The following is a 57671-nucleotide window of genomic DNA, read 5'->3' as shown; positions in this document are numbered from 1 at the left end:
GGAAAATTCAAGAACTATCCGAACAACTAGCCAACCAGATTGCTGCTGGTGAAGTTGTTGAACGTCCCGCTTCTGTCGTCAAAGAATTGGTGGAAAATGCACTGGATGCAGGAAGCACCCAAATTGATATTTTTATTGAAGAAGCTGGCTTGAAAACCATTCAAATTATTGATAATGGTGAAGGAATTGCCAAAGAAGATGTACTGAATGCCTTCAAACGCCATGCCACAAGCAAAATTCATACAAGAGATGATTTGTTCCGAATTCGCAGCTTGGGGTTCCGAGGCGAAGCCTTACCAAGTATTGCCTCAGTTTCTGAAATGATTGTCGAAACTGCCACAGCTGAGGAAGAAGAAGGCAGCTATGTGATTCTAAAAGGGGGCAAGGTCGAAGAAAACCGACCAGCAGCTCTCCGTAAAGGCACAAAAATGACCGTTTCCAATTTATTTTATAATACGCCTGCTCGTTTGAAATACGTCAAAACGATCCAAACGGAATTGGCCAATATCGGTGACATTGTCAATCGTCTGGCGTTAAGTCACCCTAAAGTCGCTTTTCGCTTAGTTCATGACGGCCACAAAATGATGAGTACAACAGGCAATGGTGATTTAAAACAAACGATTGCCGGGATTTATGGCATTAGTACCGCAAAGAAAATGTTGAAAATTGAAGGAAAAGACCTTGATTTTACTTTGACAGGGTATGTTTCATTGCCAGAAGTCACACGGGCCAGCCGCAACTATTTATCAACGATTATCAATGGTCGTTATATTAAAAATTTCGCGTTAAATAAAGCAATTGTAGCCGGCTATGGTTCGAAACTAATGGTGGGACGTTTTCCAATTGCTGTGTTAGAAATTGAAATGGATCCGCTGTTAGTCGATGTCAATGTCCATCCTACTAAGCAAGAAGTTCGTTTAAGTAAAGAAAAAGATTTAATGGCATTAATTGAACAGGCGATTCAAGAAGTGTTGAGCCAAGAACAGTTGATTCCCAATGCGGCAGACAATTTGCGTTTTAAAAAGAAACTACCGCCAGAACCTAAAGCCGAACAAATGGAAATTCCTTTATCGACTGAACAACCTGCGGTAAAACAACGACCGGGCAGCTTAAGCTATAATCCCGCAACAGGCCGCTTCTATGCGGAACATGCGACAGACGAAATACCAGCCTCAAGCGCCCCTGAAGCTGTCAACCAGACAGAAAGAGCAGTGGACCCAATGGACGATCCATTTGCGCCGCCAGTGCCAGAATCAACGAGTGTAGCGGAAGAAACGTCAGCTTACGAAACCTCTTCGGCAGCTGTTGATTCCGAAAATCATTGGGAAACAGCTAGTAATGAGCAACAGGTAATAGCCGAAGAAACGAAAATAACTGAAGTATCTGATTCAGAACCTTCTCTGCGTTCATCAGAGGCTGCTGACGAGGTTTTCCAAGAAGAAATGAAACTTCACCCAGAATTCGATGCCAATAGCGCTGCGAGTCAAAGAGAACTGAAACAAGCCCTGAATAAGTTGGAAGAAGAACGACCAACAGAACGTTTTCCTGAGTTAGAATACTTCGGTCAAATGCACGGAACTTATTTATTCGCACAAAGCAAAGATGGCCTGTTTATTATCGACCAACACGCTGCCCAAGAACGAATTAAATACGAGTACTTCCGTGAAAAAATTGGCGAAGTCAGTGATGATTTACAAGAACTATTGGTACCAATCGTTATTGATTATCCAAATAGCGATGCCTTGAAAATTAAAGAGCAGAAAGAAACCCTTGCGGAAGTCGGCATCCATTTGGAAGACTTTGGACAAAATAGTTTCATTGTGCGGGCGCATCCAACTTGGTATCCTGCAGGCGAAGAGGAAAGCATTGTTCGCGAGATGATTGACATGTTGCTAACAACTGGCTCGGTCAGCGTGAAAAAATTCCGTGAAGCAACTGCCATTATGATGAGCTGTAAGCGATCCATCAAAGCCAATCATTACCTCAATGAGCAACAAGCACGCGTGCTATTAAAAGATTTAGCCTTGTGCAAAAATCCGTTTAATTGTCCGCATGGACGTCCGGTGCTGATTCATTTTACGAATTCAGATATGGAACGAATGTTTAAACGCATTCAAGACCCCCATTAAAAAGAAACGAGGCGTCATCAATTTATGCAAATTATTTTAGCATCCCAATCTCCTCGCCGTCAGGAGTTATTAAAGCGTGTGGTCCCAGCTTTTACGATTGCACCAGCCGATATCGATGAAACTGTTGGTAAAGACGGCTTACCAGCAGAATATGTGGCGCAAATGGCTGCCCAAAAAGCAGCGGCTATAGCAGAACAATCCCCCGAAGCACTAGTCATTGGCTGCGATACAATTGTGGCATTGGCGGGAGAAATCCTCGGCAAACCGACTTCTCGGGAAGACGGTTATCGCATGTTGCGCCTCCTAAGTGGCAAAACACATGACGTGTATACAAGTGTGACGTTGAAACAAGGGGAAAAAGAGCGCTCCGCGACAGTTCATTCAACCGTAACGTTTTATCCACTGACAGACACGGAAATCCATGCTTACTTAGATACCGCAGAATATGCCGACAAAGCAGGCGCTTATGGTATCCAAGGACAAGGAGCATTACTAATTGAAGCAATCGCTGGCGATTATTACGCCATTATGGGTTTACCAATTGCCAAAGTAGCCCGACTACTAAAAGAATTCAACTAATAAAAGACAGTCCTTTTCATTCGTCAAAAAAAGAAAGGACTGTCTTTTACTATGCAAACTATTAGGTGCCTGTTTGGCAAACGTGGTATCATTGAACCCAATAAATTGAACAGAAGAAAAGGAGTGGACAGAATGACAAAACCAACAGAAGAAGAATTAAAACAAACCTTGACGGATCTTCAATATGCCGTCACACAAGAAAACGCAACAGAACGCCCTTTTTCAGGAGAATATGATGACTTTTACCAAGACGGAATCTATGTAGACATTGTTAGTGGCGAACCGTTGTTTAGCTCCCTGGACAAATACGATGCTGGTTGCGGCTGGCCATCCTTTACCAAACCAATTGAAAAACGTGGCGTCAAAGAAAAAGCTGATTTTAGTCACGGCATGCACCGAGTAGAAGTTCGCAGTCAAGAAGCGGATTCACATTTAGGGCATGTTTTCACTGATGGCCCACTCCAAGAAGGTGGCTTACGTTATTGCATTAATGCGGCAGCTTTGAGATTTGTGCCAGTGGCAGATTTAGAAAAAGAAGGCTATGGCGAGTACCTTTCTTTATTCAAATAATCCTCATTTTTTAGACAAATACGATAAAATAGTTAGAAGAAAGCGACTTTTGATGAATATCTTGTATGAAATACAGAAAATCTCTTGATTTATTTGGCTAGGACTACTATTATTTTAGAAGGAAAGTATTGTTCAGTTTTAACGAATTGGCTGAAATAGAAAGTGGAGGTTCTAATGTCGAAACATTATTTTGATCCAAGATTGAAAATCTTTTCTTTGAACTCTAATCGTCCCTTAGCAGAAAAAATTGCGGATGCTGTGGGTGTGGAGCTAGGAAAGTGCTCTGTAACACAATTTAGTGATGGCGAAATTCAAGTGAATATTGAAGAAAGTATTCGTGGTGCACATGTTTACGTCATTCAATCAACAAGTAGCCCTGTTAACGATAACTTAATGGAACTATTAATCATGATTGATGCGTTAAAACGTGCGAGTGCTAAAACAATTAACGTGGTTATGCCTTATTATGGGTATGCACGTCAAGACCGTAAAGCACGTGCCCGGGAACCAATCACTGCTAAACTTGTTGCAAACATGATTGAAAAAGCTGGTGCAACAAGAATGTTGACATTGGACTTACATGCGGTCCAAATTCAAGGATTCTTTGATATTCCAGTGGATCATTTGATGGGTGCACCATTAATTGCCGATTACTTCATCGAACACGGCATTCAAGGCGATGACGTCGTTGTTGTTTCCCCTGACCATGGTGGTGTAACGCGTGCGCGTAAATTGGCAGAATTCTTAAAAGCACCAATTGCGATCATTGACAAACGTCGTCCAAAAGCGAACGTAGCAGAAGTAATGAATATCATTGGTCATGTGGAAGGCAAAACATGTGTCTTAATTGATGACATGATTGACACAGCGGGGACAATTTCTCTTGCTGCAAATGCATTGAAAGAAGCCGGAGCAAAAGACGTTTACGCTTCTTGTACACATCCCGTTTTATCAGGACCAGCCTTACAACGTATTGAAGATTCAGCAATTGAACGCTTAGTTGTAACAGACTCTATTTACCTATCTGATGATCGTAAAATTGCTAAAATTGACGAAGTCAGCGTTGGTGAATTAATCGGAGATGCGATTAAACGTATCCACGAAAACAAACCAGTTAGTCCGTTATTTGAAACAAAAAATAAATAATTACAAAAAACCGCCCACATCATTTTTCTGATGTGGGCGGTTTTTTCTCTAAATCATTTTATCTAAAAAAATATTGTAACCTGAATATTTATTAGGCATTCATGATATACGATAAGTGTAGAGAAGTTAAGGCGGAGGCAAGCGCAAAGGAACATGCGCTTTGCGACGAGCATCGCAACAAAGTGAGAAGCGTAGGAGCAGAGACTTTCCCCTTTCGGTGAGGTGGTGCGTATGAGCGTACTTCCAAAATTTACAGAAAGGAGAGGCCTTTTGTCAGCATATGAGACAATTCAGACGATCCTAGGTTTTGGTATGTTTACCATTGCTTTGATTGCACTGATTGTGAAATTGCTTAAAAATGACAATAAAAAATAACCGTCTACTTTGACCAGTACGGTTATTTTTAAATAATACAATTGGTCACCGTCTTAAACGGCTCTACATCAGAGAGGTATGTTGACGCATATCTCTCTTTTCGTTTTCATTATAGCACATTTCCCTAAAAAAAATATTTGAAACTAATTATTTTTTAGTTTTGCATGGTATAATCTAAGTGTAGAGAAGTTAACACGGTGGCTATCTAATCTGAAAGTGAGGTGGTGCGTATGAGCGTACTTCCAAAATTTACAGAAAGGAGAGGCCTTTTGTCAGCATATGAAACAATTCAGACGATCCTAGGGTTTGGTATGTTTACCATTGCTTTGATTGCACTGATTGTGAAATTGCTTAAAAATGACAATAAAAAATAACCGTCAACTTTGACCGAGTACGGTTATTTTTAAATAATTCAAAAAGTCACCGTCTTAAACGGCTCTGCATCAGAGAGGTATGTTGAAGCATATCTCTCTTTTCGTTTTCATTATAGCACATTTTCCCGAAAAGCACGAATAAATTTAGCGTTAATCCGTGAAATCCTAAAAGCTGTTAAAGAGGAGAAAAACTTCTGGGCTTTTTCTCTTTGCCTATAGTCTGTTTAGCCCGCTTTTTTGTTAAAATTTATCGTAAACTTCAATTACTGAGGTGCTATTCAGCTCAGACTTACTTATTTTAATTACTTCATGGGATTCAGTTAAAGATTTCGATTGGCTCTTTCGCGGCTGATTTATTAACGATAATAAAGATTGTGGAACGTACTTTTTGTTATTCTCTTTACATGTTAACGCCACAATCATTTTGCCTGAACGAATTGCTTTTTCATACTGTAAATTATAAAATTTTCCTCCATCGCATATTCGTACACCTGGAGAAATAAGCATTTCTAATAGAGGAATTACTTGTAATTTTTGGCCTGTGGTTCCATCATCTTTAGGTTTAATCCCGCGCAGTGAAACTTTATTATTTTTTAAAGCTCTGTAAAATTGAGTAGCCTTAAAACGAAATTTACAGCTCCCTTGTTTATCTATTTGATAATAGTCAACTCCGCATAAATGCATAAAATTCCCAGCTTCAAATTGAACGTTCATTTCTAACAATTTCTTTGTTTTCCGATGTTGATATGTATAAGTGAACATATGATTATTGAAGTTGGTGTCATAAATTAAGAACGCCTTTCTAATTGTGTCAAAATCTTTTTTCTCAATCATTAGTTTCTCCTATAAATAAAGAAGCCAAGCTTAGCTTGCCTTCTTTAAACTTCAAATATAATTCAGGTTTTTCTGTTGCTCACCAACTATTGGCTCTACGTCCAATTCTATATCGAGTTTTTCTGTTGCTCGCCAACTATCGGCTATTACTTCCGATTTCAGTATTGAGTTATTATGATGCCTGATCATCAAGAAACATCTACTTGTTTCTAATAAAAGTCTACCACAGAACCACGTTCAACTCAATCCTTTTTAATCCAATAATGGAGTGTAATGACAATAAAAAATAACCGTCAACTTTGACCGAGTACGGTTATTTTTAAATAATTCAAAAAGTCACCGTCTTAAACGGCTCTACATCAGAGAGGTACGTTGACGCATTTCTCTCTTTTCATCTACATTCTAGCATAGATACAATGTAGATGAAAAGAGGTGCCTGCTGCTAAAGGTTCTTGTCATTCTTTAGCGATTGAGCAGTGCATCAACGCTTAGTTCAGTCATTTCAGAGACTTGCATGTCGGCTCCGATTAAGGGTTGGTTGGCCGACAAGCCGACGGCATAGATGCCCGCGGCTTTCAAGCCGTCAATGCCTGATTGTGCATCTTCAAAGCCAATGGCGTTTTGCGGTAGCACGCCAATACTGTCAGCGGCGGCTAAAAAGATTTCAGGATCAGGTTTGCCTTTGCTTAACGAGTCGGGATCGACAATTGTGGCGAAGTACGCGCGCACGCCTAATTTTTCCAAAATCAGGGGTGCGTTTTTTGAAGCCGAAGCCACGGCACAGGGAATGTGACGTGCTTGGGCTTGCTGTAGCAATGGCACGACACCAGGTAAAACATCTTCTGTCGTTAAATGTTCTAATAATTGAACGTAGTGGTCATTTTTTTGCTGAGCTAAGGCTTTTTTTTCTGCTGGAGTAAACGCATTTTCAAGGTGGCCATGGGCTAAAATGCGGTCCAAGGAATCCATCCGACTAATGCCTTTTAATGTTTCGTTGAAGGTTTCGTCAATGGGAATACCTAGCGAATCGGCCAACGCTTTCCAAGCTTGATAATGAAATTTGGCGGTGTCAGTAATGACACCATCCAAATCAAAAATAAATCCAATCGTCATTGTGGTTCGCTCCTTTATTGATAATGTACTTCTTTTGGTCGTTCGGCGGTTAACGGAATCAACGCGCCCTGAACCAATAATTGTGTGTCTTTATCTGCTGTAATCGTGACACTGGTTTGTGTTAATGAAAATTGATAGGTTACGCCTTGATGAATAAACTGGAACGCCAGCGCTTGCCAATGTTCAGGTAAGTTTGGACAAATTGATAACTCGTTTTGGCGCGTGTCAACGCCTGCATACGTCGCTAAAGTAACGTGAATCGTCGCAGCCATGACCCCTGTATGAATTCCTTCAGCGGTCGTGCCACCTTGAATGTCACGATAATCGGAATACAACGCTTCTTGATAAAGTTGCCAAGATAGCTCATGGAATTGCGCCATTTCTGCCAATTGGGCATGAACAATTCGTGACAAAGTCGAACCATGAGACGTCCGTTTTAGATAATACAAAAGATTTTTTTCCAAATAATCCGCAGGCAATTGATACCCTAAATCTTCTAAAATTTGATCCACCCGAGTTTTGTCTAAGTTGTAGAACAACATTAACGTGTCGGCTTGTTTCGCCACTTTGTAATCATCGGGGGATTCCCCTTCGGCTTTTAAAATTCGATCCATGCGGTAAATATTGCCGTATTTCTCTTTCATCGCCGCCCAGTCAATCTCTTTTAAGCCGAAATACCCTTCATATTGCGCAATAATACCGTCAGAATTAACTTCAATTTCCAGTGAATTTTGAATTTGCTGCATGCGGGCTAGATCAGCCGAAGAGGTCTGAGTTTTGGCAAAAAGTTGTGCCTGTTCTTCCTCAGAGAAAAGTGCCAAAATGTTGGTTAATTCTTCGAATAGCCAAACCACCATCAAATTCGTATAGGCGTTGTTTTTCAAGCCGCTTTCCGCTTGGTCTGGATAGCCCTCGTGAAACTCATCAGGTCCCATCACTTTATCAATAAAGAACCGTCCTGTTGCGTCATCTAACGTCGCAGCGCTGTTCCAAAATTGAGCGATTTCTAACAACATTTCGCCGCCATATTGTTTCATAAATTCATGATCCTGTGTACTATGCCAATACAACCAAGCATTGTAAGCAATCGCTAAGGACACATGCCGTTGCAAAATACTATGATCCTCGCCCCAATGTCCATTCAACGGATTTAAGTGAAGTTTTTGCGTGGTTTCACGCCCATCACGCCCTGATTGCCACGGATACATTGCGCCACGATACTGGCTGGCCGCCGCATTCTCCTTCGCTTTCTCTAATCGGTGGTAACGATACAGCAACAATTGTTTCGCTGTGTCAGGATAATGTTGAATATAAAAAGGTAAAATAAAAATTTCATCCCAGAAAATATGTCCACGATACGCTTCACCATGCAAGCCTCGGGCGGTAATCGAGACGTCCAATGCTTGCGCTTGGTTACTAAAAGGCGAAGCCGAAGCCAGCAAGTGATAACTGTGAATCCGTAAAAGTTTTTGAGACATCAAATCGCCTGTCACGGTAATGTTGGCTTGTTGCCAAAGAGTTTGCCAAGCGCGGGCGCTTTCCTGAGCGGCGGCCGCAAAAGAGTCCTTCGGCGTAAACGGTACCTGCCAACTTTGTTCGGCGTGGCTGACTTGCACAAAGACTTGTTTTTCTAGCGTATAGCGCGTTCCTTGGTGCGCCATCACGGTCACCACTTGGGCGATTTTTTCCGCTTCTTCTTGAATCATAATGGCCTCTTTTTCAAAAAAATCACCGGTTATCAAGGCCGTTTCTCGGACACTCAAGTTGGATTGATTGGTACAAACCTCAATCACGGTTTTGTTTTCCTGCGCGCTTAATGCTGTCACCTGAAAATGTTTCGCTGTTAAGTTGCGATACCGCGCCACGTTATAGTTGTAGACACTGCCATCAGTGACGGTTTTCAAAGTAATCGGGGCCGAAAAGTTTAACGGCTCAAACGTATATTGCAGATGATAGTCATTCGGCTGTGCCATATTGGCAATTTTTTTCGTCGTTAATTTAATTTGCTGATTGTCCGCATCTTTCAAAATCATTTCTGCGACAAACAACCCCGTTTTCAAGTTCAATTGACGATGTAATTGTTGTAGCGTTTCTGGGGAAATCGTTAACCAGTCAGTGGCATCACCAATTTTTAAAGCGATGTGTTGGTTATCAGGAGCATTGACGAAATCTTCATTTTCCACTACTTGACCCGCCACTTCCGAAGCCGCTGTATTATAAAGCCCCGCAATATAGGTCGCTGGATAATGATCATCAGAAATCGTCATCTCAGGTGTTGTGCCGCGCAAGCCTAAAAAGCCATTGCCGACAGTTAACAGGGACTCCACCGCATATTCATTTTTCCCAGGCACGTAGCCATAATAGTCCAAATGCCAAGCCATATACTGCCGTTTTTCTTCAAATGCTGCCAGCAGATTCGGTGCCGCCGCTTGTTCGGCTGCCGTTAAAAGTGGCGTGTTCAACTGTTCCGCGAATGCTTGAATCACCGCTTGCGGAACCAGCGCCAACGTTTCCTCTGGCGAAAAGAAGTCCGCTGGGAAATCAGCCACAATCCCCCCCAGAATCGGCGCAGCCTCTGCCACAATCAATTGGCACAGTTCAGGAACCGTTTCTTCGATAGTCAAAGCTTCAAAAGGGAACGTTTTTTGGTGAAGCGGTTCCAATTTATGGTTAAAAAAAGTCGTCGTTAGTTGGTTCGTTGCGAATGTTAATTCTAAAATGGTCATGTTTGGCGCCTCCTTGTGAACTTGTATAGACATGTTGTGTTTGACTACAGTATAGTATGAACGAATCAGAATTACAAGGATTTTCCCTAGATTCTTGGGAAAAGTTTTCCAGAAGGGGGCTGTAACAGACTGCGCTGGGTCCGAAAAAAGGCGGTCAAGCAGTGGTTTGGCTGGGGGAGTTTGTGGCGTAAGCAAGGCAGAAAGTGCGGGGGATTTTTCTGACCAGCTCTAGGTTTTTCGGAGGGAATATGCTATGCTTTTAGAAAAGAAATTGTTGGTAGAGGAGGATCGGCATGAACAAGTTTCATGACATATTTTTAGAATTAGAACAACAAATTGTCCAAGGCGACTATCAGCCAGGCGATTTATTACCTAGTGAAAATCAATTAGTGGAAACTTACAATGTTTCCCGTGAAACAATTCGGAAAGCCTTGAATTTACTGATTAACGCTGGCTACATTCAGAAAAAACAAGGCAAAGGCTCGATTGTGCTCAACTTTAAAAAGTTTAATTTTCCTATTTCAGGGGTGACCAGTTACAAGGAGTTACAACAAACGCAACATATTGAAAGTCATACCCATGTGGTTTCCTTAGAAGAAATTCCTGTGGAGCGCAACTTGGCTCAGTTGACTGGTTGGACGGAAGGGGCCCCTGTGTGGCGCTTAGTTCGGCAACGGGAGATTGAAGGGGAAGTCGATATTTTAGATATTGATTACTTGATTAAAGAGATTGTCCCAAAATTGCCGAAGCACCGTGCCGAAGATTCGATTTTCGATTATCTGGAAAACGACCTTGGCTTGGCGATTAGTTATGCCCAGAAAGAAATTACCGTGGAACCGCTCACAGAGATGGACAAGCAGCTGATTGGTGAAGTCGAAGGCAATCATGTCGTCGTGGTCCGCAGTATCATGAACTTGGAAGATACCCGCTGTTTTGGCTATACGGAATCTCGTCACCGCTTAAACAAATTTAAGTTTGTGGAATTCGCCCGTCGCCGTAAATTGTAAGTCTTAGTGACGAACAAATACAAAAACGGCTGTCATTAAATGAAAATTGACGGTTTTTTCGCAAGAACCGCCGGTAAATGTATAAGATTTTAGGAGAAAACGTCAAAAAGTAGAGGTCCGACTCTTACTTTTTGACGTTTTCTCCTTGTTTTTTAAACGAATTTGACGAAAAAATCATTAAATAACATTTATAAATATCAAAAAGTGCTGAAATTAAAGCTTGAAATCAAGAGAAATGCTTGGTTTTAAAGGAATCATCAATTTTTGCAGATGGCTGTTAAATATTTAAAATTACGACGAGGGCAGATTCTTGTATAATAAGGCTATAGCTTCGGAAGCGCAGAAAAAAGGAACCGCGCGCTCTGGAAATTCAGAACAGTTAAAGGAGATGTACATAATATGAAAAAGAAAATGATGGCAAGTTTATTAGTTGGTAGCGCAGTCGTTGGCGCAAGTTTAGCACCACTTTCGGCACAGGCGACTACGACAGGGAATACGCCAGTTCAGGTGGAGTTTGGTGGAGGGAAACTGCCAGATGGTGATGGTCCTAGTCCGAATACAGAAAGGCCTGACCCGAACGCTACGAATAGCGATTTTGATTTATTGTACATTCCAAGGGAGTATGATTTTGGAAAATTGTCAATTTCAGATGATTTGACACAACCAATTCCGAATAAAGTTGATGAAGGTGTGAGTGGACGTAGAGAAGCCTTAGGTGTAGGTGATATACGTGGGACTAAAGAGGGTTGGCATGTAACTGCTCAATCCAGTGGACTTACGTTAGGTAACGAACGCTTAGATGGGAATATTACCTCAGGTATTACAGTTCTGTATGATTTGGAGTTTAATGAAACAACTAATCAGTATGAATATATGGTAACCCCAATTTCAGCACCTGAAATTAGACCAAGTCTTGCTGCTGCTAGTGATTGGACACTTAGTTTAGGAGGAGATGCCACGCTAGTTGCTAATGCTACTTCTGGAAAAGGACAAGGATTATGGCATTTTGCAATGCGTGATAATTATTTAAATATCACTACCTCAGCATATGATATCAAAGCAGGGAACTACACAGGAACTATCACATGGAATCTTGTCGCAGGACCAGCTATTTAAGCACAAGCAACAAAAGAACAGAGGACGGACCAGCAGCTGGTAACTGCTGCTGGTCTGCCCTCTGATAATCATTCAATCGTAAAGGAGAAGAACACAAATGAAAAAGAAAATGATGGCAAGTTTATTGGTTGGTAGCGCAGTGGTTGGTGCTAGTTTAGCCCCGCTTTCGGCACAGGCGACTACGACAGGGAATACACCAGTCACAGCAGAATTTGAAGGCGGCATGTTGCCAGACGGCAACGGCGATGCCAATACCGTTGATCCAGACCCGAATGGCTCAAACAGTAACTTTGATTTACTGTTTATTCCTCGCGAATTTAATTTTGGGAAATTATCAATTTCAGATGATTTAACGAAACCAATTCTTAACCAAAGAGACCCCGAAGCCACCAACGGCCATACAGAAATGATTGGTGTCGGTGACGTACGCGGCGGCAAAGAAGGCTGGCATTTAACGGCCCAATCTAATGGTCTAAAATTAGGCACTGAAAGCTTACAAGGCAACATTAAAGTGGCGCTGATTACTCAACTTGATTTGGAATACGCGGCAACAAGCAATCGCTATGTAGCTCTGACGACAGCCGTCTCTGCGCCAGAAGTCAGACCACAACTGGCTGCTCCGCAAAATTGGACCCTTGATTTAGGCGGGGAAGCCCAATTAATGGCTAACGCAGCAGCTGGTCAAGGCCAAGGATTATGGCAATTTTCACTGTTTAATACAGCCTTAAACATCACAACACCAGCCAACAATATTAAAGCAGGGGCCTACACAGGCAGTATCACGTGGAACCTCGTCGCAGGACCGTCTGTGTAAGTCCAAACAAAAAAGTCATCCCCTCAGGATGACTTTTTGCTTATTTCTCTGTGAAGGTGCTGTCTGTTTTGATAGTTTCAGCAGGCGGTGTTTGCGCCGCTAGCAAGTCGCGAATTTCTTTTAAGTAATCTTCGCTCGTTGGTACCACTTCTTCTTCTGCCGCTTCTTCTTTTTTGCCACGGTTTTTCATTTTGTTGGCCGCTTTGACAATCAAGAAGAGGACGAAGGCCGTAATTAAAAATGTAATAAGTGCACTAATCACGCTACCAATATTGAATTCAACGCCTTCGACTTTATAAACAAGGGCACCCAATGCATCGTCGGCACTCTTTTTCCCAGTCGTCAAGACAAAAATCAGACTAATTAACGGGGTAATCAAGCCTTCCACCACTTGTGTCACAATCGCTGTAAACGCACTACCAATGACAACACCAACGGCTAGGTCTAAGACACTCCCGCGCATGATAAACTCTTTAAATTCTTTAATCATTCTTTTTTCCCTCCTCACTTTAAAAACAGTATACCGAATCTTCTTGAAAATTTGAACTGAAAAACTCTTATCATTCAGAAAGCACCTGAAGCTGTGTTATAATGGAGCTATTGGAAAAAACATTAAAAAATGCTTTAGAATTTACGCGATACATATATTTCACAGCATTCTTTAGGTAAGATGAAGCAAATGAAGGAGCGATGCGGCAATGTCTGTTCAATTAGTTAAAGGCGTGAATTTACACGTCATTCCTACAGAAAAATATAAAACGGTGCGTCTTTTAGTCCGCTTTAACACACGATTAAATCATGAAACTATTACAAAAAGAACGCTGTTGTCCAGTTTGATGGAAACCAACAGCTTGAATTACCCGAATCAAGTCAAGTTAAGTGAGCGTTTGGCGGAGCTTTACGGCGCCAGCTTTGGGATTGGCGTTTCCAAAAAAGGCAATCAACATTGGTTTAATATTTCTATGAACATTGTCAATGATCATTATTTACAGGATAGTCAGGTTCTCGCCGAAGCGGTGGACTTTTTGAAGGAAATTATTTTTGCCCCCAATATTCAAGCGGGCCAATTTGAGGCGGAAACCTTCCAACGGGAAAAAGAGAACTTGAAAGCGTACTTGGAAAGTATTGTGGAGGATAAGCAAACCTATGCTTCTTTGGCGCTTCAAAGTGTCTATTTTAATCAATCGGAGGATCAAAAAATCCCTAGTTTCGGGACCGTTGCGGCGTTAGCTGAGGAAACAGCGGCGTCATTAGCAGCGTATTATCAAAAAATGCTGGCGGAAGATCAAGTGGATATTTTTGTTTTAGGTGATGTCAATGAGGCGGAGCTAGTGCCGTTATTCAAGCAATTACCGTTTACGCCTCGTGAAGAAGGCAAAGCCGCGATTTTCTACAATCAACCAATTCGCAATGTGATTGAAGAGCGGACCGAGCGTGAGGTGTTAGCCCAATCAAAATTAAACTTGGCTTACAACACGGATATTTATTATGGCGATAGCTATTATTTTGCGTTGCAAGTGTTTAATGGGATTTTTGGCGGTTTCCCGCATTCTAAATTATTTATGAATGTCCGTGAAAAAGAGCATTTAGCGTATTATGCTTCTAGTAGTATCGACACTTTCCGTGGCTTCATGACGGTTCAAACAGGAATCGATGGCAAAAATCGGAATCAGGTCTTGAGTTTGATTTCGACAGAATTGGAAAATATTCGCTTAGGTAAGATTAGCGAATTAGAAATTGAACAAACGAAAGCAATGCTAAAAAATCAGTATATCTTAGCGTTAGATAATGCAGGCGCGTGGCTGGAAAAAGAATACTTGAACGAATTAATGCCGCAGACGATGCTGACGGCGGAGGAATGGATTGCGCGGATCAATGCCGTGACCATTTCAGAAATCCAAGAAGTGGCCAAACGCTTGGAACTTCAAGCGATCTTCTTTTTGGAAGGAGAAATGAAAAATGATTAAAAAAGACTATGCACAAATTAAAGAAACATTGTATACAGAAACACTGGCGAATGGGTTAAAGGTTTACCTATTACCGAAAAATGATTTCCAAAAAACGTATGGCTTGTTTACGACCGATTATGGATCCATCGACAATACGTTCGTGCCAATTGGTCAAGAGGAAATGATTGAAGTACCTGACGGAATCGCCCACTTTTTAGAACATAAAATGTTTGAAAAAGAAGATGGCGATGTCTTCCAAAAATTTGGGCAACAAGGGGCTTCAGCGAATGCCTTTACCAGTTTTACGAAGACGAGTTATTTGTTTTCAACGACGGATCAAGTGACACAAAATCTAGAAACGTTGCTTGATTTTGTGCAATCGCCGTATTTCACGAAGGAAACGGTCGAAAAAGAAAAAGGCATCATCGGACAAGAAATTCAAATGTATTTAGATGATCCTAACTGGCGCTTGTTCTTTGGTATTTTAGGCAACCTTTATCCGAAGCATCCATTGCATATTGATATTGCCGGCACAGTGGCAAGTATTGCGGAGATTACCGCAGAGGATTTGTATACATGCTACAATACGTTTTATCATCCAAGTAATATGACCTTATTCGTGGTAGGGAAAATGGACCCTGAAGCGTTAATGGCGTTCATTCGTGAAAATCAAGCGGCGAAAGAGTTTCCTGCCGCCCAACCTATTCGTCGGCATTTCCCTGAAGAAACAGCTGCTGACATTGTCAAAGAGAGCGCCATTGAAATGGCAGTCACACGGGCAAAAGTGCTTGTTGGCTTGAAAGGCTTAGATGAAGTGCCAACAACGGGTCGTGACTTAATGAAATATCAAGTCACCGTGAACTTGTTGTTACAATTATTGTTTGGTAATACCTCTCAAAACTATTTGGCTCTTTATGATGAAGGCTTGTTAGATGATAGTTTTAGTTATGACTTTAATTTAGATCGCAGTTTCCATTTTGCGGATATTGGCGGCGATAGTGAGCAACCAGAAGTCTTAGCAGAACGAATTGAAGCTATTTTATTATCTGCCACAACAAGTCCAGAATTAACGGAAGAAAATTTGTCCTTATTGAAGAAAAAAATGATTGGTAAATATTTCCAATCCTTAAACTCTTTAGAGTATATCGCCAACCAATTTTCACAATCATTGTTTGGGGAAACCACGCTGTTTGATAAGATTGAAGTCATTGAAAGCATTCAATTAGCCGACGTCCGCCAAGTAGCAGAGACCTTTATTCGTGAAGAAGGATTGAGCCGTTTCTACATGTATCCTAAAGGAGAAACCGAGCAATAAACCAACTGTTTAAGAAAAAGAAAAATCTTTGAAATCTTTCAATTTTGTTATCCTCAGTTGGCTTCTTTTGTGGTATTCTTAAAGGACGGGAATGTTTTCCTTGGCAATTGAAAAAGACTGATGAGACAATCGATAAATTAACAAAATAGACTGGAGAAGATGGACGAGTGGCCAGCGTAAATATTGGAGAAACACTAAAAGAAGCAAGATTGCAGAAGAACATCTCAATTGATGAACTGCAACAAATGACAAAAATTCAAAAAAGATATTTAGAAATTATTGAACAAAACGATTTTGAGTCCTTACCAGGCACCTTTTATGTGCGGGCGTTTATCCGCCAATATGCAAGTGCGGTCGGCTTAGATGGCAATCAATTGGTAGATATCTATGATGGCAAAGAACCAGCAATTGTCGAAGAACCCAAGCCAGTGTATGAAGAGCTTGAAGGATCACGTAAGCAATTGCATGACGAAGAAAAGCAATCCAGTTGGTTACTGCGGAACTTACCAGCCATTGCCTTTTCGTTAATTGGTTTAGCCATTGCGGTCGTAGTGCTGTATATTATGTGGCAAGATCAAAAAGCCGAACCGATTATTCAAACACCGGCAACTAGTGCCAGTGTGGAAAAACCCAAAGAATCAAGTCAAGCCCCAGAAAGTAGCACACAAAGTAGTACACCGCCGTCTTCTTCAAGCGAACCAGAGAAGAAAACAGCTGTGGCTGTGGTGAGTGATGCTAACAATCAAGTGACTGCAACGGTTAAAGATGCGAATAGTCCAATCAACATTACCTTTAAAGGGACTGAAGGCTCTTGCTGGATTGGCGTGATGGTCGATGGCAACTATACGTACCAACACACCCTGCAAGCAGGAGAGACCCAAACAACAGCTTTACCTGCGAATGCCGCCAATGCAACACTGATTCTAGGCGCCTCAAATAACGTCGCCATTCAAGTCGATGGCGCCGATTTAACACTGGAAAAAACGCCAGTTTTAATTCGTAAGGATGTTACATTAGGGATTACGTATCGTTAGAAATGGTGTAAGAAGAATCTGGATAAACTGTCAAACGGCAATTATTCCAGATTCTTTTCTTTTTTTCGTGACACTGCCAGCAAGATAACGTAAAATAGAACAGGAGAAGGAAGGGGCAATTGAAGTGAATTTACCAAATAAATTAACAGTTTTAAGAATATTTATGATTCCGATTTTTATTATTATTGTGTCGGTGCCGATGGACTGGGGAACGATTAGTTTTGGCGACACAACGTTAGCCGTTACCCAATTAGTGGGCGCGATTATTTTTGCAGTTGCTAGTTTTACAGACTGGTTGGATGGCAAAATTGCCCGTGCACAAGGCTTGGTGACGAACTTCGGAAAATTTGCGGACCCATTAGCGGACAAAATGCTAGTGATGACCGCTTTTATCGTCTTAGTTGGTCAAGGCAAAGTACCTGCTTGGATTGTAGCAATTATTGTTTGTCGTGAATTGGCAGTAACTGGTTTACGGTTGTTATTAGTCGAACATGGCGAAGTAATGGCAGCAGCTTGGCCAGGAAAAGTAAAAACAGCTACCCAAATGGTTGCAATTATTTTACTATTCATTAACAACATTCCATTTTCAGCACTTCATCTACCACTAGATCAAATCATGCTATATGCCTGCTTGATTTTCACCATTTACTCTGGTGTTGATTATTTTGCTAAGAATAAAGATGTTTTTAAAGGTTCGATGTAAAGAGAGAATCAAAACGCTTGGCTTGTGCCAAGCGTTTTTTTAGTATTCATGATTGAATCGGCAAATAGATTTTTAAGTAGAGGAACAGATGAATCGATAAAACAAATCGGCAGTTTCTGTATGCTATTTTTCATTTTGGTTATATCTACATACAAATAATTAGTTTGTTGTTGACAAAGTAAACTAAATAGATTACTATTTAGTTCGTTAGATTATATATAAACTAAATAAATTTTTTGGAGGAAATTATGAAAAAAACAGATATTTTAAATAAACTATTAAAAATTGCTCAACAACCTTACTTAATCTTTGCTTCTAGCATAGAGGAGAAGCCAGATAACACTTTTGAAACGTTAAAATTGCTTGCTTCTGAAGAAAATGTAACAGCTGGAAGAATCGCTGAATATTTAGATATAAAACCTTCTAGTGTGACACAAATCATAAAAAAATTAGAGTCTGTTAAAGCAGTTAAACGAGTCAAAAATGAATCAGATGCTCGGGTCACATTCGTTGTATTGACCGATAAGGGACGAGAAAGTTTAAGTACTCAAGGAAATATTTCCAATGGATTTAATGAAGAAATGTTTAAGGGCTTTTCAGAGGAGGAACTAGAGTCTTTAAATAATTATTTAGAACGTATAGAAAAGAATATTTCTAGTGAAGAATTTTTAGATAAAATTGAAACAATTTTTGGCGACGATAAAAATTGGGAACATTTCAGAAAAATATCAGCTAGATATGGTAGAGCTAGAGAACAGATGATGGGACATGATGGCTTTGGTAGATTTGGTGAATTCAATGGTGAATACGGTGGCTTTGAAGGATGGAAGAGAGGTCGGAGAAGATAATGGCAGTAGGTGGAGGCGGCAAAAATAGTCATGATTCTATCCGAGCAGATAAAACAAAATTTTCGTTTAAAGAATTTTTAGGCTTAATCAAGATGACAGAGCCTAACTATTTACTGCTTGGCATTGGGATGATATTTCTTGTGATTTCTTCTAGTATCCAAGTGTACGTTCCAAAACTTGCTTCAAGTTTAGTCAATAATTTTCAAAAGGGAGTAGATTATAGTTTATTAGGTAAAGTTGTTGGATTATTTATATTTTCAGCACTCGTTTCTGCATTAGGAGGGACAATTTTAGGTATTTTTGGTGAAAATGTCATCCAAAATATGCGTAAACGCTTATGGAATAAATTAACTATTCTAAAAGTTTCTTATTTTGACTCTGTTAAAGCGGGTGAAATATCCAGCCGGGTCGTAAATGATACTAATCAAGTTAAGCAATTGTTAGCCGTTACTTTTCCTCAAACAGTTGCCAGTGTGATTACAGTTATTGGTACGGTATATATGATGATTAAAATGGATTGGCATATGTCGCTTGCTATGGTAATTGCTGTTCCTGTTGTAATCCTTTGTATGATTCCAGTAATGGCATTTGGTTCAAAAGTTAGTCACATTCGCCAAGATGCTATGAGTCAATTTAACGGACTTGCTACTGAAACGTTGAGTGAAATTCGTTTAGTCAAAACTTCTAATGCTGAATCTCAGGCGCAGGTTCGTGCTGCAAATGAAGTGGATCGGTTATTTAATGTAGGGAAAAAAGAAGCAATATTTGATGCATCTATGCAACCAATTATGATGATGGTCTTTATGAGCATGGTATTTGGGCTATTAGCATATGGGATGCATCGAATTGCCATTGGTGTGATGACAATCGGAACATTGATGAGTTTCTTAATGTATCTATTTAATCTTATTGGCGTCATGCCAATCATTGCGACGTTATTTTCTGAAGTAGCTAAAGCAGCAGGATCAACGCGACGAGTGCAAGAATTGTTATCTAGAGAACCTGAAGACTTTGAAAGTGGACAAGATATTGATTTATCGGAAAAGACTTTATTAGTTAAAAATGTAAAATTTTCTTATGAAGATGCACCAGAGGAACCTATCTTAACAGACATTTCTTTTACTGCTCAGCCAAACCAAGTAATTGCTTTTGCTGGCCCATCAGGTGGCGGGAAATCGACGATTTTTAGTTTAATTGAAAGGTTTTATGAACCTACAGAAGGACAAATTAAATTTGGAGATATTGACATAAAAGATATCAAATTATCAGATTATCGTCGTCAAATCGGCTTTGTATCACAGGATTCTGCGATTATGGCAGGGACAATCAGAGATAATCTAACGTATGGCTTAGCAGAAAACTTCTCAGATGAACAACTATGGGATGTCTTGGAACTAGCATATGCGCGAAAATTTGTAGAAGAAATGCCAGATAAATTGAATACGGAAGTCGGTGAACGTGGCGTTAAAATTTCTGGAGGACAAAGACAGCGTATTGCAATTGCTCGTGCATTCTTGCGGAATCCCAAGATTTTAATGTTAGATGAAGCTACTGCTAGCCTAGATTCAGAATCTGAGATGAAGGTCCAAGAGGCATTGTCTAATTTAATGAAGGGCCGAACGACATTGGTTATTGCCCATAGATTGTCGACAATTGTTGATGCGGATAGCATTTACTTTGTTGAAAAAGGGAAAGTAACTGGTTCAGGAAAACATGATGAGCTAGTAAGTAAACATAAAACTTACGCTAAATATGTATCCGAACAATTTAAAGTAACGGAATGAACGAAATAAGCAAACTTAAAATGAAGCTAAGACAACACATGCATTTAACTAATTGTCTTAAGATTTAGAAAGAACTTGGACATAACCCCCAAGTTCTTTTTTCCAACTTATTTTTACCCACAAGATAAAAAGCGACCAAAAAATTGGTCGCTTTTTAAATACCTCCATGGTAGTTCACTTGCTTCATAAAATGTAGAGTCACGGTATAAAGCCAATTTGCGAGGACCGATATTACAAAAATAAGCACCATTCAGATCTTACGACAAATAATGCGGATCTGTCTTAGTCGTGCTAATGTTGTCGCGGATTTTTTTCAAGGAATCGGCATTTTGATCAAAATTGTGATACATCGTATTTGTATATAAAATATCCATTACCGTTAAGTAACTAATCCGTGAAGCCAAGGATTCCGCACGAAACAAGCCTTCTTCGGTGACGACAATAATTGCTTCGTCGGACAAGCCTGCCAATTCTGAACCGCTGTTACCAGTTAACGTAATCATTTTTGCGTTGGTTTTTTTAACTTGTCGTGCTAGGTTGATTGATTCTTTGGTTTTGCCTGAATGGGAAAAAATAAACACGCAATCTTCACTGGTTAATTTTGTGACAAAACTTAACTGCATGTGGTAATCAAAAATGTAGTTGCACCGATAGTTGGTCCGAATGAATTTATGGAAACTATCAAAAGCCACAATCGAGGAGCCACCTTGCCCAAAAAAGTGAAGCGTTTTGGCAGAGTACATCAAAGCCAACACGTTATCTAACAGCTCCTTTGTTAAGAACTGTGTGGCGTTACTGAGGGAATAAATATTGGCTTGTAAGACTTTTTTAGCAATCGTAATACTATCATCATCTGGTGAAATATCATCGGCGCCATTCACGCTATTGACGTTTTGAAAAGTCGGCTGATAATTAGAATTCCTGGCGATATCAATTTTAAATTCTTGGAACCCAGAATAGCCAATCTTTTTTACAAATTGATACACGGAAGATTGGGAGACGCCAATTTCGTTGGCAAGACTTTCTAACGTCATTTGTGTCAATAATGATTCAGAATGAACAAAGTAATCGGAAATTTTCTTTTCTGTGAGGCTCAAATTCGGTTTTTTGATCCGAATCCGTTGATCCAAATAGTGGTTTTTCATTAACACGTTCCTCCAATCTTATTTTTTTAAAAATAAAATGAATGCCTTTTCATTGTTGGTATAGACTGATTATAGTGGAAAAAGAGGACAAATACAATTTCTCTTTTTCTCCACAAAAAAGAAATTCTTTAAAAAAAGCCCAAAAAAAATAAATAATCTTTTTTCTGAAAAATGAAGGGGTCTTGAAAAGACTTCTCTCAACTAAAGAAAGTAGCCAGTAAAAAGAACGTGATACCAAGAGATTTACTTGTGTTTTTTGTATGAAAGCTCCTTAAAAATAAAAACGTTTTACCTTTTGAGCAGGCAAGATTTTTGCTAAAAAATAAAAAATATTTTTTAATTAGTGTAATCGTTTACATTATTTTTTTTATCCTTTATGATTGAAGTATCAAAAGAGGCAGGTGAAAGAAAAATGGACATTGGCTTTATTGGACTTGGGAAAATGGGTTTGAACATGGCATTAAATGTTCACGAACAAGGCTGGCCCATTATTGGCTTTGATGTGACAAAGGAAGCAAGAGCGACTGCTAGAGAGCAGGGGCTTTCCGTTGTAGATTCGTTGCCGGAACTATTGAAAGCGCTTAACAAAAGGAGGGTGATTTTTTTAAGTACCCCCGCTGGTCAGATTACCAATCAATTAGTGGCAGAATTGGTAGAGCAATTAGCACCAGAGGATATCATTGTGGATAGTGGCAATTCAAATTTTCATGATAGTGTTGCGAATGCTCAATTTGCTAAGGAAAAAGGAATTTATTTTATTGATTGTGGTACTTCTGGTGGCATCAAAGGAGCGCGGGAAGGAGCGTGTTTAATGGTTGGCGGTGCGCCTGAAGCCGTCAAGGTGTTAACCCCATTTTTTGAAGATTTAGCTTGTGAACAAGGGTATCTTTATGCTGGGAAATCAGGAGCTGGTCACTATTTGAAAATGGTGCATAACGGGATTGAGTACGTCATGATGCAAGCCATGGGCGAAGGATTCAATTTATTAGAAGCTGCCGAATATGATTTTGCGTTGGAGAAAGTAGCCGATGTGTGGAATCACGGCTCGATTATTGAAGCTCGCTTGATGGGCTTAGCGAAAGAGGTTTTTGCGGAAAATCCTACGTTAGCCAATCTAGAAGGGAAAGTGGCAGCAAATGGCGAAGCCAAATGGATGATTGAAGAAGCATTGCGTTTGGAGATGCCCGTCCCAACTACGGCGTTGTCCTTATTTACTCGAAATGAAAGTATGCTAGCAAATCATTTTTCAAACAAAGTGGTCGCTTCTTTGCGACAAGGATTTGGCGGGCATGAAGTCGTAAAAAGTCAGTAAAGGAGTTTAGTCATGTTAAAAAAACAAAAAATTGCCATAGTGAATTCCAGTAGTTTTGGTCAAATTTTTCCTGAACACTTGACGCGCTTAGAAAAAATAGGCACCGTGAAGCATTTTACAGTCGACAGTGAAATTGGTGGCAAAGAGTTAGCGGAACGTTTACAAGGATATACGATTATTATTGCTAGCGTGACGCCATTTTTCACGAAAGAATTTTTTGAACATAAAGATGAATTGTTGCTGATTTCTCGCCACGGCATTGGGTATAACAACATCGATTTAGACGCTGCAAAACAGCACGAGACAATTGTTTCCATCATCCCAGCTTTAGTAGAACGAGATGCCGTGGCGGAAAACAATGTCACAAATTTACTAGCTGTTTTACGGCAAACCGTGGCTGCAGATGCCAGCGTTAAAGCAGATCAATGGGAAAAACGAGCGAATTTTGTCGGTCGGACGTTATTTAACAAAACTGTGGGTGTCATTGGTGTTGGGAACACAGGAAGTTGTGTCGTGGAGACGTTACGAAACGGATTTCGCTGTGACGTGTTAGCGTATGATCCCTATAAATCCGCCACTTATCTGCAAAGTTATGGAGCCAAAAAAGTAGACTTAGATACGTTGCTAGCTTCAGCTGACATCATTTGTTTATGTGCCAATTTAACTGAAGAAAGTTATCACATGATTGGCTCGGCGGAAATTGCCAAGATGAAAGACGGCGTCTATCTTTCCAATAGCGCACGAGGCGCCTTGATTGATGAAGAAGCCATGATTGCCGGCTTAGAATCGGGCAAAATTGCTGGGCTTGGGACAGATGTTTTAGAAGAGGAACCAGGTCGGAAAAATCATCCTTATCTTGCGTTTGAAAATGTAGTAATGACGCCGCACACCTCCGCTTATACCATGGAATGCCTGCAAGCGATGGGAGAAAAATGCGTGCAAGATGTGGAAGACGTGGTGCAAGGTATTTTACCTCAACGGGCAGTGCAAGAAGTCAGTCGTTACGTTAGTTAAGAAGGAGGAGGAGCATGTTAACTGATTTAAAAGTGAAAGTTGGACCGCAATTTTATCGTTACCACGAAGGCGCCTTAGCTTCGGTGCCGTCACTTTTCAAGGAATATCACGCCCAACGAATTTTGGTGGTGCATGGCACCGTATCCTTTGAAAAAGCTCAGCCATTTTTACCATTCTTGGCAGATTCAGAGTATCAATTCTTCTATCACACTTACACAGGAGAATGTAGTTATTTTGGCGCCGAACAAATTTCACAGCAAATAAAGGAACACCAGATTGACTTTCTTCTGGGAGTCGGCGGCGGTAAGTTAGCCGATTTAGTGGGCTACAGCGCCCATTTAAACAATCTGAATTTTGGCTTAGTCCCTACTTTGGCTAGTAACTGTGCGCCGTGGACACCGTTAGCTGTGATGTATCAAGAAAATGGCGCGGCCGAAGGCAAAACGGAACATTTCTTTCGCCAAGCTGCGTTTTTAATCACTGATCCTAAGTTGCTTCTTGATGCGCCCCGTGATTATTTTGTCGCTGGTTTAGCTGATACGTTAGCGAAATGGTATGAATCAGAGACCATTTTACGCCAAGCCCATTTGCAAGGGGAACCCTTTTTACAATTAGCGGGAGCGACCGCCAAGCTTTCGCAAGAAGCGATTATGCGGGACTCAAAAGCAGCCTTAGCAGCGATGGATGAGGGCAAACTCACGCCTGAATTTGTCCATCTTTCAGAAATTGTTTTCGCTGTTTCTGGATTAGTCGGCGGCTTCGGCGACAAATACGCCCGCAATGCAGCAGCACACGCCATGCATGATGCTATGAGTAAATTTTTACCAAAAAGTCATGACTATTTACATGGCGAAAAAGTAGCTTACGGCATCTTCTATCAATTAGCATTGGAAAAAAGGTGGGCCATCATAGACGCATTAATCCCCTTTTATCAAGAGCTAAACTTGCCCATGTCGTTACGACAAATGGGCCTTTACCCAGAAGAAGAAGCAGTACTCGATGCAATGGTTCAATTTATTGATTCAAAAGAAAAGGTTCATTTAATTCCTATTGAGATTTCGCAAGAACGTTTACGTCAAGGGATTGAAGAGCTAGAAAAGTATATCCAAAACCAAGGATAAGAAGGAGGAACTATGGAAACGTTAAGTGTTTTACAAAGTTTGATAATGGCGCTTTGGGTGGCAGCAATTATGTCCAGATGGCTTGGAGGAGGAGCAACGTTAACGTTGCGTTTCTCGCCCTTAATGACAGGGTTAGTAGCAGGTTTAGTGATGGGCGATGTCCCGAAAGCGATGATCGTCACCGCAGCATTACAAATGATTTACATGGGTGTTTTTTCACCAGGTGGCTCTATGCCAGCAGAACCATCAATTGCGGCAGCGATTGCTGTGCCAGTTGCGTTGCTAGGAAATTTGAAGCCGGAAGCGGCTATCGCCGTAGCGGTTCCTGTCGGTCTTTTAGGAAGTTATTTATATCAATTCCGTTTCTTTATTAACACGTTTTTAGGGAAGTATACCGATCGTGCGGTGGCTGAACTAAATTCTAAAAAAATTGCCCGCTCAATTATCTGGTATCCAACGATTGCCTCATTTATTTTATTCGTTCCATTAGTCTTTTTTGCTCTTTATCTAGGGGCACCAGTCATTGCCGATATTATTAAAGCATTAGAAGGAACCGTTGTGATTCACGTGTTAGAAGTAGTCGGTGGTGGTTTAGCCGCAATTGGGATTGCGACAACGGTCTATGTCATTGGTCGAAAAGATTTCTTGGTTTTCTTTTTCCTTGCATACTTCATGAGTATCGTCTTTAAGTCATTGGAAATTACCATGGTAACGTATGCCATCTTTGGCGTAATTATTGCGTTAATTTTTGTGCAAGTCCAAAAAGGCAAACCTGTAGCAGAAAGTGCTGGTTCCGCCAGTGCCACCACTGATTTTGATGATGATGACGATTACGATGACGGGTTTTAAAAGAAAAAGGAGGAACTGAAATGACGGAAACAACAGAAAAAGTCGTGCCGAAAACAACGAATTTAGCACCAGAAGAAATTACCAATAAAGATGTTACAAAAGCCTATCTCCGTTGGCATTTTGCCAATGAAATTCCCCATTCCTTTGAACGTTACTTGGCGCCTTCGTTATTGTACGCAATGATGCCACTTTTAAAGAAATTGTATAAAGACGATGAACAATTAAAAGCCGCTTATATGCGTCAACTGCTGTTTTTCAATACGCAATTAAGTTGGGGCGGCGGGGTCATTACTGGGTTGATGGCTTCTATGGAACAAGAGCGGGCCAAAGAAGAACATGAAGGCCGCGAAATCATGATGCAAGATGATTTAATGTATAACACCAAAGCTGGCTTGATGGGCGCGTTAGCTGGGATTGGTGATGCGATTGACTCAGGCACGGTTCAATATATTTTTATTGCGATTGCGGTGCCGTGGGCGCAACAAGGTAGCGCATTAGGTGCGATTTTCCCATTTGTGGCGTTTGCTCTTTATCAAGTACTGTTAGGTGTGTTCTTTGCGAGACAATCCTTCAAAATGGGGCGGAATGCCACAGGCTTAATGCAAAGTGCGGGGATTCAAAAAGCCATTGAAATGTTATCTGTTTTAGGGTTGTTCATGATGGGGATTTTAGCTGGTAATTATGTCAAAGTTTCTTCAACTCTTCAATTTAAACTTTCTGGCCGTGAGTTTGTGGTTCAAGATATCCTTGATCAGATTGTCCCAGGACTCTTACCGCTAGCTGTTGTAATGGGCGTGTATTGGTTCTATACGAAAAAAGGCTTGAAAGTTACGCAAGCATTATTGTGGTTAACAGGTATTTTAATTGTCTTAGCAACAGTCGGTATTTTATAAAAAGAAAAGGACGTGAATCAGATGGGCGTAGTAAATTTAGCAAGAGTAGATGAACGATTAATTCATGGACAAGTGATGGTGACCTTGTCCCAAAAAAGTGGTGTTAATTCCATTTTCGTTGTCGATGAAGTGGTGGCAAAGGATAAATTTATGCGTGATTTATACAAAAGTGCAGGCAGTCGGACAGGACAAAAAACCATTGTCATTACGCCGGAAAAAGCCAAATTTTATTGGGATGAATACCAATTCAAAGAGTACAACTGTATTTTAATCGCTAAAACCGTCTCTGTAATTTATGACTTAGTAAAACACGGAGTCCCTATGAAGGAGTTAAACATCGGCGGTATTGCACAGAAGAATCCAGAAAAAGATTTATTAGTAACCAAATCAGTTTATTTAAACAAAGAAGATGCCGAAAAATTAAAAGAACTACATGAGGTGTATGGCGTAGAAGATATTTATTTCCAAGCAACGCCTTCTGCACCAAAAACTAGTTTAAAAGAGGTTTTAGGCAAATTTAATTTATAAAAAAGGCCAGTCGCTTGAGTCATTGCATGACTGTTTGAAGTAATGACTCAAGCCACTGAATTGAAGGAGGAACTTTTATGTTAGGGATTGTGATTGCTACACACGGTGCACTAAGTGACGGTGCGAAAGACGCAGCTACCGTGATTATGGGCGCAACCGAAAATATCGAAACCGTTAATCTAAATAGTGGAGACGATGTCCAAGCACTAGGCGGACAAATTAAAACAGCGATTGAGAACGTCCAACAAGGGGATGGCGTGTTGGTCATGGTTGACTTATTAAGTGCGAGTCCTTACAATCAGGCAGTTTTGGTGATTAACGAACTCGAACCAGCTCTACAAAAGAAAATCTTTGTGGTGAGTGGTACCAACCTACCAATGGTCTTAGAAGCGATAAACCATCAATTATTGGGCACACCGATTGCTGAAGCGGCGCAAGCGATTGTTGCGCAAGGCAAAGAAAGTGTGCAAGCATGGGATATTTCTATGACTTCCTTTGAGGACGAAGAGGATGAGGACGATGATTTTTAAGAATGTAGTAAAGGGTGAAAGCAATGAAATGGGGATTTAGATGGTACGGAGCGGCAGGCGATGCCATTCCGTTAAAACATATTCGACAGATTCCAGGAATTACTGGTGTTGTCGGTACCTTGTTAAATAAACTACCAGGTGATGTTTGGACAGTAGCCGAAATTCAGGCACTTAAACAATCGGTGGAACAAGAAGGATTAGCACTTTTAGGAATTGAAAGTGTTGCTATTCATGATGCCATTAAAGCGGGAACGGATCAACGAGACCACTATATTGATAATTATCGCCAAACGTTGCGTAACTTGGGGAAATGCGGAATTTCCTTAGTGTGCTACAGTTTCAAACCTATTTTTGGTTGGGCTAAAACGGACTTGGCGTATGAGAATGAAGATGGTAGCTTATCGTTGTTATTTGATCAAGCTGTGGTAGAGAACATGCAGCCAGAAGACATGTATCAATTGATTCACAGTCAGTCAAAAGGATTCCGGTTACCAGGTTGGGAAGAGGAGCGTTTGCAACAATTTCAAGAATTGAAAGCCATGTATGCCGGCGTAACGGAAGAAGATTTGGTCGAAAATTTGCGCTACTTTTTAGAACGTGTGATTCCTGTCTGTGAAGAAGAAAATATCAAAATGGGGATTCACCCCGATGATCCACCTTGGGAAATTTTTGGTTTGCCAAGAATCACTAAAAATTTAGCGGATTTAAAACGGATCCTTTCCTTGGTGGACTCACCAGCAAATGGGATTACATTTTGTACAGGTTCCCTCGGTGCGGACCCGACGAATGATTTGCCTACTATGATTCGTGAAATAGGTCACAGAATTAATTTTGTTCATTTCCGCAATGTGAAGTATTTAGGTGAGCATCGTTTTGAAGAAACGGCGCATCCTAGTATCGCTGGTTCGTTAGATATGGCGGAATTAATGCAAGCACTGGTAGACGTAGGGTATGAAGGCGTTATTCGTTCTGACCATGGGCGGGCAATTTGGGATGAAAAAGCGATGCCTGGTTATGGTTTATATGATCGAGCAATGGGGTTGACCTATATTCAAGGACTGTACGAAGCAACCAAAGCCAAACAAAATAGGAAGTGACAGAATGGAAACAAAAGTTGAAAAAAATCAACTGTATCAACAATTAGCGACATGTAAACTTTTACCACTATACACTGCAACAGATTTACGCTATTTGCCACAAGTAGAATCAGTCTTAGTAGAAAACGAATTACCGTTTATTGAAGTCACTTTTCGGAGTCAGCTGGCCTTGCCTGCCATCAAACAACTTGCTGCTTCAGGAAATTTAATAGTAGGCGCAGGAACTGTTCGAACCTTGAAAGAAGCCCAAGAGGCATTAGCGAGCGGTGCACAGTTCATTGTTTCCCCAGCGATTGTTCCAGAAGTCATTGATTTTTGTCTGGCAAATGAGGTGCCTATTTTTCCAGGAACAGCTACGCCTGGGGAGATTCAGCGAGCGCTGGCGTATGGCTTACGAGTGGTTAAATTTTTCCCAGCCGATATTTACGGCGGGTTAAAAGCCATTAAAAGTTTAAGCGGTCCGTTTTATGATGTTCAATTTTTACCAACTGGTGGGATTGATGAAACAAACTTTATAGAGTATGTGGAAGCAGAAGAAGTATTAGCAGTGGGCGGATCCTTTATTTTATCGGAAAAGATGCTTCAAGAAGATGAAGCTTCGGCACGCCAGCATGTTCAATCTTTACTCACGAAAATCAAAGAACGACAAGCAAAATAAAAAGATGAGGTCGGGACAGAAGCGTTTAACTCCGAGAAATAAGAAGGAATTTCCGAAAATTGTTCTGTAATTTTTGGAGAATTTCGGCTTATTTCCGAAGGAGTTGCTTCTGTTCCCGCCGTTTATAAGTTTTTGAGCGTGGAGCAAAAATCCAAAGTGATTTTTGTCCCACGCTCTCTTTTTTTTTTCTGTCCAAATGTTACTGACATTATTTTAGTTTTCATTTTGTAAAAATAGTATAGGAGAAAAGCAATCAGTTATGTATAATTAGTGAAAGAAGGTTGCGTGAAGTAAAAATAAAAAGGAGAGCAAAGGATGTTAAAAAATGTAGAAGTGTTCTGGCAAAACTTTTTAGATAAACATGAATTAGATATGTTGATGCCCGATGTGTGGATGTTTGGTGATGGCTCTTCTGAGATGGGTAATCGTTTGGGTCAATTGGTTGTTTCTGGTCGTAAGACAGCGACATGTTCTTCTTTAGATATTTATAAGATGGAAGAACAACTCCCTAAAGCTGGTCAATACGACATAATTTTAGATGGTCAGTCTCAACCGCTGGCTATTATTCGAACAACCAAAGTTGAAATTATGCCCATGAATAAGGTCTCAGAATCTTTTGCACAAGCGGAAGGTGAAGGAGATTTGACGCTGGATTATTGGTATGAAGAGCATGCGCGGTTCTTTAAAGAAGAACTGGCCCCCTATCAGCTACAATTTTATCCCGACATGCTGTTAGTTTGCCAAAGTTTTGAAGTGGTGGATCTTTATACAGAAAAAGAATAGACAGAGAAGCGGTGAATGACACGATTGAAACGAGCAGTCGCCGCTTTTTTTACTGATTTTTTGAAAAAGTTGCGTATGTTTATATAGACAGGGTGATAGAAAAGAGATGTGTATTTTAAGTGTCGAGGAAAAGATGGTACAATAACCTAAGGAATACTAACAAGGAGTGAATGTTATGAAAGAAGAATTTTCATATGAAATTTTAGAAGAAGTCGCTGTGTTATCTGAGAATGCTCGTGGCTGGCGTAAAGAATTGAATTTAATTAGTTGGAATGGTCGTCCACCAAAATTTGATTTGCGTGAGTGGGCCCCTGATCACGAAAAAATGGGTAAAGGCATCACCTTAACTAACGAAGAATTTGCTGAATTAAGCAAAACAATTAAATCCATGTAAAAGGAGCACCCTGTCAATGAAAAGTATGACTGGATTTGGAAAAAAGACTATTCAAAATGAAAATTATCAATTGGATATCGAAGTCAAAAGTGTCAACCAGCGGTTTTTAGATATTCAATTGCGTATGCCCAAGGAACTGAATGCCTATGAACTGGTGATTCGGCAAGTAATCAAACGCACGTTAAAACGTGGACGTGTGGAAGTCTATGTAAATCTCCAAAAAATCGGCAACAATCAAAAAGAAGTGCGCGTGCAGTGGGACTTAATTGATCAATTATTAACTTCGGTAGATCAACATTTAAAGGAAAACTATCCGGAAGCAACGTTTGATGCAGGGGACACGGTCAACCATTTATTAAAGCAAAATGATTTTGTCGAAATAGTGGAAGCAGAAATCGTTGATCAGACATTTGAACCATTTCTTGTTCAAGCATTTGAAGCAGCCATCGCTAGTCTTGACCAAAGCCGTGTGCAAGAAGGAACGCAAATTAAACAAGTCCTGCTTGACTACGTAGCAGTGTTGACCCAATCAATTCAAGAGCTGCAAGCGTTTGTGGGTGTTTTTGAACAAGAATACCGTCAACGTTTTGAAGCGAAATTAAACGAATGGTTAGGTAGCCAAGTGGATGAAACACGCTTATTAACAGAAATGGCCATTTTATTGGAAAAAGGCGATATTCATGAAGAATTGGATCGTTTGAATATCCATATTGATAAGTTGCATCAGTTGCTTGACGAAACAGAACCAGTGGGCCGAGAACTAGATTTCTTAATTCAAGAAATGAACCGTGAAGTCAATACGATTGGTTCGAAATCAAGTCCAATTGAAATAAAAAATAGTGTCGTTCAAATGAAAACAACCTTAGAAAAGATTCGTGAACAAATTCAAAATGTCGAATAGAGAAAATGGTTTCGTGTTTTTCCAGAAAACGCTATAATATAGAAGTAACGAATAAATGACAGAGGTGAAAGCAATGACTAAATTTTATGATGTAACCTTTCAAGAATTAAGTGGTCGTTCTGTGGTAAAAACAGAAGTCGCTTCAGACAGAGAACCATTTGACGTCTGGCAAGATGCTTGTGCAAGCTATTCTGAAACAGAATTAAATATCCAAATTAACGAAGACACGTTTGTTACTTTGAATCGTCACTTTGTTGTTCGCATTGACGTGAAAGAAGTTGACGGCCCTGTCGACAAACAAGTTCGTCGTCGCGATGAATTGATGAACGTGGTCAATACGCTTTCTAATATGGGCTTATAAAAAATACCACCAAGCATTTCACGCTTGGTGGTATTTTTTTAATTAGAATAAAAGAAACAAGCCAACGGCGCATAGGAAAGAAAGAACTGCGGCACTTAAAAAGATTGTCCGCATGGATGCAGTTTTACTGCTTTCTTTGCCGTGTTTTTTCTGACGTTCTAAACGTTTTTGAAGCTGACGGGTAATTACTGAGAAAATCAGCCCGAAAAGGACTAAAACACTTGTGGCAATCGATTTGGGAATAAAATGATTCGGTTCTGCAACGGTGGTATCCCCAGAATGTTCGTTTGATTCTTCCGCAGCTTCCGCTGTTGTTTGTTTTGGCTTAACTTCTTGGTAAGCCACTTTGGGTGCTTGAACCGTACTATTTAACAATGTCAAGGGCGTGTCGACTTGCACTTGCCCTGCTACTAATTTAAAAGTAGGCTGACTGCCTTTGGGAACGACACCGTATAAATCGTTAGCCAAAGTGACTTTTTTGTGATCAATGGTTTGTGGTCCTTTGTCTAAAAGTTTTTTGCGTTCGTATGTCGTATAGGCATAGTCCAGCAAAGCATTCCCAGCCACATGCCGTTCGTATTCACCATCTTGGTTTTGCCAATTACCAACGCCTAAAATGACTTCAATTAAACGGAAATCTCCTTGTTTGACAGTCGCAATATAGTTAAAGCCGCCTGTTGGACTAGAGCCTGTTTTTAAACCATCCACGCCTTGATAACCATACTTAGCGCCTGGTAAAGAATAATTGTACGCTTCAAACGTTTCCTCGTAAGGCGTGCCGACCATTGTTTTCACCACTGGTTTATTGGTGATTTCTAAAATTTCTGGATAATTTTTCAGAAAATGATAGGTTAGTGAAGCTAAATCTCTAGCTGTAGAGACGTTATCGCCATTTGGGTCAATTCCTTGCATTTGATACAGGCCGTTAAAGGCACTTGCTTGCGCCCCACTGCAGTTGTAATAGGTAGTATTTGTCATCCCTAGTTCAGCCGCTTTTTGATTCATTAAATGAACAAAGTCAGTAGGCTGGTTCCCTGAAATTAAGTTTGCCAACATGAGAGTCGCCACATTAGAAGAGGGGACAGCAATCATTTTTAACAGTTCACGGACTGGATAAGCAACACCTAACGTAATTTTGTTATTACTAATGGCATATATTTTAGAAATATCGACATCTTTTTGCGTAGCAGTCACAGTCGTATTCATTGTAAATTTTCCTTGCTCCATTGCTTCAAAGGCCAAGTACATGGTCATCACTTTGGCAATACTGGCAGGATTCCACGCTAAATCTGGTTGCTGCGACCAGAGAATTTCTCCAGAATCAGCATCAACAACGATGGCTGCTTTGGGAATGCCATCCGCTTTCAGGGTTGTCCCCATTTTTTTAGCAATTGCGGTAATATCTTCTTCTGCGTGAGTCACAGTAGGTTGGGCAAAAAAGGCCCCACAACTGACAACTAAGCCTAGCAGAAACAATGTAAATGGTTTAATTCGTGCGATGTTTCTCAGTCCTTTCTTATTCACGTTTTTTTCATCCTAAAGGAGTCATCACTTCATTTTACTTAAAAAATGGCTGCCTGTATAGGAATTCTAGGTAATTTGTTTAAAAAAAGAACAAGTTATGAAAGCCAAATTAAAGAAGAAATGTTATTTTTTCAGTGAATCTCCAAGAAAGTCTTGAAAATTGCAGAAAAAAAGTGCAAAATAGAACTAATACTGTGAAATTATGTTTTGAAAGGAAGTCGTTATGTCAGAGCGCGGGTTATTAATCGTATTGTCAGGTCCTTCAGGAGTGGGGAAAGGGACTGTAAGAAAGGCTATTTTCGACAGTGAAGAAAATGATTTTCAATATTCAATCTCAATGACCACTCGGAAACAGCGAGAAGGCGAAGTGGATGGAGTAGATTACTATTTCCGTTCAAGAGAAGAATTTGAAGCGATGATTGAAGCTGGAGAAATGTTGGAATATGCGGAATATGTTGGTAACTATTATGGGACACCATTAACGTATGTTAACCAGACGCTAGATGAAGGCAAAGACGTCTTTTTAGAAATCGAAGTCCAAGGGGCTAAACAAGTCAAAGACAAAGTGCCTGATGGCGTATTTATCTTTTTGACACCCCCCGATTTAGCGGAATTAAAATCAAGAATTATTGGCCGCGGAACAGACGAAATGTCTGTGATTGAAGAACGAATGGCTGTGGCCAGAGAAGAAATCGAAATGATGGCGCTGTATGATTATGCGGTAGTGAATGATGAAGTTCCTTTAGCCGTGCAACGAATTAAAGACATTATCGCGAGTGAGCACTTCCGTGTTGACCGTGTAATTGGAAAATATATTAAAATGTTAGAGGAGATGTAGCCTTATGATGTTAAAACCGTCAATTGACTCATTGTTAAAAGAAGTCCCTTCAAAATATTCTTTGGTTATTTTAGCAAGCAAACGTGCGCATGAATTAGATGAAGGCGTTCAACCAACCGTTGAATCCTTTGATTCTGTAAAAAGTGTGGGTCGTGCGTTAGAAGAAATCGAAGCAGGAACAGTGATCAGTGATCCAAATCCTGAAGAAAAACGCGAACGTCTACGCATTGAACGTGAAGAACGCAAACGCCAACGTGAACAAGAACAAAAAGAATTAGAAAACCGTTTACGTGACGAAAAAAATTAATTGAATGAAAAACAAGTCTATGATTGAAGCTTTCTTCAAGTAAAGGCTTGTTTTTTTGTGATTGCAAATGTTGTGGGATGACTTTTGTGGTATACTGTTTTTGTAGATAAGTTATGACGGTGGCTACTTCTGGAAGGTGGTGGTGCTTATGAGCATAAGTACTAAAATCTATGAAAGGGGAAAGCCGTATTTGTCCGCATTAGATGTAATCGGACTAATTTTCGACTTTGGTTTATATACCATTGCGTTGATTAGTTTGGTTGTCACTTTGCTAAAAAAAGACAAAAAGAAATAACCAGTCATAAACTTTGAACGGTTAACTGGTTATTTCTTTTTAATTAAGTAAAAACTAAGTTACTGTCATGATTCTACAGTTAGAGAGATGGACCAACATCTCTCTTTCAAAATGATTATACCATAAAAAAATGTAGAGTGCTAACACTAGTTAGCAGTGTAAGTTTCAAAGTATTTTAAGAGGATTACTAAAAGCTACTTTCTTAGATCATTTGTTTAGGAAAGCTAGCTTTTTATATTTTAAGGGGAAATTAACTAAGCTTAACAACAACGAGACACACAAGACAAATCAGTCAATCTTTAGTACAATAGGCAAAGAGAATTTACATAAAAAGGAGGACGCACCATGCAAAAAGTAGCCAAAGTTATTGTGGATGTACCAACGATGCAAACCGATCAACCATTCACTTATTTAGTTCCTGAAAATTTAAATGAGCAATTGGCTGTCGGCATGCGTGTAGAAGTGCCTTTTGGTAACGGTAATCGGCATGTTCAAGGGTTTGTTCTAGCCATTGAACCAGTGGCTGCAACGGTTCTTGACGAAACCAATGTTCAGTTGAAAGAACTAGTGGCGGTGTTGGATTTAAAACCTGTCTTAAATACAGAAATGTTGGCTTTAGCTGATTATATGAAGGAAAAAACGTTTGCCTTTAAAATCACTTGTTTGCAAACCATGTTGCCTAGCGTAATGCGTGCCGATTACCAAAAATATATTTATTTAACGGATGAGCTTTCTGAAGAATTACAAGATCAGTTATTTTATGGTTTAGAGGAAATTTCGTGGGACCAAGCGCAAGAACGTGGGCTTTTGCCTCAACTAATGGCGTTGCGTAAACAGCAAAAAGTCGATATTCGCTACGAAGTTACGACGAGAAATAAAGTCAAAATGGTCCGCTTCATTCAAGCCGCTAAGGAATTTGAACAACTAGAGGAAATTCGTTTGGGGTTACGCAAGGGAGCTAAGAAGAAAGGGCAACTTCTTTACTATTTACAACGCTTGGGCACTGAAAAAGTCACCGCTGTGAAGGAAATGAAAGAATTAGGTTTCAGTACCGCGCTTTTAAATGAAGCGGCCAAAAACGGCTGGTTAACGTTCATTGAAAAAGAAGCGTATCGTGATCCGTTTGCTAATCAGACGTTTGAAAAAACGACTGCGTTATCTTTGAATGCAGAACAACAGGTGGCTGTGGAAACAATCTTACAATCGGTCCAAGAACAGCAAAGCCAAACCTACTTATTGGAAGGTATTACAGGAAGTGGGAAAACAGAAGTTTATCTACAGGTCATTGCAGAAGTTCTTAACCAAGGCAAAACAGCCATTATGCTTGTCCCTGAAATTTCTTTAACTCCGCAAATGGTGCAACGCTTTAAAAGTCGCTTTGGCGAACATGTTGCTGTAATGCACAGTGGCTTATCGCAAGGTGAAAAATACGATGAGTGGCGGAAGATCGAACGAGGAGAAGCGGAAGTGGTGGTTGGCGCGCGTTCAGCCATTTTTGCGCCAATCGAAAACATCGGTGTGATCATTATTGATGAAGAACACGAGGCAAGTTATAAACAAGAAGAAACCCCCCGCTACCACGCGAGAGATTTAGCGATTTGGCGTTCGGAGTACCATCATTGCCCTGTTGTTTTAGGTAGTGCCACGCCGTCCTTGGAATCACGCGCTCGCGCACAAAAAAATGTTTATCAGCGGTTACGATTAACACAGCGTGCCAATCAAGCGGCAACCTTGCCTACGATTGATGTAGTGGATATGCGGCAAGAAGTAGAAAATGGCAATGTCTCTTCTTTTTCCATGTCGTTGCAAGAAAAACTCCAAGAACGCTTAGAGAAAAACGAACAAAGTGTTCTCCTACTTAATCGCCGTGGCTATTCGTCATTTGTGATGTGTCGCGATTGTGGCTATGTGTTGCCGTGTCCGAATTGTGATATTTCCTTGACTTTGCATATGGATAGTAAAACAATGAAATGTCATTATTGTGGGCATGAAGAACGGATTCCTTATCGCTGTCCTAACTGTGGCCAAGATAAAATTCGCTACTACGGAACAGGCACACAAAAAGTAGAAGAAGAATTACAAACGTTATTACCAGACAGTCGTATTCTCCGAATGGATGTTGATACGACCCGTCGCAAAGGTGCGCATGAAAAGATTTTGCGAACATTTGGTGAAGGACAAGCGGATATCTTATTAGGCACACAAATGATTGCCAAAGGACTGGACTTTCCAAATGTGACGTTAGTCGGTGTCTTAAATGCTGATACCGCCTTGAATTTACCCGATTTTCGTTCCAGTGAACGGACCTTCCAGTTATTGACACAGGTCAGCGGTCGCGCTGGTCGCGCTGAAAAACCGGGGGAAGTCATCATTCAATCTTTTAACCCCGAGCATTATGCGATACAATTGGCAAAAGCCCAAGATTATGAAGATTTTTATACAAAAGAAATGTATATCCGTCATCGTGGGGATTATCCGCCGTACTATTTTACGGTCCAAATTACGGCTAGCCATCCTGAAGAAAATGAAGCAGCGAAACAAATGTTTCAAATTGCGACGAAATTAAAACAAGGCTTATCGCCGCAAGCTATTTTGTTGGGACCAACGCCTAACGCAATTATGCGTGTCAATAATCGATACTTTTATCAAGTGATTATCAAGTATAAACAAGAACCAATGCTTCAACCATTATTGAAAGAAATTTTAACCGATACACAACGAGCAACGGCTCGTGGTTTAAAGCTTTCCATTGATGCAGAACCCATGAATTTTATTTAAAAAATACAGCTTTGAAAGGAGCACTTATGCGCTATCCAGTTGTGATTCACCCGAACGAACACTTAAAAATGAAGGCTCAACCTGTGACGATTATTACCGATGAAATTGTGCAGTTACTAGAGGATATGTATGAAACAATGCTGGCCCATGATGGGATTGGCTTAGCAGCCCCGCAAATTGGCAAAAATTTGCAAATGGCAGTAATTGAAATTGATGAAGAATCTGGTCGTTTTGAACTAATTAATCCAGTGATTATTGAAAAAAAGGGAACCAGTATTGATGTGGAAGGCTGTTTAAGTATTCCAGAAACATATGGAACCGTTGAACGAGCAGATGAAGTGACTGTCCGTTATTTTGACCGTGAAGGTGAAGAAATGGAAGTTACGGCTTACGGTTATTTAGCTCGAGCTTTTCAACACGAAATTGATCATTTGAACGGCGAGTTATTTATCGATAAAATGATTGAGAAAATTGCACCAGAAGATTTAGAAGCGTATATGGAGGAACATTTTGATGACTAAAATTGTATTTATGGGCACACCAGCCTTTTCTGTTCCGATTTTAGAAAGTTTAATCGAGGCAGGCTATGACGTTCAAGCGGTTGTCACGCAACCAGATCGACCAGTTGGCCGAAAAAAAGTGATTACCCCAACGCCTGTCAAAGAAGCAGCTTTAAAACATAACTTATTAGTCTTACAACCAGAGAAAATTTCAGGTTCTCCTGAAATGGAAAAAGTGATTGACTTAGCACCAGATGTAATTGTGACAGCAGCCTTTGGACAATTTTTACCAGAGAAAATTTTAAAAGCGCCCAAACTAGGTGCGATTAATGTCCATGCCTCACTTTTACCAAAATATCGTGGCGGCGCACCTGTACATTACTCGATTATTGAAGGAGAAAAAGAAACAGGCGTCACGATTATGGAAATGGTGAAAAAAATGGATGCTGGCGCGATTTTAGCGCAACGTGCAATTCCGATTACGAAACAAGACGATGTAGGCACCATGTTTGAAAAATTAAGCATTCTAGGAAAAGAACTTTTATTAGAAACGTTACCCAAGCTAATTGCTGGCGAAATCACGCCTATTCCACAAGTGGAAGAAGAGGCTACTTTTTCACCAAATATTACCCGAGAACAAGAACGAATTGACTGGCAAAAAACTGCTGAGGCAATTGATAACCAAGTGCGTGGTATGCGTCCTTGGCCAACAGCGTTCACAACCTATCAAGGGACCAACTGGAAAATTTGGGCAGTGACACCACTGACTGAAACAACAACTAGCGCCCCAGGAACGATTATCCAGCGTAGTAAAAAAGCGCTATGGATTGCTTGTGGTGAAGGGACAGTCCTTCAAATTGATCGCCTGCAACCAGCAGGTAAAGGTCAATTAACGATTCAAGAATTTTTAAATGGCGTTGGTCAAAATGTCGCAGAAAAAGATAAGGTGGACTAACAAAAATGGCTGAAAAAATCCCCAAGAAATTAAAACGTTCTGTTCGATACGTTGCTTTAGAAACCATCGAACGTGTGGATAAAGGTGGGGCGTACTCCAATCTTTTACTTAATGAAATGATGACAAAATCAGAACTAAGCGAGAAAGATGGCCGCTTGTTTACAGAACTTGTCTACGGCACAATTAGTCGCAAATTATTGTTGGAATACTACTTAACACCATTTGTTAAGAAACCGCAAAAAGTCGATAATTGGGTGAAAAATTTATTGATTTTATCGTTATATCAATTACTTTATTTAGATAAAGTGCCTGATCATGCAGTCATTAATGAAGCGGTTGAAATTGGCAAACGTCGTGGCAATCCTGGGATTGGTAAATTCGTGAATGGCGTGCTGCGGGCGTTCCAACGAAATGGAGCACCTAGTTTGGCCGCAATTAGCGATCCAGTTGATCGTTTAGCAACGGAAATTAGCATGCCACGTTGGTTAACAGAAAAATTACTTGCCCAATTAGGCGAAGAAGAAACACGGCAGTTGGGTTTGTCGTTATTTGAAAAAAGCCATGCGAGTGGCCGCGTAAACACACGGTTTATTTCACGAGAAGAAGCGCTGGAAGAATTACAAGAAACAGGGATTGCCGCGAAGGAAAGTCAACTTTCCCCTTATGGTGTTGTCGCTGAAAAAGGCTACTTAGCTGGTAGTGAACTGTTTATTAACGGTTGTTTAACCATTCAAGATGAAAGCTCTATGCTCGTGGCTCCAGCGATGCAAATTGAACCGCATCATCGTGTCTTGGATGCTTGTGCGGCTCCTGGTGGCAAAACGACTCATATCGCAACTTTTTTAGAGGCTGAAGCAGGTGGTCGTGTGACTTCTTTAGATATTCATGCGCACAAAATTAAGCTAATTAATGAAAATGCGCAACGCCTCCATGTGGCGGATGTCGTCCAAGCAGAAAAGCTTGATGCGCGACAAGTGGCCGAAGAATTTCCCGCAGAAACCTTTGATCGGATTTTAGTTGATGCGCCATGTTCAGGCTTAGGGCTGATGCGCCGTAAACCAGACATTAAATACCATAAAACGGCCAATGATTTTCAAAATTTACCTAAAATTCAGTTAGAAATCTTAGAAAGTGTTGCCCCAACACTAAAACAATGGGGTATAATGGTCTATAGCACTTGTACTATTACGCCAGAAGAAAATCAGGAAGTGGTGGCAGCCTTTTTAGCCAAACACCCTGAATTTGAAAAAATTGAAATTGTTGCAAATGAAAACGTCCAAGCAGTAGTAAAAGAGCAAGAACTGGTTCTGTATCCCCATCAATACATGACAGATGGCTTCTTTATTTGCTGTATGCGGAAAGTTAGTTCAAATGAGGTGAAATAATTTGGAAATCAACGTTCAATCAGATGTCGGTCGCAAAAGAAATACGAACCAAGATTATGCCAACGTTTTTGAGAACCAACAACACATAACCTTTGCTGTTTTAGCAGATGGCATGGGTGGTCACCAAGCAGGTGATGTCGCTAGCCAAATGGCAGTCAATAATTTAGGTGAGAGTTGGTCCAATGCGTCTGTCGACTCAGCTGAAAAATCTGCACAGTGGTTAATTCAAGCAATTCAAAAGGAAAATGAAAAAATTTATGAACGCGGACAATCGAAACCAGAGTATTTAGGAATGGGGACAACCGTGGTTGGTGCCATCCTTTTACCGGATTCATTTGTCTTAGCAAATGTGGGGGACAGTCGTGCTTATTTAGTTCGTGACCAACACATGTTACAATTAACAGAAGATCATTCTTTAGTGAATGAACTAGTAAAATCAGGGGAGATTACTCGTGAGATGGCTGCAAATCATCCACGAAAAAATGTCCTAACACGTTCTTTGGGAATGCCTGGCACTGTCGAAGTCGATGTAACCAATCATGAATGGCTGCCTAATGACTATTTACTGTTATGTTCGGACGGTTTAACCAATATGGTTCCTGAGACAAAAATTTTAGAAATTTTAGAGACGTCAGATCCCTTAGAATCCAAATTAAGCCAACTCGTTGCCCAAGCAAATGAAGCGGGTGGTTTAGATAACATTACCGTGTTAGTGATACACTTTGACGAACAGAAGGAGGAAAACCAATGATAGAAATCGGCAAGAAGCTGAATGGTCGATATCACATTATTGGCAGCATCGGAAGCGGCGGCATGGCCAACGTCTATTTAGCACACGATTTAATTTTAGACCGAGACGTTGCAGTAAAAGTCTTGCGCTTTGACTTCCAAAACGATCAAGCCGCCATCCGACGTTTTCAGCGTGAAGCACTAGCCGCAACTGAGCTGGTTCACCCGAATATCGTCAGTGTGTACGATGTAGGCGAAGAAGATGGACTACAATATTTAGTCATGGAATATGTGAAAGGAATGGACTTAAAACGTTACATCCAAACGCATTTTCCAATTCCTTATTCCACAGTTGTGGATATTACGCAACAAATTTTATCTGCTGTCGCAATGGCACATGAACATAGAATTATTCACCGGGATTTAAAACCGCAAAACATTCTGATTGACGAACACGGCACAGTCAAAATTACTGACTTTGGGATTGCGATTGCCTTGTCAGAAACGTCAATTACGCAAACGAACACAATGTTAGGTTCGGTGCATTACTTATCGCCAGAACAAGCGCGCGGAAGCATGGCGACCAACCAATCAGATATTTACGCTGTGGGAATTATTCTCTATGAAATGCTAACAGGGAATGTACCTTTTGATGGTGAATCAGCCGTAACGATTGCCTTAAAACATTTTCAAGAAGAAATTCCCTCTGTCAAAATGTTTGATCCAGGGATTCCTCAATCATTGGAAAATGTGGTTCGTCATGCAACCGCAAAAGACCCAAGCGATCGCTACAAAACAGCGAATGAGATGGCAGAAGACTTATACACGTCCTTGTCAGCCAGTCGTTTAAACGAACCTGCGTGGGAACCAACGGCTTTATTAGGAGAAACGAAAGTATTAACTCCGATTCCCGAAGACATCGCTGAACCGGAAGAGACAACGCCTGTCGAAGTCCCAGAAGATATCGCAGATGACATTTTAGCTGAACAACCGCCGAAGAAAAACCGTAAAAAATTGTGGATTGGCTTAGCAATTGCGGCATTAATTGCTTTAGCAATAGGTGGCTTAGCCTTTGCAATGTCGGGCGGTAAAGACGTTGAAGTTCCTGATGTTACAAATGAAACGAAAGCGGACGCTTCACAAGCGCTACAAAGTGCCGGGCTGAAAGTCGATAGTGAAACCAAAAAAATTCCCGACGATAAGATTGAAGAAGGCAAGGTGGTCAAAACAGACCCCGAAGCAAAATCATCTGTGAAAAAAGGCCGATCTGTTACTTTATATATCAGCTCTGGAACAGAAAAAATTGAGATGGCCGATTATACAAAGGAATCGTATGAATCTGCTGTCGAAGCCTTGAAAAAACTAGGGTTTTCAGAAGACCAAATTACAACGAAAAAAGAATACAGTGATTCTGTGTCTACGGATAGCATTATTAAACAAAAACCAGCTGCAGGTAAAAAAGTTGATCCGAAAAAAGACAACGTCACTTTAACGGTCAGTCAAGGACCAGAAACGGTTACTTTGCCTAGTTACGCCGGTTATTCTTACGAAAATGCAGTAAATGCACTGGCACAATTAGGCATTTCTGACTCTCAAATTACGCGTGTCGACCAAGCAAGCGATACGGTAGAACCAGGTTTAGTCATTACGCAAGACCCCGCACCAGGTGGCACCGTGACACCTAAAAATGGCCAAGTGACGTTATATGTAAGTAAAGGTAGCGACAAAGTGACACTTTCTGATTATAGCGGAATTTCTTACGATAATGCGGTAAGTCGCTTAATTGCTTTAGGTATCCCAGAATCTCAAATTAAACGAGTGGACGAAGAAAACGACAAAGTTGAAAAAGATACCGTGATTAGTCAAGAACCAGCTTCTGGTACCGCTGTTGATCCGAAAAATGACACGATTACTTTACATGTCAGCAAAGGCAGTGACTCAGTAACTGTTCCTGATATTTCAGGTTATTCGCCAAAAGCTGCAGAAGACAGCATCAATAACGCTGGCCTTAAAATCAATGAACAAGGATTATCTGGCTCTGGCGATGGCCAAGTCGTTGAACGAACTAGCCCATCCGCTGGCAGCAAAGTCAAAAAAGGCGACTCTGTTACAGTTTATTATTCAAAAGCAAATGATTCAAAAAGCACCACTAGTGAAAGTAGTACGAGTAATTAAGACAAGAGGTTGGGACAGGAGTGTTTAGCTTCAAGAACCAAGTAGGTACTGTTTAACATCTATTTGCTTTTCAAATAGTGTTTCTCAGCAATAAGAAGAAGCTGCTCCTGTCTCGCCATTTATCTTAAGATTTAGGTCTAGGAAGGTAAGTCATTTCGACTTATGTCCTAGGCTCTTTTTAATTAATAGAATCGAGAGGCTCCCTTGATTTCTCTGCCACTATCCTGTATATTCGAAAGTAGTTAGGAGTGGTTTATCTGAAAGGTCAAATCAGAAAAGCGTTAAGCGGTTTTTATTATGTATACGCAGATGGAGAAACATATCAAACAAGAGCGCGAGGGAATTTTCGTAATCGAAAAATTACGCCACTCGTGGGAGATGAAGTACTTTTTGAAAGCGATAATTTAACAGATGGTTATGTGTTGGAAATTTTACCAAGACGAAATGAATTAGTGCGCCCGCCTGTTGCAAATGTGGATCTAGGTGTGGTTGTCATGAGTATGGTTTCGCCAAATTTTTCGTTTAATTTGTTGGATCGTTTCTTAGTCAGCTTAGAGTATAAGGATATAGAACCAGTTATTTATTTAACGAAAGTTGATCTATTAGATGAGCCGCAACGTCAAGAAGTCACTGAAATTAAACAGATTTATGAAGCGTTAGGTTATGCGGTAATCGCTTCGGAAGACGTAGAAGCCACCAAAGAATTAGAACGCTTTTTCCCAGAACGGTTGACTGTTTTTATGGGACAATCAGGCGCTGGAAAATCAACATTGTTGAATCAAATTTCACCAGAATTACAACTAGCAACTGCGGAAATTTCCCAATCTTTAGGACGGGGCAAACATACGACCCGTCACGTGGAATTGATTCCGTTATACGACGGTTTGGTTGCTGATACACCAGGATTTAGTGCCATCGATTTCTTGGAGATGGAAGCAGTGGAATTACCAAAGCAATTTCCTGAATTTGTTGCCGCGGCCTCTCACTGTAAGTTTCGTGAATGTATGCACCACAAAGAACCTGGTTGTGAAGTGAAACGTCAAGTGGAAGCGGGAACCATTGCGACGAGTCGTTACGAAAATTATTTACAGTTTTTAATGGAAATCGAGAATCGACGACCTGTTTATAAGAAAAAATCATAGCAAATATAAAGGGAGCGAGCCAAATGAAACTAGCACCATCCATTTTAAGTGCCGATTTTGCCAATTTAGAAAGAGATATCCGTTTAGTAGAAGAATTAGGAGCAGATTATATTCATGTTGATGTCATGGACGGTCAATTTGTGCCCAACATTACCTTAGGACCGAATATCGTTTCAGCGATTCGTCCAGTGACAAAACTACCATTGGATGTTCATTTGATGATTGTACAACCTGAAAATTATATCAATGCCTTTGCGGAAGCCGGTGCGGATATTATTACCGTCCATCAAGAAGCAACACCCCATATTCATCGTGCCTTACAAATGATTAAAAATGCGGGTGTGAAAGCTGGCGTAACCATCAATCCAGGGACACCACTTTCGATGATCGAGAATGTATTAGATTTGGCAGATCAAGTCTTGGTAATGACTGTCAATCCAGGCTTTGGCGGACAATCATTTATTGAAAACTCACTAGAAAAAATTGCTCAATTAAAAGAATGGAAAGAAACAAAAGGATACACCTATGAAATTGAAGTCGATGGCGGGATTGTTCCTGAAACTGCCGCACGCTGCAAAGAAGCTGGTGCGGAAGTGTTTGTTGCAGGCTCCTACATTTATAATGCTGAAAATCCTCAAGAACGAATCGATGCACTGAGAGCAGTGCTAGACAAATGAGTCGTGTCTTACTGGTAGCTGGCGGCAATCCAAGTGATTGGCCAACCATTGAACCAGCTACGTATGATTATTTCGTAGGTATTGATCGCGGCTGTCTCCATTTATTAGAGGCCGATTTACCGTTACAATTAGCGGTGGGCGATTTTGATTCATTATCACGAGAAGAATACCATTTTGTCCAAGAAACTGCCGAAACACTCATCCAAGCACCTGCTGAAAAAGATGATACAGATACACAATTAGCGCTTCAAGAAGCTTTACAACGATTTCCACAAGCAGAGATGACGATTATCGGTGCGACAGGGGGCAGAATTGACCACCTGTTAGCCAATCTTTGGTTACCCTTTGAACCACGATTTCAAGGCGTACTTCGTCAAATCCGTCTATGCGATCGTCAAAATAGCATCCAGTATTACGCCCCTGGTTCGTATATCGTACCAAAAGAGCCAGATAAAGAATATCTGGCATACTGCTGTTTGACGCCTGTAGAAAACTTGACGCTACGACGCAGTAAATATTTATTAACCAATCAAGATGTTCCTTACCCAACATCGTATGCAAGTAATGAATTTATCGAAGAAGCCGCTGCTTTTTCCTTCGATGCAGGGATGATTGCGGTTATTCAAAGTAAAGACAAGTAAAAAGAGGTTGGACCTTCATCAATGCGATGAAGGTCCAGCCTCTTTTTTTATGCAATAAAAAAAGCCGAACAACGAACGTCCAGCTTTGCTTATTTAAGTTTATTAAACACGTTCGATTTTACCAGATTTCAAAGCACGAGTTGACACCCAAACTTTTTTAGGTTTACCATCGATTAATACGCGAACTTTTTGTAAGTTAGGTTTCACAGTGCGTTTTGTTGAGTTCATCGCATGTGAACGGTTATTACCACTTGAAGTCTTACGACCAGTGAAGTAACATACTTTTGCCATTTTAAGTTTCCTCCTTTGCCTTGATCTTGGAGCGATAATATTCAGCTCATACTAACTTAATTTATCATATTAGGCACTGATTTGCAAGAAGATTTTTTTCTATGATTTGACTTTAGCAATCAAAAAGAGTAAATTGAAATCTTGCTAGAATGTTCACTTAGAAGTGGAAGAATGAAAATATCTGACGAACTTCCTTTTAATTAAAGGCTGGATATGATAAAATGTTATGGAAGAAAATAGGGCGAATGTGCTCTTATAAGGAGGCTTTCATCAATGGCTGTAAAAATTCAAACACCCGCAGGTACCATTGAGATTACCAATGATGTGATCGCTACAGTAGTTGGCGGAGCTGCGACAGATATTTACGGAATTGTCGGAATGGCAAGCAAAAATCAAATTAAAGATAACTTAAACGATATTTTACGTCGTGAGAATTACTCACGTGGTGTCGTTGTTCGTCAAGAAGACAACGGAATCGCAGTGGATGTCTACACGATTGTTAGTTATGGTACAAAAATTTCTGAAGTTTCTCGTAACGTCCAAGAAAAAGTAAAATATAATCTTGAAACATTATTAGGTGTCACTGCGAATTCAGTTAACGTTTTTGTTCAAGGAGTTCGTGTATTACCGGATTAGAGGTAGTGTACTGTCAACGATGCAATTGCACAAGGAAGTCGTGTGTTGCCGTTAGCGGTAAATCTGAAGGAGGATTTTTTAGGTGAATGTAACAGAAATCAGCGCAGGTCAGTTCCAGGAAATGGTCCAGGCAGGTGCGACTCGTCTGCACACAAATGCAGAATATGTCAACTCATTAAACGTTTTCCCTGTACCCGATGGTGATACAGGAACAAATATGAACTTATCAATGACCAGTGGTGCAAAGGCTGTGGCCGATTCTCGCTCTGAAAAAGTAGGAGAATTAGCAGGTGCGTTATCCAAAGGGTTATTAATGGGTGCTCGTGGAAACTCTGGGGTTATTTTATCTCAATTATTCCGAGGCTTCTCAAAACAAATTCCTGAGGTTACAACATTAAATGCCAAAGACTTGGCCGCTGCCTTTACACATGGTGTAGAAACAGCGTATAAAGCAGTGATGAAACCCGTTGAAGGAACAATCTTAACTGTTTCTCGTGAAGCGGCGCGTTCTGGTGAACGTAAAGCGAAAGAAACAGATGACTGTATCGAAGTTATGACAGCTGTTGTAGCAGGCGCTAAACGTGCCTTAGCGAAAACACCTGATTTATTACCTGTCCTAAAAGAAGTCGGCGTTGTAGATAGTGGGGGTCAAGGACTACTATTTATCTATGAAGGATTTTTAGAAGCGCTTAGTGGTGAATTTTTACCAACTGAAACGTATGAACCAAGTCCTGCCGAAATGGACGAAATGGTTAATGCTGAACATCACCGTGGTGTTAGTGGCCACGTTGCGACAGAAGACATTAAATTTGGCTATTGTACAGAAATTATGGTTCGTATCGGCGAAGGCCCAACCGTGGACAGCGCTTTTGATTATGAAACATTCAGAAACTACTTAAATGAACTAGGCGATTCTCTATTAGTCGTTAACGATGACGAAATTATCAAAGTTCACGTACACACTGAGCATCCAGGTGAAGTGATGAACTACGGCCAAAAATTTGGTTCGTTAGTAAAAATAAAAGTAGACAATATGCGTTTACAACATGAAACGTTAGTTGAACGCGATGCTCAGCAAGAAGCGTTGACTGAAAAAGTTCGCGTACCGTTTGCTGTGATTGCTATTGCAGCCGGTGAAGGCGTTCAAGAATTATTCCGAAGTTTAGGTGCAAGCTATATTATTAGTGGTGGCCAAACAATGAACCCAAGTACGGAAGATATTTTAAAAGCAGTCAAAGAAGTGAATGCAGAGCAAGTCATTATTTTACCAAACAACAAAAACATCTTTATGGCGGCTGATCAAGCAGCAGAAGTTGCCGATGTACCAGTAGCGGTTGTTCCATCTAAAACCATTTCTCAAGGAATGACAGCAATGTTAGCTTTCAATGATCAACAATCATTAGAAGAAAACAAAGCAAGTATGACGGAAATGTTAGACAGCGTTGTGAGTGGTCAAGTAACCACAGCTGTTCGTGACACAACCATTGATGACGTTGAAATTAAAAAAGATGACTTCTTAGGAATGATTGATGGTAAAATCGTCGTTTCTGAAGCAGATCGTTTTAATGCATCATTAGACACGTTGAACCGCATGATCGATGAAGACACTGAAATCGTGACAATTATTGTCGGCGAAGATGGTTCGGTTGAAGAAGCTGAAAAGCTAATCGCTATTTTAGTTTCTGAAAACGATGAACTAGAAACAGAACTTCATGAAGGTGGACAACCTGTGTATCCATACTTATTCTCAGCAGAATAGGTTTTCGTGATGAAAAAATAAAAACGAATAGGCTGGTTCATTAGTTAGGGCTAATGAACCAGCCTATTTAATGAATGATCCATTTTTTTGCGTATATTAATGAGGAGGGGATTTTATGGACATCACAGATTTAGTCAGCGTATTACCCGGTGTTGGTCCAAAACGTGCTGAAAATTTACAAGAACTGGGGATTGCTACAATTGAAGACTTATTGACGTATTATCCCTTCCGCTACGATGATATCCAAGAAAAGGATTTAAGCGAGATTCAGGATCAGGAAAAAGTTACGCTAAAAGGGCTAGTGGTTTCGGAAGCAGTCGTTAGTCGGTACGGTTATAAGAAGAGCCGGTTAACGTTTCGAATGATGCAAGAACATGCGGTCATTAATGTTTCCTTCTTCAATCAACCTTTTTTAAAAGACAAAGTAGTTCTTTCCGAAGAAATTGCTGTTTATGGCAAATGGGATGCCAAGAGAAAATCATTAAATGGCATGAAAATCTTAGCTTCTAAAGGAGACAATGAAGATTTCGCCCCCATTTATCATGTGAATAAAAAAGTCCGCCAAAGCACGTTGGTTCAGTTAATCCGCACTGCTTTTGAAGAGTATGGTTCACTGGTTGAAGAGATTTTACCGAATGATTTATTAGAAAAGTACCGCTTGATGCCTAGAAAAGAAGCAATGTGGGCGATGCATTTTCCCAGTAATCCAGAAGAAAGCCATCAAGCTAAACGACGAGTAGTCTTTGAAGAGTTTTTCCTTTTCCAACTTAAAATGCAAGGATTGAAGAAACAAGAAAAAGCGGAAAAAAATGGTTTAGCTATTCAATATGACGTGGATCGCTTAAAAACGTTCACCCAAGGACTGCCTTTTGAATTGACAGGCGCCCAAAAAAAAGTGACCAATGAAATTTGTCGAGACTTGCGAAGTCCGAAGCATATGCAACGATTGCTTCAAGGTGACGTGGGGAGTGGGAAAACGGTAGTGGCTGCGATTGCGCTATACGCCACCATGACCGCTGGCTTTCAAGGAGCGTTGATGGTTCCGACTGAAATTTTAGCGCAGCAACACATGGAAAGCTTACAGCAGTTGTTTGATCCGTTAGAAGTTCGAACGGCCTTATTAACAGGTTCCACCAAAACGAAAGAACGTCGTCTAATCCTCGAAGAACTGGCCAATGGCGAGATTGACATTGTGGTAGGGACCCATGCTTTGATACAACAAGATGTCAGTTTCCATCAATTAGGTTTGGTAATCACCGATGAGCAACATCGTTTTGGTGTGAACCAGAGAAAAATATTAAGAGAAAAAGGCTTAAAACCAGATGTTTTATTCATGACGGCCACTCCGATTCCTCGAACGCTGGCCATTACAGCCTATGGCGAAATGGATGTATCAATCATTGATGAAATGCCAGCTGGACGGATTCCAATCGAAACACGTTGGATTCGGCCGCCGCAGTTAGATACTGTTTTAGAATGGATGGAAAAAGAGCTGGCTCGAGGACATCAAGCCTATATTATTTGCCCCTTGATTGAAGAATCGGAAGCCTTAGATGTGAAAAATGCAACAGAAATTTTTGAACATATGCAAAGCTTTTATTCCCCAAGATATCAAGTGGGATTACTACATGGTAAAATGAAAAACCAAGAAAAAGATGACATTATGCAGGAGTTCAAAGACAATCAGCTACAATTACTGGTTTCTACCACCGTTATTGAAGTTGGCGTGAATGTACCAAATGCCACGGTGATGTTAATTATGGATGCGGACCGGTTTGGGTTAGCACAGTTACATCAGTTACGGGGCCGTGTGGGGCGTGGCTCCAGTGCATCTTATTGTATTTTAGTGGCCAATCCGAAAAATGAAATGGGCGTTGAGCGTATGAAAATCATGACAGAAACCACCAATGGTTTTGTCTTGAGTGAGCGTGATTTGGAACTTCGCGGACCTGGGGAAGTGTTCGGTGCACGGCAATCAGGGGTGCCTCAATTTGCGGTAGGAGATATCGTGACGGACTTTAACATTTTAGAAGTTGCGCGCCAAGAAGCAAGTGCCCTATGGCAAGTGAAAGAGTGGTGGCAATATCCTGCTTATCAAGGCTTAGCCAATCGAGTGAAACCTCAAGATGAGGCGGCCCAATTTTTCGATTAGAAGAGGTAATTTTTGAAGCCAGAAAGTAAAAGCCAATACGTATTTCTTTGAAAAAAATATGTTATACTTGTTAGGAAACAAAAAAGTAGGAGGGAATCACTCATGAAAATTGCTGTAGATGCAATGGGTGGAGATAACGCCCCACAAGCAATTGTTGAAGGGGTTATGCTAGCCAAACAAGACTTCCCAGACATTGAATTTCAATTATATGGAAAAGAAGCCGAAATAAAAAAATACATCACCGATGAAAAAAACATTACGATTATTCATACCGATGAAAAAATTGCTAGTGACGATGAGCCAGTTAAAGCAATCCGTCGTAAGAAAACTGCTTCCATGGTTTTAGCAGCGCAAGCAGTTAAAAATGGGGAAGCCGATGCGATTTTTTCTGCAGGCAACACCGGAGCGCTATTAGCAGCGGGTCTGTTCATTGTCGGCCGCATCAAAAATGTGGAACGTCCCGGTTTGATGTCAACTTTACCTGTCATGGGAGAACCAGACAAAGGGTTTGACATGTTAGATTTAGGAGCCAATGCAGACAATAAACCAGAACATTTGGTTCAGTATGCCGTTTTAGGTTCATTCTATGCTGAAAAAGTTCGGAACGTTCAGAATCCTCGTGTCGGTCTATTAAATAACGGAACTGAGGAAACAAAGGGCAGTGAATTAACGAAAAAAGCCTTCGAATTGTTAGCAGCAGATGAAACGATTAATTTTGTCGGAAACGTTGAAGCACGAGAATTATTAAATGGCGTAGCTGACGTGGTGGTGACAGATGGCTTCACAGGAAATGCCGTTTTAAAATCCATCGAAGGCACAGCTATGAACATGATGAGCTTGCTGAAAACAGCGATTCTTTCTGAAGGTGTCAAAGGAAAAATGGGCGCCTTATTATTAAAGAATGCGTTGCGTGGCATGAAAGACGAAATGGACTACTCAAAACATGGGGGAGCGGTTTTATTTGGCTTAAAAGCGCCAGTCATTAAAACGCATGGGGCCACGGGTCCTGATGCCGTCCGCTACACCATTCGTCAAATTCATACAATGTTAGAAACCCAAGTTGTCCCACAATTAGTGGAATATTATGAAGGCAAAGCAGAGTAATTTGCAATTGTCTTGACATCAGTTTGTTACTCAAATGAAAAAAAGATGGACAAATACCCAAATTGTGAGTACAATGTATCTTAGCGTTTTAGTAAAAGAAAGAACCTTTTTTCAAAAGCAGTGGAGGTGAATACAGTTGACTCGTGAAGAAGTACTTCAAAAAGTAGCGAAGATTATCTCAAACCACTTTGATATTGAAGCGGATCAAGTAACAGATCAATTAAACATTAAAGATGATTTGAACGCTGACTCAATTAGCGTAATGGAGTTTGTTTTAGAACTTGAAGATGAATTTGGAACAGAGATTTCAGATGAAGATGCAGAAAAAATTGAAACAGTTGGTGCCGCTGTAGATTATATTGTGAGTAATTCATAAAAAATAATAAGACAAAGTCGATTGACATTCGTGTTGATCGACTTTTTTTGCGTACATAATGGTTATTTTATTAAGCAATAAGGCTATTTTTACACATATTTTTGTAAAAAAAATCATACATGTAAAAAAATAACTGCGAAAAAAGTTATTTTATCTTGCTTTTTATGGAATAATTCTATAAAATTATGAAAAAACAATGAGCTGTAAATTAACATTGATAAAAATTAGAAAGTGCTATCATTAAATATTAGTTAATTTATATAATGTTTTTGAAAGGACGTAAGGGGTGCGTATGGATGCAAGGAAATGAACAATTACTAGAGGTTTCAGGATTAGAAACAGCATTTAGAATCAAAGATGATTATTATAATGCCGTCGATGATGTTTCATTTGAATTGAAGAAAAATGAGATTCTGGCAATCGTCGGAGAATCTGGTTGTGGAAAAAGTACCTTAGCAACAACGATTATGGGCTTACATGATCCCAATCATACCAAAATTACTGGGGAAATTTTATACAACAATTTAAACTTAACTACGTTTAATGAAACATTGTACAACAAAGTCAGAGGAAACGATATTGGGATGATTTTCCAAGATCCGTTGTCTGCACTGAATCCGCTCATGCGAATTGAAGACCAAATTAAAGAAAGTCTCACGTATCATACCAAAATGACCGCACAACAAAAACAAGCACGGGCCATTGAACTGTTAGATCAAGTGGGGATTCCCAACCCAGAGCGTGTCGGGAAACAGTATCCTCATGAATTGTCTGGCGGCATGCGTCAACGGGTGATTATCGCCATTGCAATCGCGTGTAAACCACCGATTTTAATTGCAGATGAACCAACAACGGCCTTAGACGTTACCATTCAGGCACAAATTCTCGATTTGTTAAAAGATTTACAAGAAGAAACAGGGAGCGGCATTATTTTAATTACCCATGACTTAGGTGTAGTTGCGGAAATGGCTGATCGTGTAGCGGTTATGTATGCGGGTCAGTTTGTAGAAGTAGCCACTGCTGAAGAATTGTTTAGTCATCCGAAACATCCATATACACGTTCCTTACTTCAGTCCATTCCCCAAGAGAATTCAGATGAAGAAGAACTTCATGTGATTGAAGGGATTGTTCCTTCGTTAACCAAATTACCTAGAAAAGGTTGTCGGTTTGCCCCACGAATTCCTTGGATTGATGCATCGGAACATGAAGAAAATCCAACATTACATGAAGTTGCACCGAATCATTATGTTCGTTGTACATGTTATAAACATTTTCATTTTAGAGACGGGGAAGGGGAAGCGTAATGACAGAAATTATTCAAATTAAAGATTTAAAAGTTCATTATCCAATTCGCAGCGGCTTCTTCAATCGAATCACTGATCATGTTTTGGCGGTTGATGGTGTGGATTTCATGATTGAACAAGGTAAAACGTATGGGTTAGTTGGTGAATCGGGTTCTGGAAAATCAACGACAGGAAAAGCAATTATTGGTTTAGAAAAAATTACAAATGGTGAGATTATTTATCAAGGACAAGATGTAACCAAGCCGCGAAGTCGAAAAGCGATTGGATACAACAAAGATGTCCAAATGATTTTCCAAGATTCGATGTCAAGTTTAAACCCTAAAAAACGAGTACTAGATATTATCGCTGAACCAATTCGAAATTTTGAACGGTTAAGTGACCAAGAAGAAAAGAAAAAAGTCAAAAGTTTGTTGGACATTGTGGGGATGCCAGAAGATGCGTTGTACAAATATCCTCATGAATTTTCTGGTGGACAACGCCAACGTTTAGGCGTCGCCCGAGCGGTGGCTACCAGCCCCAAATTAATTATTGCAGATGAACCTGTTTCAGCACTGGACTTATCTGTGCAAGCACAGGTATTGAATTTTATGAAAAACATTCAACAGGAATATGGGTTAAGTTACTTATTTATTTCCCATGATTTGGGCGTAGTTAAACATATGTGTGACAACATTGCCATTATGTACAAAGGCCGTTTTGTAGAAATCGGTACACGCCAAGATATTTACACTAATCCACAACACATTTATACCAAACGCTTACTTTCAGCAATTCCTAAAATTGACGTAGCGAACCGAGAAGCTCACAAAGAAGAACGAAGAAGAGTTGAGCAAGAGTATCGGGAAAATCATAAAGACTATTATGATGAAAATGGGCGGGTTTATAACTTACATGCGATTAGTCCAACCCACCAAGTAGCGTTAAAAAATGGAGGTGCTGAATAATGTGGAAAACAATTTTACGCCGTTTGTTATTGATGATTCCGCAAGTGATTATTTTAAGTGTCTTGATTTTCCTGTTGGCTAAAATGATGCCAGGTGATCCGTTTACAGGATTGATTAATCCGAACCAAGACCCGAAAGTGATTGAAGCCATGCGCGAAGCTGCCGGGTTAAATGATCCTTGGTACGAACAATATTTCCGTTGGATTGGCAATGCCTTACATGGAGATTTTGGGCATAGTTTTATCTTTAAGTTACCTGTGTCCACGCTCATTGCTGGTCGGGTGGGGAATACGATTGCATTGGCCGCTGTGTCAGTTATAATCACGTATTTAATCGCTATTCCTTTCGGTTTAATTGCTGGCCGTTACCAAAATTCATGGTTTGACAAAATGGTGGTTATCTACAACTTCTTCAGTTTTGCCGTGCCATTATTCATCTTTGCCTTGATTATGCTCTTTATTTTTGGGTATCGCTTAGACTGGTTCCCAACGAGTGGAACCGTGACTGTTGGTTTGGCTGAGGGAACGTGGCCGTATTATTTAGATAAACTGAAGCATTTAATTTTACCAGGGGTCACTCAAGCGTTGCTAGGGACAGCGGTCACTATTCAATATTTGCGCAGTGAAGTGATTGATGTTAAAAACATGGACTTTGTTCGTACTGCTCGTTCAAAAGGAGTGCCAACGAATAAAATTTTTAATCGACACATTTTTAGAAATGCAGCATTACCAATTGCCTCTCAATTAGGTTATGAAATTACTGCTTTGATTGCCGGATCAGTCGTTATTGAAAAGATTTTTGCTTTCCCAGGAATTGGAAAATTATTTATTGATAGTATCATTCAACGTGACTATTCCGTTATTACCGCTCTCGTGTTGATTTTGGGATTGGCAACCCTTATCGGAACCTTAATTTCTGATATTGTAATGAGTATTGTTGATCCAAGAATTCGAATTCAGTAGAAAAAACACGAAGAAAGGGTGATAAAAATGGAATTGACAGAAGAAAAAAGAGAAGAAGTCTTACAAGAAAGTATTCCACCAATGGGCTTTCGGATGATTGCGCGAGAATTCGTCAAAGAAAAAATGGCGATGTTTTCTTTAATCCTTTTGGTCATTATCTTATTAGCCGTTTTTATCGGTTCGTTAGTGTTAGACCAAAGTGCCGTTATGCATGTAAGTATTTTAGATAAGTATGCGGAACCAGGTACCGTTACAATGAATGGCACCAAGTTCATTTTAGGTGCCGATGAAGGGGGTCGTGATGTTTTAGGACAATTGATTATCGGGGCTAGGAACTCGATTTTAATCGGTTTTGCCATTACGATTATTACGTCTATTATCGGGGTCGGTTTAGGGATTATTTCCGGTTATTATGGAGGCATGATTGATAATATTTTGATGCGTATCGTGGATTTTATTATGATTTTGCCAATTATGTTAATTATTATTGTGTTCGTTTCCGTGATTCCTAAATATAGTATCTGGTCCTTTATTTGGATTATGTGTGCGTTTTATTGGGTTGGAAAAGCGCGGTTGTTCCGCAGTAAAACGTTATCTGAAGGGCGCCGAGATTACGTTAGTGCCTCTAAGACAATGGGAACAAGCGATTTTAAAATTATGTTTCGAGAAATTATGCCGAATTTAAGTTCATTAATTATTACGAACTTAACGATTAATTTCGCGGCCAATATCGGGATCGAAACAACGTTAACTTTCTTAGGCTTCGGGTTACCACAAAGTGTCCCAAGTTTAGGAACCTTAATTGGCTACGCCAGCAGTGGGGATGTATTAGTCAATAAACAATGGGTTTGGTTACCTGCATCAATTCTAATTTTAGTCTTGATGTTAAGTATAAACTATGTTGGACAAGCATTTAAGCGCTCAGCAGATGCACGACAACGATTAGGCTAATTAGCCAAAAAATGAGGGAGGAAAAGAGATGAACAAGAAACGGATTTTAGGTGCAATCACGTTAGCTTCTGTGTTAGTATTCGGGTTAGCTGCATGTGGTGGCGGCAATAAAGGCGGGGGCAATAAAGCAACGGAAACAGAAGACATTTCAAAAATGCCAATCGCTGTTAAAAATGATAAAAAAGCAATTGATGGCGGGACATTAGATGTCGCTGTAGTTATGGATACACAATTCCAAGGACTTTTCCAGCAAGAATTTTATCAAGACAACTATGATGCACAATACATGCTTCCAACGGTACAGCCATTATTTAACAATGATGCAGACTTTAAGATTGTCGATGGGGGTCCTGCGGATCTGAAATTAGATGAAGATGCCAATACAGCAACCATTAAATTACGTGACAATTTGAAATGGTCTGACGGTAAAGATGTGACGGCAGATGACGTGATTTTCTCTTATGAAGTCATTGGTCATAAAGACTATACAGGGATTCGTTATGATGATAACTTTACGAATATTGTTGGTATGGAAGACTACCATGCTGGTAAATCGCCAACCATTTCTGGCATAGAAAAAGTCAATGATAAAGAAGTTAAAATCACTTATAAAGAAGTTCACCCAGGAATGCAACAATTAGGTGGCGGTGTTTGGGGTTCAGTTTTACCAAAACATGCCTTTGAAGGAATTGCTGTCAAAGACATGGAGTCAAGCGATGCAGTTCGTAAAAACCCTGTGACTATTGGACCATACTACATGAGTAATATTGTGACAGGTGAATCTGTTGAATACCTACCAAATGAGTATTACTACGGTGGCAAACCTAAATTAGATAAATTAGTGTTCAAATCTGTTCCTTCTGCGAGCATTGTAGAAGCGATGAAAGCGAAACAATACGATATTGCATTATCAATGCCAACAGATACGTATCCAACATACAAAGATACTGAAGGGTATCAAATCTTAGGACGTCCCGAACAAGCCTACACGTATATTGGCTTTAAAATGGGTACGTTTGACAAAGAAACCAATACAGTGAAATACAATCCAAAAGCTAAAATGGCAGATAAAAGCTTACGTCAAGCCATGGGCTATGCAATTGACAATGATGCAGTCGGCCAAAAATTCTACAACGGCTTACGAACAGGGGCAACAACGTTAATCCCACCAGTCTTCAAGAGCTTGCATGATAGCGAAGCGAAAGGCTATACGCTTGATTTAGACAAAGCGAAAAAATTATTAG

Annotated in this window: 57 protein-coding genes (2 of these 57 cut by a window edge); 50 read left to right on the top strand and 7 right to left on the bottom strand. The window is 40.3% G+C overall.

The genetic code is table 11. The features are described 5' to 3' along the window. From mutL to pepG1 (IGL23_RS12800), 6 genes are all read left to right on the top strand, one after another. Nucleotides 1-2129 carry the 3' portion of a DNA mismatch repair endonuclease MutL gene (gene mutL, locus IGL23_RS12825; RefSeq protein WP_033594258.1) on the top strand. It extends 4 nt beyond the left edge of the window, so the window shows 2129 of its 2133 coding nt (coding positions 5-2133); its start codon lies off the left edge, out of view; the stop codon is at nucleotides 2127-2129. 24 nt (nucleotides 2130-2153) lie between these two features. Continuing rightward, on the top strand, nucleotides 2154-2708 hold the full coding sequence (locus IGL23_RS12820) for a Maf family protein (protein ID WP_002378827.1): 555 nt from the start codon (nucleotides 2154-2156) through the stop codon (nucleotides 2706-2708). A gap of 132 nt (nucleotides 2709-2840) precedes the next feature. Beyond that, nucleotides 2841-3278 carry a peptide-methionine (R)-S-oxide reductase MsrB gene (gene msrB, locus IGL23_RS12815; protein WP_002354871.1) on the top strand — a complete coding sequence of 146 codons (438 nt, stop codon included), beginning with the start codon at nucleotides 2841-2843 and terminating at the stop codon, nucleotides 3276-3278. Between the two features lie 174 nt (nucleotides 3279-3452). Then, nucleotides 3453-4424: a ribose-phosphate diphosphokinase gene (locus tag IGL23_RS12810; RefSeq protein ID WP_002381060.1), complete on the top strand. Its 972-nt coding sequence runs from the start codon at nucleotides 3453-3455 to the stop codon at nucleotides 4422-4424. Between the two features lie 231 nt (nucleotides 4425-4655). Continuing rightward, complete coding sequence (pepG1, locus tag IGL23_RS12805) at nucleotides 4656-4799, top strand: type I toxin-antitoxin system toxin PepG1 (RefSeq protein WP_002392696.1); 144 nt, start codon at nucleotides 4656-4658, stop codon at nucleotides 4797-4799. 230 nt (nucleotides 4800-5029) lie between these two features. Next, nucleotides 5030-5173 carry a type I toxin-antitoxin system toxin PepG1 gene (pepG1, locus tag IGL23_RS12800; RefSeq protein WP_002392696.1) on the top strand — a complete coding sequence of 48 codons (144 nt, stop codon included), beginning with the start codon at nucleotides 5030-5032 and terminating at the stop codon, nucleotides 5171-5173. Between the two features lie 240 nt (nucleotides 5174-5413). Here the strand turns inward: pepG1 (IGL23_RS12800) and IGL23_RS12795 are convergent, their stop codons facing one another. The 3 genes from IGL23_RS12795 to IGL23_RS12785 all read right to left on the bottom strand — a co-directional run bounded on the left by IGL23_RS12795 (nucleotide 5414) and on the right by IGL23_RS12785 (nucleotide 9879). After that, the gene (locus IGL23_RS12795; protein WP_002385181.1) at nucleotides 5414-6007 is read right to left on the bottom strand and encodes a PBECR4 domain-containing protein; all 594 of its coding nucleotides are present in this window, start codon (nucleotides 6005-6007) and stop codon (nucleotides 5414-5416) included. 462 nt (nucleotides 6008-6469) lie between these two features. Continuing rightward, a complete protein-coding gene (gene pgmB, locus IGL23_RS12790) occupies nucleotides 6470-7120 on the bottom strand; it encodes a beta-phosphoglucomutase (RefSeq protein ID WP_010823286.1) in 651 nt (216 codons plus the stop codon). Between the two features lie 14 nt (nucleotides 7121-7134). Next, complete coding sequence (locus IGL23_RS12785; protein ID WP_430619659.1) at nucleotides 7135-9879, bottom strand: glycoside hydrolase family 65 protein; 2745 nt, start codon at nucleotides 9877-9879, stop codon at nucleotides 7135-7137. 260 nt (nucleotides 9880-10139) lie between these two features. On the opposite strand from IGL23_RS12785, the gene treR reads away from it, so the two are divergent. The 3 genes from treR to IGL23_RS12770 all read left to right on the top strand — a co-directional run bounded on the left by treR (nucleotide 10140) and on the right by IGL23_RS12770 (nucleotide 12783). Next, on the top strand, nucleotides 10140-10853 hold the full coding sequence (treR, locus tag IGL23_RS12780) for a trehalose operon repressor (protein ID WP_033595360.1): 714 nt from the start codon (nucleotides 10140-10142) through the stop codon (nucleotides 10851-10853). 399 nt (nucleotides 10854-11252) lie between these two features. Further along, nucleotides 11253-11969 carry a WxL domain-containing protein gene (locus tag IGL23_RS12775; RefSeq protein WP_033595361.1) on the top strand — a complete coding sequence of 239 codons (717 nt, stop codon included), beginning with the start codon at nucleotides 11253-11255 and terminating at the stop codon, nucleotides 11967-11969. Nucleotides 11970-12066: 97 nt separating this feature from the next. After that, nucleotides 12067-12783, top strand: a complete 717-nt coding sequence (locus IGL23_RS12770) for a WxL domain-containing protein (protein ID WP_033595363.1) — start codon at nucleotides 12067-12069, stop codon at nucleotides 12781-12783. A 40-nt stretch (nucleotides 12784-12823) separates the two neighbouring features. On the opposite strand, the gene mscL is transcribed toward IGL23_RS12770, so the two are convergent. Beyond that, on the bottom strand, nucleotides 12824-13273 hold the full coding sequence (gene mscL, locus IGL23_RS12765) for a large conductance mechanosensitive channel protein MscL (RefSeq protein ID WP_002360991.1): 450 nt from the start codon (nucleotides 13271-13273) through the stop codon (nucleotides 12824-12826). Between the two features lie 208 nt (nucleotides 13274-13481). Between mscL and yfmF the strand changes: the two genes are divergently transcribed. The 6 genes from yfmF to IGL23_RS12735 all read left to right on the top strand — a co-directional run bounded on the left by yfmF (nucleotide 13482) and on the right by IGL23_RS12735 (nucleotide 20416). Then, nucleotides 13482-14750: an EF-P 5-aminopentanol modification-associated protein YfmF gene (yfmF, locus tag IGL23_RS12760; RefSeq protein WP_010821162.1), complete on the top strand. Its 1269-nt coding sequence runs from the start codon at nucleotides 13482-13484 to the stop codon at nucleotides 14748-14750. Next, nucleotides 14743-16047: an EF-P 5-aminopentanol modification-associated protein YfmH gene (yfmH, locus tag IGL23_RS12755; protein ID WP_002380969.1), complete on the top strand. Its 1305-nt coding sequence runs from the start codon at nucleotides 14743-14745 to the stop codon at nucleotides 16045-16047. Before yfmF ends, yfmH begins: the two co-directional genes overlap by 8 nt. Before the next feature lie 167 nt (nucleotides 16048-16214). Then, nucleotides 16215-17081, top strand: a complete 867-nt coding sequence (locus IGL23_RS12750; RefSeq protein ID WP_002359020.1) for a RodZ domain-containing protein — start codon at nucleotides 16215-16217, stop codon at nucleotides 17079-17081. A gap of 124 nt (nucleotides 17082-17205) precedes the next feature. Beyond that, a complete protein-coding gene (pgsA, locus tag IGL23_RS12745; protein WP_002365382.1) occupies nucleotides 17206-17784 on the top strand; it encodes a CDP-diacylglycerol--glycerol-3-phosphate 3-phosphatidyltransferase in 579 nt (192 codons plus the stop codon). 248 nt (nucleotides 17785-18032) lie between these two features. Next, entirely contained in the window at nucleotides 18033-18632 is a 600-nt protein-coding gene (locus IGL23_RS12740; RefSeq protein ID WP_002359022.1) for a MarR family winged helix-turn-helix transcriptional regulator, read from the top strand. Continuing rightward, complete coding sequence (locus tag IGL23_RS12735) at nucleotides 18632-20416, top strand: ABC transporter ATP-binding protein (protein ID WP_033595367.1); 1785 nt, start codon at nucleotides 18632-18634, stop codon at nucleotides 20414-20416. Before IGL23_RS12740 ends, IGL23_RS12735 begins: the two co-directional genes overlap by 1 nt. A gap of 257 nt (nucleotides 20417-20673) precedes the next feature. On the opposite strand, the gene IGL23_RS12730 is transcribed toward IGL23_RS12735, so the two are convergent. Beyond that, nucleotides 20674-21561, bottom strand: a complete 888-nt coding sequence (locus IGL23_RS12730) for a MurR/RpiR family transcriptional regulator (protein WP_002383224.1) — start codon at nucleotides 21559-21561, stop codon at nucleotides 20674-20676. Nucleotides 21562-21937: 376 nt separating this feature from the next. On the opposite strand from IGL23_RS12730, the gene gnd reads away from it, so the two are divergent. From gnd to IGL23_RS12665, 13 genes are all read left to right on the top strand, one after another. Further along, nucleotides 21938-22873, top strand: a complete 936-nt coding sequence (gene gnd, locus IGL23_RS12725) for a phosphogluconate dehydrogenase (NAD(+)-dependent, decarboxylating) (protein ID WP_016627517.1) — start codon at nucleotides 21938-21940, stop codon at nucleotides 22871-22873. Nucleotides 22874-22885: 12 nt separating this feature from the next. Then, nucleotides 22886-23887: a D-isomer specific 2-hydroxyacid dehydrogenase family protein gene (locus IGL23_RS12720; protein WP_002360996.1), complete on the top strand. Its 1002-nt coding sequence runs from the start codon at nucleotides 22886-22888 to the stop codon at nucleotides 23885-23887. A gap of 14 nt (nucleotides 23888-23901) precedes the next feature. Then, entirely contained in the window at nucleotides 23902-25008 is a 1107-nt protein-coding gene (locus IGL23_RS12715) for an iron-containing alcohol dehydrogenase family protein (RefSeq protein WP_002360997.1), read from the top strand. A gap of 12 nt (nucleotides 25009-25020) precedes the next feature. Then, nucleotides 25021-25857: a PTS mannose/fructose/sorbose/N-acetylgalactosamine transporter subunit IIC gene (locus tag IGL23_RS12710; protein ID WP_002354902.1), complete on the top strand. Its 837-nt coding sequence runs from the start codon at nucleotides 25021-25023 to the stop codon at nucleotides 25855-25857. A 20-nt stretch (nucleotides 25858-25877) separates the two neighbouring features. Next, nucleotides 25878-26750 (top strand): PTS system mannose/fructose/sorbose family transporter subunit IID, encoded by an 873-nt coding sequence (locus IGL23_RS12705; RefSeq protein WP_002354903.1) that lies wholly within the window; start codon nucleotides 25878-25880, stop codon nucleotides 26748-26750. Nucleotides 26751-26771: 21 nt separating this feature from the next. Then, nucleotides 26772-27278 carry a PTS system mannose/fructose/N-acetylgalactosamine-transporter subunit IIB gene (locus IGL23_RS12700; RefSeq protein WP_002354904.1) on the top strand — a complete coding sequence of 169 codons (507 nt, stop codon included), beginning with the start codon at nucleotides 26772-26774 and terminating at the stop codon, nucleotides 27276-27278. Between the two features lie 77 nt (nucleotides 27279-27355). Then, entirely contained in the window at nucleotides 27356-27808 is a 453-nt protein-coding gene (locus IGL23_RS12695) for a PTS sugar transporter subunit IIA (protein WP_002354905.1), read from the top strand. 23 nt (nucleotides 27809-27831) lie between these two features. Further along, complete coding sequence (gene uxuA / locus IGL23_RS12690) at nucleotides 27832-28905, top strand: mannonate dehydratase (RefSeq protein WP_430619658.1); 1074 nt, start codon at nucleotides 27832-27834, stop codon at nucleotides 28903-28905. 4 nt (nucleotides 28906-28909) lie between these two features. Then, complete coding sequence (locus IGL23_RS12685; protein WP_033595369.1) at nucleotides 28910-29563, top strand: bifunctional 4-hydroxy-2-oxoglutarate aldolase/2-dehydro-3-deoxy-phosphogluconate aldolase; 654 nt, start codon at nucleotides 28910-28912, stop codon at nucleotides 29561-29563. A gap of 315 nt (nucleotides 29564-29878) precedes the next feature. Then, nucleotides 29879-30346: an ASCH domain-containing protein gene (locus IGL23_RS12680; RefSeq protein WP_033594395.1), complete on the top strand. Its 468-nt coding sequence runs from the start codon at nucleotides 29879-29881 to the stop codon at nucleotides 30344-30346. A 175-nt stretch (nucleotides 30347-30521) separates the two neighbouring features. After that, nucleotides 30522-30740 carry a YdbC family protein gene (locus IGL23_RS12675; RefSeq protein WP_002381076.1) on the top strand — a complete coding sequence of 73 codons (219 nt, stop codon included), beginning with the start codon at nucleotides 30522-30524 and terminating at the stop codon, nucleotides 30738-30740. Nucleotides 30741-30756: 16 nt separating this feature from the next. Next, nucleotides 30757-31641, top strand: coding sequence for a YicC/YloC family endoribonuclease (locus tag IGL23_RS12670; RefSeq protein WP_010821916.1), 885 nt, complete (start codon nucleotides 30757-30759; stop codon nucleotides 31639-31641). 55 nt (nucleotides 31642-31696) lie between these two features. Continuing rightward, nucleotides 31697-32002: a hypothetical protein gene (locus IGL23_RS12665; RefSeq protein WP_002383233.1), complete on the top strand. Its 306-nt coding sequence runs from the start codon at nucleotides 31697-31699 to the stop codon at nucleotides 32000-32002. A gap of 42 nt (nucleotides 32003-32044) precedes the next feature. Here the strand turns inward: IGL23_RS12665 and IGL23_RS12660 are convergent, their stop codons facing one another. Further along, nucleotides 32045-33526 carry a DUF1958 domain-containing protein gene (locus IGL23_RS12660; protein ID WP_430619657.1) on the bottom strand — a complete coding sequence of 494 codons (1482 nt, stop codon included), beginning with the start codon at nucleotides 33524-33526 and terminating at the stop codon, nucleotides 32045-32047. Between the two features lie 223 nt (nucleotides 33527-33749). Between IGL23_RS12660 and gmk the strand changes: the two genes are divergently transcribed. The 12 genes from gmk to IGL23_RS12600 all read left to right on the top strand — a co-directional run bounded on the left by gmk (nucleotide 33750) and on the right by IGL23_RS12600 (nucleotide 45948). Continuing rightward, on the top strand, nucleotides 33750-34364 hold the full coding sequence (gene gmk, locus IGL23_RS12655; protein ID WP_002354915.1) for a guanylate kinase: 615 nt from the start codon (nucleotides 33750-33752) through the stop codon (nucleotides 34362-34364). 4 nt (nucleotides 34365-34368) lie between these two features. Further along, nucleotides 34369-34671 (top strand): DNA-directed RNA polymerase subunit omega, encoded by a 303-nt coding sequence (gene rpoZ, locus IGL23_RS12650; RefSeq protein WP_002354916.1) that lies wholly within the window; start codon nucleotides 34369-34371, stop codon nucleotides 34669-34671. A 148-nt stretch (nucleotides 34672-34819) separates the two neighbouring features. Further along, entirely contained in the window at nucleotides 34820-34966 is a 147-nt protein-coding gene (locus tag IGL23_RS12645; RefSeq protein ID WP_010824015.1) for a putative holin-like toxin, read from the top strand. Nucleotides 34967-35311: 345 nt separating this feature from the next. Beyond that, complete coding sequence (gene priA, locus IGL23_RS12640) at nucleotides 35312-37744, top strand: primosomal protein N' (protein WP_002368450.1); 2433 nt, start codon at nucleotides 35312-35314, stop codon at nucleotides 37742-37744. A gap of 26 nt (nucleotides 37745-37770) precedes the next feature. Next, the gene (def, locus tag IGL23_RS12635) at nucleotides 37771-38265 is read left to right on the top strand and encodes a peptide deformylase (RefSeq protein ID WP_002371656.1); all 495 of its coding nucleotides are present in this window, start codon (nucleotides 37771-37773) and stop codon (nucleotides 38263-38265) included. Next, entirely contained in the window at nucleotides 38258-39199 is a 942-nt protein-coding gene (gene fmt / locus IGL23_RS12630) for a methionyl-tRNA formyltransferase (RefSeq protein ID WP_002398166.1), read from the top strand. Before def ends, fmt begins: the two co-directional genes overlap by 8 nt. A 5-nt stretch (nucleotides 39200-39204) precedes the next feature. After that, a complete protein-coding gene (rsmB, locus tag IGL23_RS12625; RefSeq protein WP_002354921.1) occupies nucleotides 39205-40584 on the top strand; it encodes a 16S rRNA (cytosine(967)-C(5))-methyltransferase RsmB in 1380 nt (459 codons plus the stop codon). Nucleotide 40585: 1 nt separating this feature from the next. Next, entirely contained in the window at nucleotides 40586-41335 is a 750-nt protein-coding gene (locus IGL23_RS12620) for a Stp1/IreP family PP2C-type Ser/Thr phosphatase (RefSeq protein ID WP_002354922.1), read from the top strand. After that, the gene (ireK, locus tag IGL23_RS12615) at nucleotides 41332-43488 is read left to right on the top strand and encodes a serine/threonine protein kinase IreK (protein WP_033594396.1); all 2157 of its coding nucleotides are present in this window, start codon (nucleotides 41332-41334) and stop codon (nucleotides 43486-43488) included. Before IGL23_RS12620 ends, ireK begins: the two co-directional genes overlap by 4 nt. 248 nt (nucleotides 43489-43736) lie before the next feature. After that, the gene (gene rsgA, locus IGL23_RS12610) at nucleotides 43737-44630 is read left to right on the top strand and encodes a ribosome small subunit-dependent GTPase A (protein ID WP_002359046.1); all 894 of its coding nucleotides are present in this window, start codon (nucleotides 43737-43739) and stop codon (nucleotides 44628-44630) included. 23 nt (nucleotides 44631-44653) lie between these two features. Next, nucleotides 44654-45307: a ribulose-phosphate 3-epimerase gene (gene rpe / locus IGL23_RS12605; RefSeq protein WP_002354925.1), complete on the top strand. Its 654-nt coding sequence runs from the start codon at nucleotides 44654-44656 to the stop codon at nucleotides 45305-45307. Continuing rightward, the gene (locus IGL23_RS12600; protein ID WP_002361010.1) at nucleotides 45304-45948 is read left to right on the top strand and encodes a thiamine diphosphokinase; all 645 of its coding nucleotides are present in this window, start codon (nucleotides 45304-45306) and stop codon (nucleotides 45946-45948) included. The genes rpe and IGL23_RS12600 overlap by 4 nt, the downstream gene beginning before the upstream one ends. 102 nt (nucleotides 45949-46050) lie before the next feature. Here the strand turns inward: IGL23_RS12600 and rpmB are convergent, their stop codons facing one another. Then, complete coding sequence (gene rpmB, locus IGL23_RS12595) at nucleotides 46051-46239, bottom strand: 50S ribosomal protein L28 (protein ID WP_002354928.1); 189 nt, start codon at nucleotides 46237-46239, stop codon at nucleotides 46051-46053. 273 nt (nucleotides 46240-46512) lie between these two features. Between rpmB and IGL23_RS12590 the strand changes: the two genes are divergently transcribed. From IGL23_RS12590 to opp2A, 10 genes are all read left to right on the top strand, one after another. Beyond that, a complete protein-coding gene (locus IGL23_RS12590) occupies nucleotides 46513-46875 on the top strand; it encodes an Asp23/Gls24 family envelope stress response protein (RefSeq protein ID WP_002354933.1) in 363 nt (120 codons plus the stop codon). An 82-nt stretch (nucleotides 46876-46957) separates the two neighbouring features. Continuing rightward, nucleotides 46958-48634 carry a DAK2 domain-containing protein gene (locus IGL23_RS12585; protein WP_002354936.1) on the top strand — a complete coding sequence of 559 codons (1677 nt, stop codon included), beginning with the start codon at nucleotides 46958-46960 and terminating at the stop codon, nucleotides 48632-48634. A 115-nt stretch (nucleotides 48635-48749) separates the two neighbouring features. Further along, a complete protein-coding gene (recG, locus tag IGL23_RS12580) occupies nucleotides 48750-50786 on the top strand; it encodes an ATP-dependent DNA helicase RecG (RefSeq protein WP_002359051.1) in 2037 nt (678 codons plus the stop codon). A 102-nt stretch (nucleotides 50787-50888) separates the two neighbouring features. Continuing rightward, a complete protein-coding gene (plsX, locus tag IGL23_RS12575; protein ID WP_002354938.1) occupies nucleotides 50889-51890 on the top strand; it encodes a phosphate acyltransferase PlsX in 1002 nt (333 codons plus the stop codon). Nucleotides 51891-52026: 136 nt separating this feature from the next. After that, nucleotides 52027-52266, top strand: coding sequence for an acyl carrier protein (gene acpP / locus IGL23_RS12570; RefSeq protein ID WP_002354939.1), 240 nt, complete (start codon nucleotides 52027-52029; stop codon nucleotides 52264-52266). A gap of 263 nt (nucleotides 52267-52529) precedes the next feature. Continuing rightward, entirely contained in the window at nucleotides 52530-53570 is a 1041-nt protein-coding gene (gene opp2D, locus IGL23_RS12565) for an oligopeptide ABC transporter ATP-binding protein Opp2D (protein ID WP_002367425.1), read from the top strand. Next, entirely contained in the window at nucleotides 53570-54514 is a 945-nt protein-coding gene (gene opp2F, locus IGL23_RS12560) for an oligopeptide ABC transporter ATP-binding protein Opp2F (protein WP_002354942.1), read from the top strand. The genes opp2D and opp2F overlap by 1 nt, the downstream gene beginning before the upstream one ends. Next, entirely contained in the window at nucleotides 54514-55476 is a 963-nt protein-coding gene (opp2B, locus tag IGL23_RS12555; protein WP_002354943.1) for an oligopeptide ABC transporter permease Opp2B, read from the top strand. The genes opp2F and opp2B overlap by 1 nt, the downstream gene beginning before the upstream one ends. A gap of 27 nt (nucleotides 55477-55503) precedes the next feature. Then, nucleotides 55504-56427: an oligopeptide ABC transporter permease Opp2C gene (gene opp2C, locus IGL23_RS12550; protein ID WP_002365358.1), complete on the top strand. Its 924-nt coding sequence runs from the start codon at nucleotides 55504-55506 to the stop codon at nucleotides 56425-56427. 28 nt (nucleotides 56428-56455) lie between these two features. Continuing rightward, nucleotides 56456-57671 carry the 5' portion of an oligopeptide ABC transporter substrate-binding protein Opp2A gene (opp2A, locus tag IGL23_RS12545; protein WP_033594397.1) on the top strand. Its footprint extends 566 nt past the window's final position, so the window shows 1216 of its 1782 coding nt (coding positions 1-1216); it begins with the start codon at nucleotides 56456-56458; the stop codon falls past the right edge of the window.

The sequence above is a fragment of the Enterococcus sp. MSG3299 genome (genome assembly GCF_050555765.1).
GTDB lineage: Bacteria > Bacillota > Bacilli > Lactobacillales > Enterococcaceae > Enterococcus > Enterococcus faecalis.
This window is presented reverse-complemented; position numbering and strand designations above follow the sequence as displayed.

Bases quoted from the DNA above. Each gene is read 5' to 3' on its own strand.
- IGL23_RS12680 (WP_033594395.1), top strand. From the start codon at position 29,879: ATGTTAAAAAATGTAGAAGTGTTCTGGCAAAACTTTTTAGATAAACAT.
- IGL23_RS12740 (WP_002359022.1), top strand. From the start codon at position 18,033: ATGAAAAAAACAGATATTTTAAATAAACTATTAAAAATTGCTCAACAA.
- opp2C (WP_002365358.1), top strand. From the start codon at position 55,504: ATGGAATTGACAGAAGAAAAAAGAGAAGAAGTCTTACAAGAAAGTATT.
- IGL23_RS12770 (WP_033595363.1), top strand. From the start codon at position 12,067: ATGAAAAAGAAAATGATGGCAAGTTTATTGGTTGGTAGCGCAGTGGTT.
- treR (WP_033595360.1), top strand. From the start codon at position 10,140: ATGAACAAGTTTCATGACATATTTTTAGAATTAGAACAACAAATTGTC.
- IGL23_RS12600 (WP_002361010.1), top strand. From the start codon at position 45,304: ATGAGTCGTGTCTTACTGGTAGCTGGCGGCAATCCAAGTGATTGGCCA.
- IGL23_RS12820 (WP_002378827.1), top strand. From the start codon at position 2,154: ATGCAAATTATTTTAGCATCCCAATCTCCTCGCCGTCAGGAGTTATTA.
- IGL23_RS12795 (WP_002385181.1), bottom strand. From the start codon at position 6,007: ATGATTGAGAAAAAAGATTTTGACACAATTAGAAAGGCGTTCTTAATT.
- pepG1 (WP_002392696.1), top strand. From the start codon at position 4,656: ATGAGCGTACTTCCAAAATTTACAGAAAGGAGAGGCCTTTTGTCAGCA.
- gmk (WP_002354915.1), top strand. From the start codon at position 33,750: ATGTCAGAGCGCGGGTTATTAATCGTATTGTCAGGTCCTTCAGGAGTG.
- IGL23_RS12665 (WP_002383233.1), top strand. From the start codon at position 31,697: ATGACAGAGGTGAAAGCAATGACTAAATTTTATGATGTAACCTTTCAA.
- IGL23_RS12700 (WP_002354904.1), top strand. From the start codon at position 26,772: ATGGGCGTAGTAAATTTAGCAAGAGTAGATGAACGATTAATTCATGGA.
- IGL23_RS12675 (WP_002381076.1), top strand. From the start codon at position 30,522: ATGAAAGAAGAATTTTCATATGAAATTTTAGAAGAAGTCGCTGTGTTA.
- ireK (WP_033594396.1), top strand. From the start codon at position 41,332: ATGATAGAAATCGGCAAGAAGCTGAATGGTCGATATCACATTATTGGC.
- opp2D (WP_002367425.1), top strand. From the start codon at position 52,530: ATGTTTTTGAAAGGACGTAAGGGGTGCGTATGGATGCAAGGAAATGAA.
- IGL23_RS12810 (WP_002381060.1), top strand. From the start codon at position 3,453: ATGTCGAAACATTATTTTGATCCAAGATTGAAAATCTTTTCTTTGAAC.
- fmt (WP_002398166.1), top strand. From the start codon at position 38,258: ATGACTAAAATTGTATTTATGGGCACACCAGCCTTTTCTGTTCCGATT.
- IGL23_RS12705 (WP_002354903.1), top strand. From the start codon at position 25,878: ATGACGGAAACAACAGAAAAAGTCGTGCCGAAAACAACGAATTTAGCA.
- IGL23_RS12730 (WP_002383224.1), bottom strand. From the start codon at position 21,561: ATGAAAAACCACTATTTGGATCAACGGATTCGGATCAAAAAACCGAAT.
- IGL23_RS12735 (WP_033595367.1), top strand. From the start codon at position 18,632: ATGGCAGTAGGTGGAGGCGGCAAAAATAGTCATGATTCTATCCGAGCA.
- pepG1 (WP_002392696.1), top strand. From the start codon at position 5,030: ATGAGCGTACTTCCAAAATTTACAGAAAGGAGAGGCCTTTTGTCAGCA.
- gnd (WP_016627517.1), top strand. From the start codon at position 21,938: ATGATTGAAGTATCAAAAGAGGCAGGTGAAAGAAAAATGGACATTGGC.
- opp2B (WP_002354943.1), top strand. From the start codon at position 54,514: ATGTGGAAAACAATTTTACGCCGTTTGTTATTGATGATTCCGCAAGTG.
- IGL23_RS12685 (WP_033595369.1), top strand. From the start codon at position 28,910: ATGGAAACAAAAGTTGAAAAAAATCAACTGTATCAACAATTAGCGACA.
- pgmB (WP_010823286.1), bottom strand. From the start codon at position 7,120: ATGACGATTGGATTTATTTTTGATTTGGATGGTGTCATTACTGACACC.
- msrB (WP_002354871.1), top strand. From the start codon at position 2,841: ATGACAAAACCAACAGAAGAAGAATTAAAACAAACCTTGACGGATCTT.
- recG (WP_002359051.1), top strand. From the start codon at position 48,750: ATGGACATCACAGATTTAGTCAGCGTATTACCCGGTGTTGGTCCAAAA.
- IGL23_RS12645 (WP_010824015.1), top strand. From the start codon at position 34,820: ATGAGCATAAGTACTAAAATCTATGAAAGGGGAAAGCCGTATTTGTCC.
- priA (WP_002368450.1), top strand. From the start codon at position 35,312: ATGCAAAAAGTAGCCAAAGTTATTGTGGATGTACCAACGATGCAAACC.
- opp2F (WP_002354942.1), top strand. From the start codon at position 53,570: ATGACAGAAATTATTCAAATTAAAGATTTAAAAGTTCATTATCCAATT.
- IGL23_RS12695 (WP_002354905.1), top strand. From the start codon at position 27,356: ATGTTAGGGATTGTGATTGCTACACACGGTGCACTAAGTGACGGTGCG.
- IGL23_RS12670 (WP_010821916.1), top strand. From the start codon at position 30,757: ATGAAAAGTATGACTGGATTTGGAAAAAAGACTATTCAAAATGAAAAT.
- yfmF (WP_010821162.1), top strand. From the start codon at position 13,482: ATGTCTGTTCAATTAGTTAAAGGCGTGAATTTACACGTCATTCCTACA.
- IGL23_RS12710 (WP_002354902.1), top strand. From the start codon at position 25,021: ATGGAAACGTTAAGTGTTTTACAAAGTTTGATAATGGCGCTTTGGGTG.
- plsX (WP_002354938.1), top strand. From the start codon at position 50,889: ATGAAAATTGCTGTAGATGCAATGGGTGGAGATAACGCCCCACAAGCA.
- rpmB (WP_002354928.1), bottom strand. From the start codon at position 46,239: ATGGCAAAAGTATGTTACTTCACTGGTCGTAAGACTTCAAGTGGTAAT.
- uxuA (WP_430619658.1), top strand. From the start codon at position 27,832: ATGAAATGGGGATTTAGATGGTACGGAGCGGCAGGCGATGCCATTCCG.
- IGL23_RS12715 (WP_002360997.1), top strand. From the start codon at position 23,902: ATGTTAACTGATTTAAAAGTGAAAGTTGGACCGCAATTTTATCGTTAC.
- yfmH (WP_002380969.1), top strand. From the start codon at position 14,743: ATGATTAAAAAAGACTATGCACAAATTAAAGAAACATTGTATACAGAA.
- IGL23_RS12590 (WP_002354933.1), top strand. From the start codon at position 46,513: ATGGCTGTAAAAATTCAAACACCCGCAGGTACCATTGAGATTACCAAT.
- rsmB (WP_002354921.1), top strand. From the start codon at position 39,205: ATGGCTGAAAAAATCCCCAAGAAATTAAAACGTTCTGTTCGATACGTT.
- rpe (WP_002354925.1), top strand. From the start codon at position 44,654: ATGAAACTAGCACCATCCATTTTAAGTGCCGATTTTGCCAATTTAGAA.
- IGL23_RS12720 (WP_002360996.1), top strand. From the start codon at position 22,886: ATGTTAAAAAAACAAAAAATTGCCATAGTGAATTCCAGTAGTTTTGGT.
- def (WP_002371656.1), top strand. From the start codon at position 37,771: ATGCGCTATCCAGTTGTGATTCACCCGAACGAACACTTAAAAATGAAG.
- IGL23_RS12775 (WP_033595361.1), top strand. From the start codon at position 11,253: ATGAAAAAGAAAATGATGGCAAGTTTATTAGTTGGTAGCGCAGTCGTT.
- IGL23_RS12785 (WP_430619659.1), bottom strand. From the start codon at position 9,879: ATGTCTATACAAGTTCACAAGGAGGCGCCAAACATGACCATTTTAGAA.
- rpoZ (WP_002354916.1), top strand. From the start codon at position 34,369: ATGATGTTAAAACCGTCAATTGACTCATTGTTAAAAGAAGTCCCTTCA.
- mscL (WP_002360991.1), bottom strand. From the start codon at position 13,273: ATGATTAAAGAATTTAAAGAGTTTATCATGCGCGGGAGTGTCTTAGAC.